At 45.8% G+C, this 57,671-nt stretch carries 55 protein-coding genes (2 of these 55 only partly in view); 36 read left to right on the top strand and 19 right to left on the bottom strand.

The window, feature by feature from the left end; all coding sequences use genetic code 11:
• On the bottom strand, positions 1 to 992 hold the 5' portion of the coding sequence (lptG, locus tag H3V12_RS04520) for an LPS export ABC transporter permease LptG (RefSeq protein ID WP_198213082.1). It extends 100 nt beyond the left edge of the window; 992 of the gene's 1,092 nt are visible here — the first part of the coding sequence; it begins with the start codon at positions 990 to 992; its stop codon lies off the left edge, out of view.
• Complete coding sequence (gene lptF / locus H3V12_RS04515; RefSeq protein WP_198213080.1) at positions 989 to 2,179, bottom strand: LPS export ABC transporter permease LptF; 1,191 nt, start codon at positions 2,177 to 2,179, stop codon at positions 989 to 991. The genes lptG and lptF overlap by 4 nt, the downstream gene beginning before the upstream one ends.
• A gap of 343 nt (positions 2,180 to 2,522) precedes the next feature.
• Between lptF and H3V12_RS04510 the strand changes: the two genes are divergently transcribed.
• Genes H3V12_RS04510 through H3V12_RS04495 form a run of 4 tightly spaced genes read left to right on the top strand, consistent with a single transcriptional unit; the run spans position 2,523 to position 4,885 of the window.
• Positions 2,523 to 4,010, top strand: coding sequence for a leucyl aminopeptidase (locus H3V12_RS04510; RefSeq protein ID WP_198213078.1), 1,488 nt, complete (start codon positions 2,523 to 2,525; stop codon positions 4,008 to 4,010).
• 1 nt (position 4,011) lies between these two features.
• The gene (locus H3V12_RS04505) at positions 4,012 to 4,461 is read left to right on the top strand and encodes a DNA polymerase III subunit chi (protein ID WP_198213076.1); all 450 of its coding nucleotides are present in this window, start codon (positions 4,012 to 4,014) and stop codon (positions 4,459 to 4,461) included.
• Positions 4,461 to 4,625, top strand: a complete 165-nt coding sequence (locus H3V12_RS04500) for a hypothetical protein (protein ID WP_178391784.1) — start codon at positions 4,461 to 4,463, stop codon at positions 4,623 to 4,625. Before H3V12_RS04505 ends, H3V12_RS04500 begins: the two co-directional genes overlap by 1 nt.
• Positions 4,622 to 4,885, top strand: coding sequence for a hypothetical protein (locus H3V12_RS04495; protein ID WP_143238515.1), 264 nt, complete (start codon positions 4,622 to 4,624; stop codon positions 4,883 to 4,885). Before H3V12_RS04500 ends, H3V12_RS04495 begins: the two co-directional genes overlap by 4 nt.
• Before the next feature lie 12 nt (positions 4,886 to 4,897).
• Here the strand turns inward: H3V12_RS04495 and H3V12_RS04490 are convergent, their stop codons facing one another.
• Together H3V12_RS04490 and H3V12_RS04485 are read right to left on the bottom strand one after the other, a co-directional pair.
• Entirely contained in the window at positions 4,898 to 6,187 is a 1,290-nt protein-coding gene (locus H3V12_RS04490) for an MFS transporter (protein WP_198213074.1), read from the bottom strand.
• A 593-nt stretch (positions 6,188 to 6,780) separates the two neighbouring features.
• The gene (locus H3V12_RS04485) at positions 6,781 to 8,667 is read right to left on the bottom strand and encodes an ABC-F family ATP-binding cassette domain-containing protein (RefSeq protein ID WP_198213810.1); all 1,887 of its coding nucleotides are present in this window, start codon (positions 8,665 to 8,667) and stop codon (positions 6,781 to 6,783) included.
• Positions 8,668 to 8,884: 217 nt separating this feature from the next.
• Between H3V12_RS04485 and ndk the strand changes: the two genes are divergently transcribed.
• Positions 8,885 to 9,307, top strand: coding sequence for a nucleoside-diphosphate kinase (gene ndk / locus H3V12_RS04480; protein WP_198213072.1), 423 nt, complete (start codon positions 8,885 to 8,887; stop codon positions 9,305 to 9,307).
• A gap of 137 nt (positions 9,308 to 9,444) precedes the next feature.
• Here the strand turns inward: ndk and H3V12_RS04475 are convergent, their stop codons facing one another.
• The 9 genes from H3V12_RS04475 to H3V12_RS04435 all read right to left on the bottom strand — a co-directional run bounded on the left by H3V12_RS04475 (position 9,445) and on the right by H3V12_RS04435 (position 18,016).
• On the bottom strand, positions 9,445 to 10,299 hold the full coding sequence (locus H3V12_RS04475; RefSeq protein WP_198213070.1) for a YbaY family lipoprotein: 855 nt from the start codon (positions 10,297 to 10,299) through the stop codon (positions 9,445 to 9,447).
• A gap of 250 nt (positions 10,300 to 10,549) precedes the next feature.
• Positions 10,550 to 11,029: a molybdenum cofactor biosynthesis protein MoaE gene (locus H3V12_RS04470; RefSeq protein ID WP_198213068.1), complete on the bottom strand. Its 480-nt coding sequence runs from the start codon at positions 11,027 to 11,029 to the stop codon at positions 10,550 to 10,552.
• A gap of 3 nt (positions 11,030 to 11,032) precedes the next feature.
• A complete protein-coding gene (gene moaD / locus H3V12_RS04465; protein WP_198213066.1) occupies positions 11,033 to 11,284 on the bottom strand; it encodes a molybdopterin converting factor subunit 1 in 252 nt (83 codons plus the stop codon).
• A 9-nt stretch (positions 11,285 to 11,293) separates the two neighbouring features.
• On the bottom strand, positions 11,294 to 11,878 hold the full coding sequence (gene pgsA / locus H3V12_RS04460) for a CDP-diacylglycerol--glycerol-3-phosphate 3-phosphatidyltransferase (RefSeq protein WP_178391796.1): 585 nt from the start codon (positions 11,876 to 11,878) through the stop codon (positions 11,294 to 11,296).
• Positions 11,879 to 12,046: 168 nt separating this feature from the next.
• Positions 12,047 to 14,059, bottom strand: a complete 2,013-nt coding sequence (gene uvrC / locus H3V12_RS04455; RefSeq protein WP_198213064.1) for an excinuclease ABC subunit UvrC — start codon at positions 14,057 to 14,059, stop codon at positions 12,047 to 12,049.
• A gap of 2 nt (positions 14,060 to 14,061) precedes the next feature.
• Positions 14,062 to 14,826 carry an SDR family oxidoreductase gene (locus H3V12_RS04450; protein ID WP_075915846.1) on the bottom strand — a complete coding sequence of 255 codons (765 nt, stop codon included), beginning with the start codon at positions 14,824 to 14,826 and terminating at the stop codon, positions 14,062 to 14,064.
• 995 nt (positions 14,827 to 15,821) lie between these two features.
• Positions 15,822 to 16,307, bottom strand: a complete 486-nt coding sequence (locus H3V12_RS04445; protein ID WP_198213063.1) for a hypothetical protein — start codon at positions 16,305 to 16,307, stop codon at positions 15,822 to 15,824.
• Between the two features lie 61 nt (positions 16,308 to 16,368).
• Positions 16,369 to 17,226 carry a 23S rRNA (adenine(2030)-N(6))-methyltransferase RlmJ gene (gene rlmJ, locus H3V12_RS04440; RefSeq protein ID WP_198213061.1) on the bottom strand — a complete coding sequence of 286 codons (858 nt, stop codon included), beginning with the start codon at positions 17,224 to 17,226 and terminating at the stop codon, positions 16,369 to 16,371.
• A 25-nt stretch (positions 17,227 to 17,251) separates the two neighbouring features.
• Positions 17,252 to 18,016 (bottom strand): L,D-transpeptidase, encoded by a 765-nt coding sequence (locus H3V12_RS04435; protein ID WP_198213059.1) that lies wholly within the window; start codon positions 18,014 to 18,016, stop codon positions 17,252 to 17,254.
• Positions 18,017 to 18,301: 285 nt separating this feature from the next.
• Between H3V12_RS04435 and H3V12_RS04430 the strand changes: the two genes are divergently transcribed.
• The 12 genes from H3V12_RS04430 to H3V12_RS04375 all read left to right on the top strand — a co-directional run bounded on the left by H3V12_RS04430 (position 18,302) and on the right by H3V12_RS04375 (position 30,381).
• Positions 18,302 to 19,153, top strand: coding sequence for a DMT family transporter (locus tag H3V12_RS04430; RefSeq protein WP_198213057.1), 852 nt, complete (start codon positions 18,302 to 18,304; stop codon positions 19,151 to 19,153).
• Between the two features lie 53 nt (positions 19,154 to 19,206).
• Positions 19,207 to 21,372: a molybdopterin oxidoreductase family protein gene (locus tag H3V12_RS04425; RefSeq protein ID WP_198213055.1), complete on the top strand. Its 2,166-nt coding sequence runs from the start codon at positions 19,207 to 19,209 to the stop codon at positions 21,370 to 21,372.
• A gap of 45 nt (positions 21,373 to 21,417) precedes the next feature.
• Complete coding sequence (gene nagZ, locus H3V12_RS04420) at positions 21,418 to 22,434, top strand: beta-N-acetylhexosaminidase (RefSeq protein ID WP_198213053.1); 1,017 nt, start codon at positions 21,418 to 21,420, stop codon at positions 22,432 to 22,434.
• A gap of 81 nt (positions 22,435 to 22,515) precedes the next feature.
• A complete protein-coding gene (locus H3V12_RS04415) occupies positions 22,516 to 23,334 on the top strand; it encodes a ScpA family protein (protein ID WP_198213800.1) in 819 nt (272 codons plus the stop codon).
• A 1-nt stretch (position 23,335) separates the two neighbouring features.
• A complete protein-coding gene (gene scpB / locus H3V12_RS04410) occupies positions 23,336 to 24,040 on the top strand; it encodes an SMC-Scp complex subunit ScpB (RefSeq protein ID WP_198213051.1) in 705 nt (234 codons plus the stop codon).
• Between the two features lie 114 nt (positions 24,041 to 24,154).
• Positions 24,155 to 24,484, top strand: coding sequence for a twin-arginine translocase TatA/TatE family subunit (locus H3V12_RS04405; RefSeq protein WP_198213049.1), 330 nt, complete (start codon positions 24,155 to 24,157; stop codon positions 24,482 to 24,484).
• A gap of 63 nt (positions 24,485 to 24,547) precedes the next feature.
• On the top strand, positions 24,548 to 25,318 hold the full coding sequence (gene tatB, locus H3V12_RS04400; protein ID WP_198213047.1) for a Sec-independent protein translocase protein TatB: 771 nt from the start codon (positions 24,548 to 24,550) through the stop codon (positions 25,316 to 25,318).
• A 21-nt stretch (positions 25,319 to 25,339) separates the two neighbouring features.
• The gene (gene tatC, locus H3V12_RS04395) at positions 25,340 to 26,137 is read left to right on the top strand and encodes a twin-arginine translocase subunit TatC (protein WP_198213045.1); all 798 of its coding nucleotides are present in this window, start codon (positions 25,340 to 25,342) and stop codon (positions 26,135 to 26,137) included.
• A 61-nt stretch (positions 26,138 to 26,198) separates the two neighbouring features.
• Positions 26,199 to 27,476: a serine--tRNA ligase gene (gene serS, locus H3V12_RS04390; RefSeq protein ID WP_198213043.1), complete on the top strand. Its 1,278-nt coding sequence runs from the start codon at positions 26,199 to 26,201 to the stop codon at positions 27,474 to 27,476.
• Positions 27,477 to 27,498: 22 nt separating this feature from the next.
• Positions 27,499 to 28,263, top strand: a complete 765-nt coding sequence (surE, locus tag H3V12_RS04385) for a 5'/3'-nucleotidase SurE (protein WP_198213041.1) — start codon at positions 27,499 to 27,501, stop codon at positions 28,261 to 28,263.
• Positions 28,264 to 28,267: 4 nt separating this feature from the next.
• A complete protein-coding gene (locus tag H3V12_RS04380; RefSeq protein WP_198213039.1) occupies positions 28,268 to 28,927 on the top strand; it encodes a protein-L-isoaspartate(D-aspartate) O-methyltransferase in 660 nt (219 codons plus the stop codon).
• A gap of 260 nt (positions 28,928 to 29,187) precedes the next feature.
• Positions 29,188 to 30,381, top strand: a complete 1,194-nt coding sequence (locus H3V12_RS04375) for a M23 family metallopeptidase (RefSeq protein WP_198213037.1) — start codon at positions 29,188 to 29,190, stop codon at positions 30,379 to 30,381.
• Between the two features lie 76 nt (positions 30,382 to 30,457).
• On the opposite strand, the gene H3V12_RS04370 is transcribed toward H3V12_RS04375, so the two are convergent.
• The gene (locus tag H3V12_RS04370) at positions 30,458 to 31,321 is read right to left on the bottom strand and encodes an ATP-binding protein (protein WP_198213035.1); all 864 of its coding nucleotides are present in this window, start codon (positions 31,319 to 31,321) and stop codon (positions 30,458 to 30,460) included.
• 244 nt (positions 31,322 to 31,565) lie between these two features.
• Between H3V12_RS04370 and yajC the strand changes: the two genes are divergently transcribed.
• From yajC to H3V12_RS04350, 4 genes are all read left to right on the top strand, one after another.
• Positions 31,566 to 32,102 carry a preprotein translocase subunit YajC gene (gene yajC, locus H3V12_RS04365; RefSeq protein WP_083655618.1) on the top strand — a complete coding sequence of 179 codons (537 nt, stop codon included), beginning with the start codon at positions 31,566 to 31,568 and terminating at the stop codon, positions 32,100 to 32,102.
• A gap of 268 nt (positions 32,103 to 32,370) precedes the next feature.
• Entirely contained in the window at positions 32,371 to 34,617 is a 2,247-nt protein-coding gene (secD, locus tag H3V12_RS04360; protein ID WP_198213033.1) for a protein translocase subunit SecD, read from the top strand.
• Entirely contained in the window at positions 34,617 to 35,003 is a 387-nt protein-coding gene (locus H3V12_RS04355) for an MTH938/NDUFAF3 family protein (RefSeq protein WP_075870007.1), read from the top strand. The genes secD and H3V12_RS04355 overlap by 1 nt, the downstream gene beginning before the upstream one ends.
• Positions 35,000 to 35,851, top strand: a complete 852-nt coding sequence (locus H3V12_RS04350) for a squalene/phytoene synthase family protein (RefSeq protein WP_198213031.1) — start codon at positions 35,000 to 35,002, stop codon at positions 35,849 to 35,851. The genes H3V12_RS04355 and H3V12_RS04350 overlap by 4 nt, the downstream gene beginning before the upstream one ends.
• Before the next feature lie 107 nt (positions 35,852 to 35,958).
• Here the strand turns inward: H3V12_RS04350 and glp are convergent, their stop codons facing one another.
• The 5 genes from glp to H3V12_RS04325 are packed head-to-tail and all read right to left on the bottom strand — an operon-like array spanning position 35,959 to position 41,380.
• Positions 35,959 to 37,185, bottom strand: coding sequence for a gephyrin-like molybdotransferase Glp (glp, locus tag H3V12_RS04345; RefSeq protein WP_198213029.1), 1,227 nt, complete (start codon positions 37,183 to 37,185; stop codon positions 35,959 to 35,961).
• A complete protein-coding gene (gene moaC, locus H3V12_RS04340; RefSeq protein WP_198213027.1) occupies positions 37,166 to 37,669 on the bottom strand; it encodes a cyclic pyranopterin monophosphate synthase MoaC in 504 nt (167 codons plus the stop codon). The genes glp and moaC overlap by 20 nt, the downstream gene beginning before the upstream one ends.
• A gap of 1 nt (position 37,670) precedes the next feature.
• Positions 37,671 to 38,465, bottom strand: a complete 795-nt coding sequence (trpC, locus tag H3V12_RS04335; protein ID WP_198213798.1) for an indole-3-glycerol phosphate synthase TrpC — start codon at positions 38,463 to 38,465, stop codon at positions 37,671 to 37,673.
• Complete coding sequence (trpD, locus tag H3V12_RS04330; RefSeq protein WP_075870002.1) at positions 38,455 to 39,483, bottom strand: anthranilate phosphoribosyltransferase; 1,029 nt, start codon at positions 39,481 to 39,483, stop codon at positions 38,455 to 38,457. Before trpD ends, trpC begins: the two co-directional genes overlap by 11 nt.
• Positions 39,484 to 39,490: 7 nt before the next feature.
• A complete protein-coding gene (locus H3V12_RS04325; protein WP_198213025.1) occupies positions 39,491 to 41,380 on the bottom strand; it encodes a peptidyl-prolyl cis-trans isomerase in 1,890 nt (629 codons plus the stop codon).
• Positions 41,381 to 41,541: 161 nt separating this feature from the next.
• Between H3V12_RS04325 and tpiA the strand changes: the two genes are divergently transcribed.
• The 15 genes from tpiA to H3V12_RS04250 form a co-directional block, all read left to right on the top strand.
• Entirely contained in the window at positions 41,542 to 42,306 is a 765-nt protein-coding gene (gene tpiA / locus H3V12_RS04320) for a triose-phosphate isomerase (protein WP_198213023.1), read from the top strand.
• 82 nt (positions 42,307 to 42,388) lie between these two features.
• A complete protein-coding gene (gene secG / locus H3V12_RS04315; RefSeq protein ID WP_198213021.1) occupies positions 42,389 to 42,871 on the top strand; it encodes a preprotein translocase subunit SecG in 483 nt (160 codons plus the stop codon).
• 634 nt (positions 42,872 to 43,505) lie between these two features.
• Positions 43,506 to 44,219 (top strand): L,D-transpeptidase, encoded by a 714-nt coding sequence (locus H3V12_RS04310; protein ID WP_343211581.1) that lies wholly within the window; start codon positions 43,506 to 43,508, stop codon positions 44,217 to 44,219.
• 267 nt (positions 44,220 to 44,486) lie between these two features.
• Positions 44,487 to 46,115: a CTP synthase gene (locus tag H3V12_RS04305; protein ID WP_075870389.1), complete on the top strand. Its 1,629-nt coding sequence runs from the start codon at positions 44,487 to 44,489 to the stop codon at positions 46,113 to 46,115.
• Positions 46,116 to 46,606: 491 nt separating this feature from the next.
• Positions 46,607 to 47,440: a 3-deoxy-8-phosphooctulonate synthase gene (gene kdsA, locus H3V12_RS04300; RefSeq protein WP_075914657.1), complete on the top strand. Its 834-nt coding sequence runs from the start codon at positions 46,607 to 46,609 to the stop codon at positions 47,438 to 47,440.
• 92 nt (positions 47,441 to 47,532) lie between these two features.
• Positions 47,533 to 48,807 carry a phosphopyruvate hydratase gene (gene eno, locus H3V12_RS04295; RefSeq protein WP_075915801.1) on the top strand — a complete coding sequence of 425 codons (1,275 nt, stop codon included), beginning with the start codon at positions 47,533 to 47,535 and terminating at the stop codon, positions 48,805 to 48,807.
• Between the two features lie 225 nt (positions 48,808 to 49,032).
• Complete coding sequence (locus tag H3V12_RS04290; RefSeq protein WP_198213019.1) at positions 49,033 to 49,443, top strand: TM2 domain-containing protein; 411 nt, start codon at positions 49,033 to 49,035, stop codon at positions 49,441 to 49,443.
• A 297-nt stretch (positions 49,444 to 49,740) separates the two neighbouring features.
• Positions 49,741 to 50,070 carry a septum formation initiator family protein gene (locus H3V12_RS04285; RefSeq protein ID WP_075869995.1) on the top strand — a complete coding sequence of 110 codons (330 nt, stop codon included), beginning with the start codon at positions 49,741 to 49,743 and terminating at the stop codon, positions 50,068 to 50,070.
• Between the two features lie 129 nt (positions 50,071 to 50,199).
• A complete protein-coding gene (gene pdhA / locus H3V12_RS04280; protein WP_198213017.1) occupies positions 50,200 to 51,240 on the top strand; it encodes a pyruvate dehydrogenase (acetyl-transferring) E1 component subunit alpha in 1,041 nt (346 codons plus the stop codon).
• 17 nt (positions 51,241 to 51,257) lie between these two features.
• Positions 51,258 to 52,655 carry a pyruvate dehydrogenase complex E1 component subunit beta gene (locus H3V12_RS04275; RefSeq protein ID WP_198213015.1) on the top strand — a complete coding sequence of 466 codons (1,398 nt, stop codon included), beginning with the start codon at positions 51,258 to 51,260 and terminating at the stop codon, positions 52,653 to 52,655.
• Between the two features lie 13 nt (positions 52,656 to 52,668).
• On the top strand, positions 52,669 to 54,045 hold the full coding sequence (locus H3V12_RS04270; RefSeq protein WP_198213013.1) for a pyruvate dehydrogenase complex dihydrolipoamide acetyltransferase: 1,377 nt from the start codon (positions 52,669 to 52,671) through the stop codon (positions 54,043 to 54,045).
• A gap of 2 nt (positions 54,046 to 54,047) precedes the next feature.
• Positions 54,048 to 54,689: an SGNH/GDSL hydrolase family protein gene (locus tag H3V12_RS04265; RefSeq protein WP_198213011.1), complete on the top strand. Its 642-nt coding sequence runs from the start codon at positions 54,048 to 54,050 to the stop codon at positions 54,687 to 54,689.
• A 26-nt stretch (positions 54,690 to 54,715) separates the two neighbouring features.
• On the top strand, positions 54,716 to 56,176 hold the full coding sequence (gene lpdA, locus H3V12_RS04260; protein WP_198213010.1) for a dihydrolipoyl dehydrogenase: 1,461 nt from the start codon (positions 54,716 to 54,718) through the stop codon (positions 56,174 to 56,176).
• 73 nt (positions 56,177 to 56,249) lie between these two features.
• On the top strand, positions 56,250 to 57,218 hold the full coding sequence (lipA, locus tag H3V12_RS04255; RefSeq protein ID WP_198213008.1) for a lipoyl synthase: 969 nt from the start codon (positions 56,250 to 56,252) through the stop codon (positions 57,216 to 57,218).
• A 3-nt stretch (positions 57,219 to 57,221) separates the two neighbouring features.
• On the top strand, positions 57,222 to 57,671 hold the 5' portion of the coding sequence (locus H3V12_RS04250) for a type II toxin-antitoxin system RatA family toxin (protein WP_198213006.1). The gene runs 12 nt beyond the window's last position; only the first 450 of its 462 coding nucleotides appear in the window; the start codon lies at positions 57,222 to 57,224; its stop codon lies off the right edge, out of view.

Here is a 57,671-nt window from a genome sequence, read left to right as displayed (position 1 = left end):
CCAAAAGCTTGCACAAGAACCGTAACTACATAAAGCACGAACCCGGCAATGATTCCACCCAAAATCATTGTACGTGATTGACCAAACCTTACAAATTTTAATGTAACAGTTGCTGCGATCAATGTCATCGCAATAAGAAGAGCAGGAAGTGCAATCAGAGATTGCAACTGCATATCGAAGGAATTGGCAGAATATCCGAACGATCTTGCGATCTCTATTTTTCTGGGCAAATCGTAAAAAGGAATACTCGCCGGATCAGCTAATTTTTCTTCCACAAATTCCGGTCTCAGATTCGTCGGAACTTTTAATTCAGTATAGTTTTCAGGCTCATGGCCGGCTCTATAGCGGGCTCCGCTTTCAAGCACCCAATAGCCGTGTGTAAGATGCGCGCGTGTGGCGTTGAGCCAATCTTTGATTGTCTCGTCGTCATTATATTCGACGAAGGTTGCGTCCAACAATGTCAAGCCGCCATCAGCAGTGGCCTTTGTACCTATGGTTGTAACACCATAATCGGTTCGCTGCGTTAACCATGGAATACGTTCGTTGTCCACAGTTGTTTCGATGTTCTTACCTTTCCATTCGGAAAGTATTTTTTCCGATTGTGATGTTCCCCAGGCAGCAATGGGGTTGACGACGATAACTCCGAAAAGACCGAATAAAAAAGCACCAAAACATAAAGGCGTGAGAAACTGCCATGCCGAAACACCAATGGAACGGGTGACAACAAGTTCCATTTTCCTGTTCAGCGCAATCAATGTTGCCATGGCCGAAAACAACGCAACAAACGGGAACAATTGTTGCATATTAAACGGAATGCGCAGCGCCGATATGGCAAGTGCACCGAATGGTGAATAACCGGGTAATCCGGCAAGCCGCCCGGCGTTGATTGTGAAGTCAATAAGCAGAGAAAGAATAAAAATTCCCAGCAAGAAATAGATAGTCGTTTTCACATATCTGAGAAAGAAATAGCGTCCTAATGTCCAACCAATCATGATGCACCTCCGTTTACATCAGATTGTTTGTGACGAAATATTTTGTTCCTTAGCCTCTTTATGGCAGTCGACAGTTTGTCGCCAAATTGATCGGGAAGCGTCATTTTACGATTCGTTATAAACAGGAACGCGATAAAAGCGCAAATTCCGATCGGCAATATATAAAGAAGCGGAATATATCCAAGGTCATTGTCTGCGCGGTCGCCGAAGAAATATCCCACAGCATAAACCACCAGAGAAAGTGAAATTGCCGAAAATGATGCGGAAATGCGTGCCTGACGTTGTGAACGTGCGTCACCAGCTACAGCCAAAGCAATCAAAGCAAAAACAATCGGGTAAAGCCAATCGGTAAAGCGGCGATGTAACTCGGCGGTATATTGCAATGGCCGTCTCTGATAGTAGGTATCGTTGGCATCAGGATGGAAAAGATAAACAAGGGGCCGATCCTTCGGGAAAATCGTTGGCGTTCCATCGCTTGCAGTAAAATCGCTAAGATTGAACGTGTAAGAACCGAATTTTATGATCGACACACTCCCTGCTTTATTGTCACGCCTTTGTACTTCACCATTATTCAGGACCAGAAAATCTCCATTGTCATTGCTGACAACCGAACCATTGACCGCATAATAATAAAGATCTGTCGCAGGATCGCGCTGATCGGCAATAAACAGCCTACCAATTGTTCCATCGTCATGACGTTCGCCAATCTCCATATAAAGATTGTCCGTTAATTCGCGAAAATTTCCTTCTTGTATGAATACATTGATGAGGTCGGAATGTGTGGTGGCCATCATTTGACGCATTGTGATGCGTGCTTGCGGACTGACAAAGTTGGTAATGATAAATGAACAAACGGCTGCTAAAACCGCAAGTATCAGCACCGGTTTCCATACTGTACTGCGAGGTGCACCCGAAGCATTGATAACAACCAGTTCCGAATCCTGATTCATTGTTGACAAAGTTTGAGCTATCGCAATGACCAGCGCAAAAGGAATAACAAGCGGAATGACCGAGGGAATGAACAGGGAAGAAAACTGCAAAATGGTGAAAACCGTTTGCCCGCTTGTTGTCAGAAAGTTGATTCTCGACAGAACTTGCACGGTCCAGCTTATACCGACAGCGGCAAGAAGGACTGCTGCAAACAGAACGAAAACGCGCCGAAGGATGTATAGTTCAATAATGCGCATTGGTGGAAAATACATCCTCACTATCAAAATTCATGACATCAACGATTCCGGGAAGCGGGATTTTATTGTTATGCCGTTTTATTCCTATTTTCTCTCAAATATCACGACGACTCTAACAAGAGGCAAAAAAAAATAGTTAACCGCTTCTTAACATTTTTCTTTTGCCACAAGTGGTAGTTAAGTTGCAAGATGATAAAAGACATCTTGCAGTGTCGGTGACAAAAAAATAGATTTTAGTGCTGACAGGTCACACTACGCTTATAAGTTCGATTTTTTTAAAAGCTGAATAATCGGATTTTCCTGACTGTCAAATTTTATACCGCCAATTGGCAGGAGTTTTTGAATGCAAAAAGATATTTTGATTGAAAGCAGTACTGTTTCTGCGCCGAAAAAAGCGACTGTTCTTGTACTTGTCAACGACAAAAGGAAAACGACTTTTGAAGTCGAAAAAATGATCGGAAAAGCCTTGATCGAACGGATAATATCGGTGCGGGGCTTCAAAGGCGAGAAGCTTGAAATTGCAGACGAAGTTTGTGACGGCAAGAAAGGTTTTGATCGTTTGGTTCTTCTTGGTATTGGAGATATCGAAAGTCTTTCAGGTGATGATTGGGTAAAAATAGGCGGTGCGGCCTTCGCATCACTCAAAGATACCGATGGCGCTGACATTTATCTCACTGTTGCCGGCGAAAAATTAAAAGACGAAAATATTCTTGATTTCGTTCTAGGATTGCGCCTGCGCAATTACACATTTGATGAATATAAAACCGCTTCAACATTAAAAGAAACAAAATCGAAGCCTGTAAAGTTCATGATCCAGCTTGAGGATGCAAAAGCCGGTAAAGCGCTCTTTGAAAGGGCCAATTCGCTTGCTGATTCAGTTCTTCTGGCACGTGACCTCGTCAATCAGCCTGCCAATATTTTGGGAACCAAGGATTTTGTCAAGGAAGTCGAGAAGCTTGAAAAGATCGGTGTTAAAGTCGAGATTCTTGACGAAAAAGATATGAAAAAATTGGGCATGGGGGCACTGCTTGGCGTGGCACGCGGCTCTAAACGTCCACCTTATCTTGCGATTATGCAGTGGCTAGGTGGAAAAGCCAAAGATAGGCCACTGGCATTTGTCGGAAAAGGTGTGGTTTTCGATTCCGGTGGTATCTCGTTAAAATCTAGTTCAGGTATGGAAGGGATGAAAGGGGATATGGGCGGTGCTGCAGCCGTTACCGGCCTTTTGAAAGCAGTCGCGTCCCGAAAGGCAAAAGCCAATGTCGTCGGTGTTATCGGCCTCGTCGAGAATATGCCTGATGCAAACGCACAACGTCCGGGTGATATTGTCGTATCGATGTCGGGACAGACAATTGAAGTTGTCAACACAGATGCCGAAGGGCGTCTGGTCCTTTCGGATGCGTTATTTTACACCAAGGAACGTTTCAAACCGCAAATAATGGTTGATCTTGCAACATTGACCGGTGCCATTATGGTGGCTCTCGGCAGTGAACATGCAGGACTTTTCAGTAATCAGGATGAATTGGCTCGCCATCTCCTGAATGCCGGGCTTGAAACCGGAGAAAAACTTTGGCGGATGCCATTGAGCAAGACATATGACAAGCTTGTAGATTCAAAAGTTGCAGATATGAGAAATAGTTGCGGTCGCCATGCAGGTTCCATTACGGCAGCGCAATTTCTGCAACGTTTTGTGGGCGAAACCAATTGGGCTCATCTTGATATAGCAGGTACTGCAATGGAAGCGCCCTTGAACGAATACAACCAGTCCTGGGCATCCGGTTTCGGTGTTCGTTTGCTTGATCGGCTGATCAGCGATAACTACGAGGCCTGAAGTGGCAGAAATCCTTTTCTACCATTTGACCCAATCCACGCTTGACGACGCCCTGCCGGGGCTCGTCGAGCGTTCATTGGCGCGGCAGTGGAAAGTAACCATTCAATTTATGACCGATGAACGGCGCGATGCGATGGATTCCTATCTTTGGGTCTATTCCGACGATTCATTTATCGGACACGGAACGGAACGGGATAAATATCCTGATTTGCAGCCGGTTTATCTCACGTTGGGCGAAGAAAATCCGAACGATTCGCAAGTGCGATTTATGGTTGAAGGGGCAAACTGTTCCAACCCGGAAAAATATGAACGCCTTGTTGTGATGTTTGATGGTCGTGATCCGGAACTTCTTGCGGAAGCGCGAAAACAATGGAAATCCTATAAAGAACAAAATCATCAATTGACCTATTGGCAACAAACCGAAGACCGTCGTTGGGAGAAAAAAGCCTGATGCGTATAACTCCCGTTATTTTGATTTTTATTGGTCTTGCAGGTCTGATCTATCCTGAAAAATTTATCGAGGGTGGTTCGGGAGGCGGACGGTGGGTCTTTGTCATTATCATCGCGCTTGGCGTTTGGACAATTTTGCGAGCGTCGAGAAAAAATCGCGAATGATGAATTTCAGGCGATTATCACTCCTTATCTGGGCTGTTCTTGCGGGAGTTCTTATCACTTCATGGATCGGTTCAACCCGCTTGTTGTCAGGCACTTTTCATATCGAAAATATTACCTTTGCCGCCAATGTTATTTTTATCTTTACAACAGTTCTGGCGGCAATTTTACTTCATCTGGTTTTACCGAAGGTTATGCCAAAAAAAATAGCAGTGATAACGTTTTTGCTACCACTGCTTGTTTTACTAGCTTTGCTTGTTTGAACTCGCGTTTCCTCAACGGGAAATTTCTTTATCGGTAAAACCGACAAAACAGGTGAGAGAGATAAACGAACACAATAGCAGATAATAGCCGATATAGGCGGTGCCAAAGTTTTGGACGAGTGTCTCGGCGATATAGGGAGCAAATGAAGCTCCAACAATGCCGGCGAGGTTGAATGTCATTGATGCGCCGGTATACCGTATCGTCGTGGGGAAGGGGGAGGCAAGTGCCGCACCGATTGGTCCGTAGGTTAGGCCCATAAGACCGAGGCCGACCGCCGAGAGAATAAAACTTCCGAACACACCTGCATCAAGAAGATAGGGCATGGAAAAAGAGAACAGCCCGATAAATATTGTGACCCATATCATCAAAGTGCGGCGACCGATACGGTCGGATATTTTTCCAGAAAAAGGTATAAGAAGACCGAAGAAGACGGCACCGACCATCTGGATTTCGAGAGCTTGGCCGAAAGTGAGGTTAAGATGGTGGGTTGAATAGGATAACAAATATGCACTGCACAGGTAGAACAACACAAATGTCGTCATGCCTGCAAAACTGCCGAGGAAAAGTGCACGCGGATATTTAACGAACACATCAATCAGGGGGACTTTTACACGCTCAGCGTGTTCAACTGCCTTTTTGAATTCCGGCGTTTCACTAATCGACAATCTTACCCAGAGACCAATGATGACCAGAATGATGGAAGCGATGAATGGGATACGCCATCCCCATTCAAAACGTTGGCTTTCACTCAAAAAATTCCACATGAACCAAAATGTACCGGCAGAAAGGATTAATCCCGCAGGCGCACCAAGTTGCGGAAACATAGCATACCAGCCGCGTTTTTCCTTAGGAGCATTCTCTGTTGCCAGCAAAACGGCACCGCCCCATTCACCGCCCAATCCAAGGCCTTGGCCGAAGCGGCAAAGTGTAAGCAAAAGGGGGGCATACCAGCCGATTGTTTCATAAGTCGGTAGAAAACCGATGAGAACAGTTGAAATGCCCATTGTCAAAAGCGCAGCAACCAACGTCACTTTTCGCCCCAATTTATCACCATAATGCCCGAAAATAATCGAGCCTAAAGGGCGAGCAAAAAACGCTGCCGAAAAAATGGCAAAAGAACTTAAAAGTGCGACTGTCGGATCGCCTTTCGGGAAAAACAGCACTGGAAAAAGAAGTGCTGCTGCCGTTGCAAATACATAGAAGTCGAAAAATTCGATTGTTGTGCCAATCATGCTGGCAAGCAAAATCTGTGTAATCGAATTTTGATGATCGATATTTCGCTCAATAGTGACCGTTGACATGAATAGAAAATCTCCGCCCAAAAATCGTAATGATATTTTAAAAATAGTTTATAACGATTATAAAAATTTCATAACGCTGTCGAGTCCGGTTCACTAAAATTCTCGTGAATAATGTATGACGACTTATTCAGATAGAAAAAAGAGTAAAATGAAAACTTTGCCTATTGGTGTTTTTACGATATTTGAATGAAAATAAAAACAGGCTGGTGTCTAGAATAAAAATAGTAAAATTATATATTTTTAAAATATAATTCTGATAAAAATAATTTTTGAAAAATATTTATATTTATATGCGGATTATATATTACAGGTATGTCTGATAAATTTATATTATATCGTAATACAATATAAACTATTAGAAAATTATTTTTAAATAAATTTTTTATAAAATGGATATAGAAAATAATAAAAAAATTTTACGGAAATTATAACAACTTTAAAATAGTAGTCCGCGGAAAAAATAGGTCGGGATAACAGCAAATTGCCTCACACGGTGTTCATTAAAGGTCAATAAACCAAGGCATTCGTCATGAATGTGCGGGAGAAAATCGTGGCTATTCAAAGCAATTATCTATAAAGTCCTTATATAGCTTTTATTGGATGGCATCCTCATATTCGGCACTCATTTTAAGCCACCGACTTTCGGCATCTTCAAGTCGGCCTGCAGCATCGGCACGTTCTTTTGCAAGTTCGGCACCTTTATCAGGAGACTTTGAAAAAAGATCCGGCGCAGCAAGTTCGTTATCAAGACGAGCAATCAGTTTTTGTAACCGGTCTATTAGTGCCTCTGTATCGGTGATTTGTTTTTTAAGTGGAGCCAATCCGGCACGTTTTTCAGCGTTGGCTTTGCGTTGTTCATTTTTCGATTTCTGGGGAGCTCTGCGTTTTTCTTCCTTAACGGTGGCTCGTGATTTCGGGAGCCCCAATATGTCGTTACGATAATCATCCATATCACCTTCATAGGGATGCACCGTTCCGTTACGCACAAGCCAAAGCCGGTCTGCTGTCGCTTCGATAAGGTGTCGGTCGTGAGCAATCAGAATGACTGCTCCCTCGAAGTCGTTGAGCGCCATAACAAGCGATTCACGGCTATCAATGTCGAGGTGATTGGTCGGCTCGTCAAGAATAAGCAGATTCGGGCCTTCGAATGTTGCAAGCCCCATGAGCAAACGGGCTTTTTCCCCGCCGGACAGCTCTTTGGCTTTTGTCATCATCTTTTCGGTTGATAACCCCATGCGTGCCACAGCAGCGCGGATTTTTGCTTCCGGTTCCTTCGGCATCAGTCTGCGCACATGTTCGATCGGGTTTTCTTCCGGCCTCAAATCGTCAAGCTGGTGCTGGGCGAAGAATGCCACTTTCAGATTGGGTGAGACTGTCATCGTGCCAGTCTCTGCTTTAAGACGGCCAGCCAGCAATTTTGCAAGGGTAGATTTTCCGTTACCGTTTGCCCCGAGAAGCGCAATCCGGTCATCATTGTCTATCCTTAGGTCAAGGCCTTTCAATACAGGTTTTCCTGGCTCATATCCGACATCGACTTTTGACAGCGCAATGATTGGTGATGCAGCTGTCTTTTCCGCCGAGGGAAATGAAAAAGGTTGCACATGTTCATCCTGCCAAACGCTGATAGGTTTCAGCTTCTCCAATGCTTTCAACCGTGATTGCGCTTGTCTTGCTTTGGTCGCTTTGGCACGGAATCGGCGGACAAAATCTTCCATATGTTTGCGATGGGCTTCCTGTTTGGCTGCCTGCTTCTGCTGGAGTTCTTTTGTTTGAGCATGTTGGCGTTCGAATTGGTCATAATTTCCGCGCCAGAGAGTGAGTTTTTTGTTTTCAAGATGTAGGATCGAGGTTGTTGCGCTGTTCAACAGTTCCCGATCGTGACTGATAACAATGACCGAATAGGGGTAACGACGTAGATATTCAATAAGCCAGAGTGTACCTTCAAGATCCAGATAGTTTGTCGGTTCGTCAAGCAAAAGAAGGTCGGGTTCGGAAAATAGAACCGCTGCAAGCGCGACACGCATGCGCCAACCGCCGGAAAAAGACGAAGCGGGGCGCTGTTGTGCTTCTGCATCAAATCCCAGTCCTGATAAAATGCTAGCGGCACGTGCTTCGGCAGAATGCGCACCGATGTCGCTAAGACGCGTATGGATTGCAGCAATTCTCATCGGGTCGGTTGCCGTTTCAGCTTCCTTTAACAATCGAGCCCGTTCTTTGTCTGCTGCGAGAACTATTGAAATGAGCGAATCCTCGGTTCCGGGGGCTTCTTGTGCGACTTGACCAATGCGGGTATCTTTCGGAATGGTAACATCGCCGGTTTCAGGGGCGAGTTCCCCCATAATGACGCGAAAAAGCGTTGACTTGCCAGCTCCATTATGGCCGACAAAGCCGGTTTTTGCTCCGGTAGGAAGCGTGGCGCTGGAATGGTCAATCAGAAGACGTCCAGCGAGCCGGACTGTGATATCGTTCAAAATCAACATGATGTCAGGCTTTTGCATAGGTTTTGCAGTAAACGCAAGCAAAATCGTTTCAATTGCCGGTTAAAAATCCTGTTATTACGACAGTAAAATAATCACGGCTGAAAAATGATAGAATAATGGAAAAAATGTATCTCGGCGGGAAACGGGTTTCACTTGGCAAAAGCCGGTTATACGGTTATAGAGACGCAACTGAAAATATATTTATGAAGGTGGCAAAATGGCTATAGAACGCACTTTTTCAATGATTAAACCTGATGCAACACGCCGTAACCTTACGGGTGCTATCACAAAAATGCTTGAGGAGGCGGGCTTGCGGGTTGTTGCTTCCAAGCGCGTATGGATGAGCTTACGGGAAGCAGAAGGCTTTTATGCTGTCCATAAAGCCCGCCCGTTTTTTGGTGAATTGACTGAATTTATGTCATCCGGCCCCACCATTGTTCAGGTGCTTGAAGGTGAAAATGCAATTGCAAAAAATCGTGAAATTATGGGCGCCACAAATCCTGCCGATGCCGCGGAAGGCACAATTCGCAAAACTTTTGCTTTGTCTATCGGTGAAAACTCCGTTCACGGCTCGGATTCACCAAAAACAGCCAAGGAAGAGATTGCATACTGGTTTTCCGGTACAGAAATTGTTGGCTGATAAAAGTTTAAGACCTCAATAGAATTGAAAAGCCCGGTCAAAAACCGGGCTTTTTGTTTCATCAGGATACTTTTTTAATTGCGAATATTCATTCGCGTAATTTATGGGCTTTGGATATTTTATCTATCATCAATAAGTCAAAGTTCCGGCACAAGGCGAGCAACATAGTTGCCATTTTCATCCTTTAAAATAAGGCGTCCCAAATCGTCGAACATGTAAGCCTTTGCCTTTGCAAGCATTTCAATAAAGCGGTTTTCCTGTTGGGAAATGGCTTCTGCACATGCCATAAAAGTCATTGCAGGCGGGTCAAAAGCAATAGCCTCTGCATCACTGTCGATGAAGACGGATGTCGTATATCGGTTACAACCGCCGCTACCTGTTATCCGGTATTTTGGTAGGCCTGCAGCTTTTTTGTCTTCAGCCTTGTCTTCAACCGCAAGGGTCAGATGCGAGTTATCAATTACTCCGGTTCCGAACATATCCTCCACTTTCCACTCGTGGCCGGCAATTGTTGTTGAAACAGGTTTCGGCGTTGTTGTCGATTGGCTGACCATGCCCAAAACGAGTTCGTAATGGGCATTTTTATCTTCCAGAGTGATCGGCTTTCTTTCGTCGCTTACGAACCACAAAATATCACCGACGGCAATGCGCGCCTGAAGAGCATATTTGTGCTGGAGATTGATATTGGCCGGGTCAACCGGAAGGTCAAATTCTATAGGCACCGAACCATCCGGTTGTTGCGAAATTTCCGCCACAACTGGAAATGGCCCGTCTGGATTTGTCACATCAACGAGTTGAACAATAAGATAGGCGTGTTGGGGAAGCTCGATGCGCTGCAGATAGGTGACATCGCCATGAATAGTCAATTTTTCTGGTGCAGCACTATAGGCGGGAACGATGGTGTTCATCATAACCGCCGGTAATGCGACAAGATAAACGCCCGCCAATGCCGTCGCGCCAAATGTAAAAGCCGCAAAGATATTTCGTTTCATAAATCGATGTTACCCTTGTTGAAAATGGATAGTTCAATGGACAAAACCGCATTTAACGGAACCTTTTTGCCAGTTGACCGAGCTTCAACACTCCTTTTTATAAGTATGTCGTTTTTTCCGGAAAAAATAAGGCATTTTCCAACACGATCCCCTGAAATCTATGGTTAAATTTTGATTATTCCAACGATCGGGTGTTTTATAAAAATAATAAGCTCACAAAAATGTGCCCTTTTGTGAATTTGCTATTATTTTATTTTTTCTTCATCTTGCGGTTTTTTTGCCATCTCGCTTTTGTGAGGACATCCGTCTCTTGTGCTTCAACCCAGTTTTGCGGCGTACCATCGACAAGATGTTCTTTTTTCCAGAACGGCGCTTCGGTTTTCAGAAAATCCATAATAAAGTTAGCAGCATCAAAAGCTTCCCGCCGGTGAGGGGAGGCGGTGACAACCAGAACAATCTGTTCGCCAACCTTGATTGTCCCGAAACGGTGAACGACGGTAACTCCATTTAATGACCATCGTTTCGAAGCATCGTCAACAATCTCTTTAATGCGTTTTTCGGCCATTCCGGGGTAATGCTCGATTTCAAGGGCAGAAAGGCGCCCACCTTCGCTCCGGCATAATCCACAGAATGCAACAATACCGCCGATTGATGGTGAAAGGCTGCGGATATGGTCTACCTCTCTTCCCATATCAAAATCTTGCGGCTGGACAGCGATTTTGCATTTCATGGTTCAACCGCCCGTCATTGGTGGAAAGAGTGCAATTTCATGTGCTTTTCCAATGAGGCTATCATGGTCGACATGTTCTTCGTCGATAGCCACGCGGATGAGATCCGGCTTTTCCAGTGCAAAAGCATAATTTTCCCCAAGGGTTTTGAGATAGCAAAGTAGATCGTCTACCGTTTTGACGTTCTCCGGCAATTCAAGAGTTTCTTCTCCGCGACCAATACGTTCGCGAACCCAGGCAAAATATTGTAATTTCATGCGTATCCTTTAATCAATCACGTGTTTAAGACCTGCACGGAAGTAATCCCAACCGGTCCATAAAGTAAGAATAGCGGCGACCCACAACATGACAAGTCCGAATTCGGTTGCATATGGAATAACTTTGTCACCGGCAGGGCCGGCAAGCAGAAAAACAATAGAAAACATTTGAACTGTCGTTTTCCATTTTGCGAGCCTCGAAACCGGCACGCTTACTTTGAGCGAGGCCAAATATTCACGCAATCCTGAAACGAGAATTTCTCGACAGAGAATGATAATTGCGGCCCAGAGAGCCCAACCGGCGATTGTACCATCGGCAGCAAGTAACAGAAGACAAGCCGAGACAAGAAGTTTATCGGCAATCGGGTCGAGCATACGACCGATGTTCGAGGTCTGTTTCCAGATGCGGGCAAGATAGCCGTCGAAAAAGTCTGTAATAGAGGCAACAACAAATATGACGACCGCCCACCAGCGTGCGGTGTCGGTCGATTGCAGGCGACCCTCCACAAAAAAGCACAAGACAACAAGCGGAACAGCAATAATGCGTGCATATGTAAGGATATTTGGCAACGATAAAGTATGGTTTTTCATTATGCCGTAATCAATCCTTTTAACGTCTTAGGGCTGCTTAAAATTAAAAGCAAAGCGGCCGATCGGGTGAACTTTAAAAAAGGCAATCAAACATGCCATTTCCAACGAACGGTATATTTGTTGAATCAAGATCCTTATATAAATTAGCGATAGAATCGGCAGAAACAAGCATTATCTTTCATTAAAATAATCGTGGATTTGTTGTGCGGTTGCCGCCGATATTCCTTCGACTTTCATTAAATCTTCCACTGCTGCACCGGCAACGGCTTTTGCAGTTCCGAAATGGCCAAGCAAAGCACGTTTACGCGCCGGACCGATGCCTTCGACTTCGTCGAGCGGATTTTTCATCATTTCTTTTTTACGTTTTATGCGGTGGGTACCGATGGCAAATCGGTGTGCTTCATCACGCAGGCGTTCAAGAAAATAAAGCACGGGATCGCGCGGTGGTAACATGAAAGGTGGACGACCGGAGATAAAGAATCGTTCCCGCCCTGCCTCGCGATCAACACCTTTTGCAACGCCGATTGCAGTGACGACATCATCAATGCCAAGTTCTCTCAGCATCTCGTGCACAACTGTCATCTGGCCTTCGCCACCATCAATCAGAATAATATCGGGCCAGGCCGGAAAACTGTCTTCATTGCCAGCAGTATCATCGGCTTGAGGAGCCGGTATACCATGTTCTTTGATGAGCCTTTTGAACCGCCGGTCTATGACTTCCTTCATCATACCGAAGTCATCACCCGGTGTAATATCGGTCGAGCGGATATTGAATTTTCTATATTGATTCTTGATGAAACCTTCGCGACCGGCAACGATCATGCCGCCCACCGCATTCGTTCCCATGATATGCGAGTTATCATAGACCTCGATACGACGCGGCACTTTTTCAAGGCCAAAGGTCTCGGCAACTCCTTGCAATAGTTTATCTTGGGTCGAAGTTTCAGCGAGCCTACGTCCCAAGGCTTCGCGTGCATTGGTTAGCGCATGTTCAACCAGTGACTTACGTTCACCCCGTTGAGGCACAGAAATTGTTACTTTGCGTCCGGCTTTTTCGGAAAGGGCTGTGGCGAGCAATTCTTCCTCTTCGACGTGGTCGGAAAGCAGAACAAGTTTCGGGACCGGTTTGTCATCATAAAACTGGGCAAGAAAAGCCCCGAGCACTTCAGGAGCAGAGATCGAAGGGTCAGCTTTCGGAAAATAGGAACGATTTCCCCAATTCTGTCCTGTTCTGAAGAAGAATACCTGAATACATGTCATTCCGCCCTGCTGGGCGATAGCAAAAACATCCGCTTCTTCAACTGTTTGCGGGTTGATTTCCTGATGCCCCTGAATATGGGACAGGGCCGACAAACGATCGCGATAGACGGCGGCCCTTTCAAAGTCGAGTTTGTCGGCAGCCTCCCGCATGGTTTTTGCCATATTGTCTTGAATAGTTTGACTTTTTCCTGAAAGAAAAGCTTCCGCCTCATCAACAAGTTTCATGTAATCGGCGTCGCTGATTTCATGTGTACAAGGAGCTGAACACCTTTTGATCTGATAGAGCAGGCATGGTCTGGTGCGCGATTCCATGACAGAATCGGTGCATGTCCTAAGCAAGAACGCCCTTTGCATAGCGTTGATTGTTCTTGTGACCGCACCGGCAGACGCAAAGGGTCCAAAATAATCACCTTTACGAGACCTTGCACCACGATGTTTATAGATAGCAGGAGCGCGCGTATCGCGCGTAATGATAATATAGGGAAAGCTTTTATCATCGCGAAGCAGAACATTAAAGCGCGGGCGCAACCGCTTGATAAGATTGGCTTCCAGAAGAAGAGCTTCGGTTTCTGTGCTGGTGACCACAAATTCCATGTAATGGGTGGCTCGTATCATGCGCGCAATACGGTTGTTGTGCCCATGCCCACGCGCGTAATTCGACACGCGTTTTTTTAAATTCCGCGCTTTGCCGACATAAAGAACGTTACCATCCTTGTCGAACATCCGGTAAACACCCGGTTTATTCGGCAAATTTTTTACAAATTCCTGAATGAGCGGTGCACCGGTGAGCTTCAGATCATCATTTTTGAAGCCACCCTTATCCCAGATAATATCGGGTGTCAGCGACGCCGAATTGTGATCTTCATCCGATTTCGCTTCCTGATTTTTAGCGGCCTCAGTGTTTTGTTCGTTCAAGGATTTCATAATTATTCAATTCGTCCTGCAATATCGGGCGTTTGCCACATAAGATGCTGGCCGCCATCTAAAGCAATCATTTGTCCGGTTATTGACGTTTGCCACCAAAAATAACGTATCGTTGCGCCAAATTCGGACAATTCCGGTCCATGTTCAAGCAAAACAGAACGCGCCTGTCTTAAAAAATCTTCTTCTTCCTGCCTTGGACTTTTTAGTGTTGGTCCCGGACCAATAGCATTGACACGGATACGCGGTGCAAGTGCCTGAGCCAGAGTTTTGGTCAATGTCCAGAGTGATGACTTGGATAAGGTATATGACAAAAAATTGGGATTAAGCTTTAAAACGCGCTGGTCAATAATATTGACAATTAATCCTTTCAAATTGTCCGGCAAAAGAAAAAACATACGGTCAGCCAAGAGAGCAGGGGTTTTCAGATGGATTGAAAAATGTTTATCCCAGACATCCATATCAAGTGCGCCAATGTGGTCATCAAGAAACAGAGAGGCATTGTTGACAAGGATTTCAACCGGTCGACCCATCTCCTCTGTCACTGTTTCCAAAAGGCCTTTGCCATGCGTTTCCAAAAGATCGGATTGGAAAGATAATGCTTTGGCTCCGGAAGCTTCGAGTTTGTGCACGAGCTCGTCGGCTTCATTTTTCCCTTCATTATAATGTATTGCGAGATCGAAACCATGTTTTGCCAAATCAAGCGCCATTGCGGCGCCTAAACGTTTGGCACCGCCTGTAATCAGAACGACAGGACGCTTCTTTTCCATTTGATCAAACAGTTTCCGTTGACAATTTTTTGTAACGCCCGAACGCTCGACAAGTTCGAACCTTTACAATCCAAAATGGCGATATTTTCTGCTGAAATCAAGGTTTGTAAAATCACAAAAAAATCACGCTTCCGCATGGAGAAAAGAATATTCGACTATATGTCTCAAAATGCGTCCATAACACATTGATCTACATGGAATGCTGCTTTAATCAACAGATGAAGGCATAACTAAAGCGATTTGGAAAATGGCCCCTCATAAAACTAGGTCAAAAGGCTCGAAAAAAGCGCACTTGATTGCTTGCAAAGCATTGTTTTGCATCCAAAATGATCTGACGGTCAGCTGCATCCATTTTGGTCTCGGTTTCTGTAGATTGGTTGTTGTCAAATAGATATTTTTTAAATGAGATTTCTTGTAAAAGCTCTTTCCAAATAAAATAGCATTTTTTGAGTGAACCCTGTTCCATAAGCTGAAATCAACAACTCCGGATTGCGATTGCATCTGGATGCGTGAGTTTATTACGGCTGACATCTATTTTTTAGGAGTGATGCCCTTCTTATTCATCCGGATAAAATTTATCCTGTTCTCGTCGAAGCAAATCCTCAATGCCGAATTTTTGGCTAAAGGAAATATTTCTTAACAAGATTGCAGAATTAATCGCTTAAAAACCGGCCATACGACGTGGCATTCCATTTTCGCTTTCTGAGGTGGCTATAAAAGTGATGTTGCTTACCGTGGCAGAGTTGTTGAAGTTACTATACTGGTAGGTATCAATCTCCTTGATTTCACCTGAAAACTGCTTCTAACCGGAAATTATTGCATCAGTAGTGATTGCAATGGCTTGTAAATGAAAGGGCCAGCCCCACGAATTTGCCAAAAGCTATTACTTCAATGTCAGCCGAAAACTATCTTATCCAATCTCGGTAATCTTGAGACCAAGCAATAAAAAATCGATAACGCATTGGAAATGAAAAGATAAATGGCTAGCTTATCTATTATTTGACAGCCCGACAGTTACCGTCCTGAATTCGCCATTTGTCGAAACCTTCAACACAGAATTCGACATTATAGCCACTCACACCGGTGAAGCCTTGGCCGTATTCCACCATATAATAAAGAGGATAACTTGATCCGTCATTCATAACTGCTGTAGCGCGACAAAATTGACGGGGGATATTAAGCTTTGTTGCCGGATTTTCACCCCGTGCCATCGTTATATCTTTAACTTGTTCGATACGAACGTCCGGTAACCCCGGAACATTACGAACTTCATGACGGAACTTGTAACCGATTTCCCATAAAGTACGTTTATAACCACACACTCCGGCATCGTTGATTGAAGAAGCTTGCGAACGATGGGCTAATGATGCCGCCAAATCGGCTGCTGTTGCAGAATTCACGCAGGCATAAAAGCCAAGCCCGAAAACCGAGAAAGACAAAACTTTGCGAAAACTTGCGTTAAAGAACGATGACTTTTGCATGATTATTCCACATTGACCATTTCTGGGCTCAATATGTTTCATTGTCTCAAATCCGTCAAGGTCAAACAGCTTCACCATTTATCCATTCGTTGATTAATTGTGCATGTTTGTCCACGCCGAGGCGCTCAAGCAAAAATGCTTTGATCTTGTTCATTTCTTGGGGCAACACATAAGGTGGATTGACAATAATCATACCACACCCGTCGAGTCCCGGCATTTCCGAGCGTTGTTTAATTCTAAGCTCCAGCCGCAAGATTTTTGGTATCGAAGTGCTTTTCAACTCGTTCATGAACCAATTGAGTTCATTATAATGTTTGACAGGATACCAGAGGGCATAGATTCCGCCGGAAAAGCGCTTGTATGCTTTCTCGAGGCCTTCGATAAGCCGCTCGAATTCATCGGTTTTTTCAAATGGCGGATCAACCACGATCAGGCCGCGCTTTTCTTTCGGTGGTACGTGGGCACCAAGCGCAAGATATCCATCAAGATGGATAATACGAGCCTGATAATCACCGGCAAAATTATTTGCCAATTTTTTATAATCGGCTTCATGAAGCTCTATTGCCGTTAACCGGTCCTGTTTTCTCAAGAGCTTCCGTTCGAGGTAAGGTGAACCCGGATAGCAGGTCAATTCGCCTTTTTCGCCATTAAGTCCAATGACCACATCAAGCCACGGCTTGATGAGCAATTCGATGTCGGGCTGAACCGGCCGATCAAGGATGCGTCCGATACCATCATTCCATTCACCGGTTTTTTGTGCCTCATCCGAAGAAAGGTCATAAACGCCGATCCCTGCATGTGTATCGATCACACGGAAAGCATGGTCTTTCTTTTTCAAGTATTCGATGATGCGGGCGATAATGATGTGTTTGAACACATCGGCAAAATTGCCCGCATGATAGATATGACGATAATTCATTGTTTTGTTCTAACCGTTTCTGATATCAGCCGAGGCCGATTTTATGCGGCAAAACAACAGCACGGGTTCCCACCGGCACACGACTATAAAGATCGATAATATCCTGATTGAGAAAACGGATACATCCCGAAGATACCCGCTTGCCGATTGACCAGGGTTCGACTGTTCCATGCAAACGGAAAAGTGTGTCTGTTCCGCCCCTATAAAGATAAAGGGCGCGAGCACCCAGCGGATTGCCGGGGCCACCTTTCATGCCATCAGTCAGATGGCCATATCTTTGAGGCTGCTTTTGTACCATGCTTGAAGTTGGATGCCATGTTGGCCATACCGCTTTGCGACCGATTGTTGCTTCCCCCTGAAAATCGGCAGCGGCCGACCGCGCAACACCGACGCCGTAGCGCATGGCGCGTCCTTCCGAAAGCACAAAATAGCAGAAAAAGTTGGTTGGATCGACGACAATAGTTCCCGGCTTATAAGGCATATGGAACGGCACTTCATGGCGCAAATATTCCGGATTGATGCGGCTTGTATCAACAGCGTTCACTGGGAAACCGTTATCGGTCGTCGCCGCATACATGGATGCGTATTTTTCGTTTACCGGATATTCGCCGTAACTAACCCTCTTCTTTTTGGGCGTAACCTTCGGCTTTGCCTTATGTCGCCTTATAACATAGGTCGTTGTCGTTATCGGCTCGCCGGTATCAATCGGAACCATTTTGGGTAAAGGGTGGCGAAAAGTACAACCGGCAAGGAAAAGCGGTGCCGAGAGAAGGAAAAAGCGTCTGTTCATTTTAAAGATCTCGATAGCCCTGACAGACCGTATGATTATTAAGCAAATTTTGGTCCATTGTAATTGGAAAAAGCAAATATCCTTCAATAGGTTTGATGAGCAGATAAAAGAAAATGGACATCGACTCTTTTCTGCAAATCAATTTTTGTGTGGGAAGCTTTTAACACAAAATTAACCTGACTTGATAGAGGTCTTTGAATCTGGTTTTCTAATTTTTTTGAATTAACTCGGATTTCTATTCATAAACTTCCCTTTTATCGGCTTGTTGACCGGAAAGTATGCCATATGTCGGGCGTGATGGTTCTACTTGTGCTTTTGGCGGCATTGATGCACGCACTGTGGAGCGTGGTTTTGAAATTAACCGGTGATGCGAAGACCAATATCACGGTTTTCATGGCGGGTTCTTCTATCCTCGCACTTGCAGGTATTCCTTTTCAATCCTTGCCATCACTTGCAAGCCTGCCGTTTTTGCTCATTTCAGTCTTTGTGCAGGTCGTCTATATGATGCTTGTCGGAATCGTTTATCAAAAAGGCGATGTTAGCCAGTCTTATCCGGTGATGCGCGGTGTAGCACCGCTTTTTGTTGCACTCTTTAGCGGGCCTATTCTCGGCGAAAAATTATCAATCGTAGCTTGGTGCGGTGTTATTCTTATCTCGTCGGGAGTGCTGACCTTGGCGCTTGAAGCGGTTAGACACAGCGATAAAATTGAGCCCTCCATCATTCCACTTTCTTTGCTAACGGCTGCTTTTATAGCCTTATACACTCTGCTTGACGGGATTGGTGTCAGATTATCGGGAGCGCCGGTTTCTTATATTTTATGGATATTTTTTCTGATTGGTTTGGTGAAAGTTGTTTTTGAACTTTTCAATGATAAAACCCGTCAACCATTTTTAATCCACTTTCAACGCTATTGGTCTATCGGACTTGTTGGAGGATTTTTGTCACTCGGATCTTATGGTCTTGCACTTTGGACAATGACAAAGTTGCCGGTGGCACTGGTTGCTGCTTTGCGCGAAAGCGCGATAGTCTTTGCTGTTATTTTATCCTATTTTGTTTTGCGTGAACATGTCAGCCCTCCGCGCTTTGTTGCCTCAATCATCATTGTTATTGGCGTCATTGCTGTAAGACTAGCCTGAAAATTGTAAAATTGCTAAATACATCCGTTTTCATTGATTGAGTCGGAATTGCCATGAGCAACGTAGTAATTGGTCATACAGCCTGTCCCCATGATTGTCCTTCAACCTGTGCACTTGATGTGGAATTATTGTCCCCAACAAAAATAGGCCGGATTAGGGGCGCAAAAGAAAACACTTATACGGCGGGCGTTATCTGTGCAAAAGTCGCCCGCTATAGCGAACGCGTACACAATCCGGCTAGATTGTTAAAACCGCTTGTCAGAAAAGGTCCCAAAGGCGATGGTAACTGGCAGGAAGTCACATGGGGTGACGCACTCGACCTCATAGCCGAAAATTTTCAAAAGGCAGAAAAAAAATACGATTCAACCACGATATGGCCTTATTTCTTTGCCGGAACCATGGGATTGGTGCAGCGCGATTCCATCAATCGTTTGCGGCATGCAGGAAAATATTCCGGACAATTTTCGACATTTTGTACCAATACAGCAGCAACCGGTTATTTTGCCGGTACCGGCAGGATTGCGGGTGTTGACCCGCGGGAAATGGAAAAATCCGATCTTGTGGTGATCTGGGGTACCAATGCAGCAAGTACTCAGGTCAATGTTATGACCCATGTCACCAAAGCACGCAAAGACCATCATGCACGCATTGTCGCTATTGACGTTTTCGAGAGTGCAACGGTGCGTCAGGCCGACCTCGGCTTGATTTTAAGACCGGGAACCGATGCAGCCTTGGCCTGTGCGGTGATGCATATATTGTTTCGGGATGGTTTTGCCGATTGGAATTATCTGGAACGCTATAGCGATGACCCGCATGGGCTCGAGCGCCATTTAAAAACAAAAACGCCGCAATGGGCAGCCGAAATTACCGGCCTATCCGTCGATGAGATAGAAACTTTCGCCCATTGGGTTGGTACTACCAAACGCACGTTCTTCCGGCTGGGATACGGTTTTACCAGACAACGTAACGGCGCGGTTGCAATGCATGCAGCGCTTTCTGTGCCCGCAGTTACGGGAGCGTGGCAATATGAAGGTGGTGGAGCATTCTATTCCAACGCTTCGATATTTGCTCTTAACAAAAATGAAGTTGAAGGAACGGCTTTCGCTGATCCGAAAATCCGTTCGCTTGATCAATCGAAAATCGGCAGAATCCTGCTTGGTGATAAAGAAACACTTTATGATGGCCCGCCCGTAACCGTTTTGTTTATCCAGAATACCAATCCGGCAAATGTTGCGCCTGAACAACGGTTGATCCACAAAGGTTTGGCACGCGAGGATCTTTTCACCGTAGTTCATGAGCAATTTATGACAGATACGGCTAAAATGGCTGATGTCGTTCTGCCTGCAACAATGTTTCTGGAACATGACGATATTTATCGGGCTGGTGGCCAACAACATATTCTATTAGGGCCGAAATTGATTGAGCCACCGCTTGGACCGAAGCCCAATCTCTATGTTATAAACAAATTGGCAAAACGGCTCGGATTTGGTCACATGGCGGGGTTCGATAAAACAGCCGTTGAACTTATCGATAATATGTTGAGAGCGTCACACCGCGGGACTTATGAAGAACTTAAGGAAAAACGCTGGCTTGACGTTCAGCCGTCGTTTGAACGCGCCCATTTTCTGAACGGTTTTGCCTGGCCTGACAGGAAATTCCGTTTCAAGGCAAAATGGACAGGTTATAAAGCTCCCGACACTCCCCCTGATACGATGGGATATCAAGGGCCGTATCAAGAAATGCCCGATTTTCCCGACCAGTGGGATGTTATTGAAAAAGCTGACGAAGAACATCCGTTCAAACTTGTAACATCACCCGCACATAATTTTCTTAATTCGACATTTTCGGAATCGCCAACGTCTTTATTGAAAGAAGTGCGCCCAACGCTCATGATCCATCCCGATGATGCGGCTATGTATGATATAAAGGATGGTGACCTTGTCGAGATAGGCAATCAACGCGGTAGTGTGGCGCTTCATGCAAAACTGTTTGAAGGCTTGAAAAGACGGGTTGTGGTCTCTCAAGGATTGTTTGCCAATTCAAGTTTTGTTCGGGGAGAAGGGATAAATGTTTTGACCGGAGCAGATTCACCAGCTCCTAATGGCGGACTTGCGGTACACGACATAAAAGTATGGGTGAAAAAGCTTGATAAATCCGTTAGGACACACGGATCAGAAAGTCACGTAAAACACTCGAAAAATGATATAGAGTCGTTATAATCAATTTCGGAAAGGCGCCTTGATACGGCGAAACAGTTAAGTAATATGCAAAATATGAAAGCTATGATTGTTGGTGTATCAGGCCTTAGCTTAACGGCGGCCGAAAAAGATTTTATAGCAGAAAACCAGCCTTGGGCTTTCATTCTTTTTGCAAGGAATATCGGTTCGGCCGACGAGGTTAAACAATTGACTGCTTCGCTTGTTTCGGCAAGTGGTCGCGACGATGTATTTATTTTTATCGATCAGGAGGGTGGACGTGTTCAAAGGCTGCGTGCGCCGCTAGCGCCTGATTATCCGCCGGCAGCAACATTGGGTGAACTCTACAAAAAGAATAAAGCAAAAGGATTGCGTGCAACTTTTATCATGTCACGTCTGCACGCATTTGATCTGCGCCGGTTGGGGATAAATGCCGACTGCCTGCCGCTTCTAGACGTGCCGATTGAAGGAGCAGATAATGTTATTGGTACGCGTGCCTATGGCAATGACTATAAAACCGTCATAGCGTTGGGACGCGCAGCTGCGGAAGGTTTGAAAGCAGGCGGTGTCCTGCCCGTAATGAAGCATATTCCCGGCCACGGTCGTGCATTATGCGACACCCATAAGAGCCTCGCACGTGTCGATGCATCATTAGAGACTTTACGCCGTAACGATTTTGCCCCGTTCGAAGCATTATCCGATCTGCCGGTGGCAATGACTGCCCATGTCGTTTATGAAAGCGTCGACCCGGAAAAACCGGCAACCTTGTCAAAAAAGGTAGTGGACGAAATCATTCGTAAAGAGATTGACTTTGATGGTTTGTTGATGACGGATGATTTATCAATGAAGGCGCTTTCCGGCGATTTAGGCGATCTGACAAAAGGGGCGTTCGAAGCCGGATGCGATCTTGTTTTACACTGCAACGGTGAAACTGAAGAAATGCAAAAAATTGCCGCGGCAACGCCTTGGCTTGAAGGCAAATCACTTGAGCGAGCGCAATATGCGACAAATTGGGTGACCGAACCGGATAAAGCTGACGAAAAGGCGTTGCGGGAGGAATTTCAAAAACTCCTTGCTATCGGCTAGAGGGAACCGGATTTGGCACAAAACGACAAAAAATCCAATGCGAACGGAAAAAACCTGAACGGACACTATGCTCAAAAGGCTATGGAACCGATTTGGGAAGAAGAACACGGCGTTAGCGAGCCAACATTGGTTATCGACGTTCAGGGGTTCGAAGGTCCGCTTGATCTTCTGTTACAACTCGCACGGAACCAGAAAGTCGATTTGGCGCATATATCAATTGTCGAACTTGTCCAGCAATATCTTGATTTTGTAAAAACAGTGCATGAATTGAGACTCGATCTTGCCGCCGACTATCTGGTGATGGCGGCTTGGCTTGCTTATCTCAAATCCCGTCTGCTTGTGCCGCAACGCTCGGATGATGAAGGTGAAAGTGGCGAAGAGCTGGCTGGATTATTACAATTCCGTTTGCAGAGGCTTGAAGCCATGCGGGAAGCGGCGGGACAGCTTGTAAACCGTAACCGTTTGGGACGGGACATTTTCAAGCGCGCCAATCCGGAAATGGTGGTAGTTGAAAAAAAGCATCTCTATGACGTTTCTCTCTACGATCTGTTGATGGCTTATGCCGGTTTGCGTCAAAGGCAGGCGGTCAAACGCGTTGAAGTGGGAAAGCGGGAAGTCTGGTCACTAAAGGCCGCGCGTGCAATATTGGTGCGGTTGATGGGCGAAGCAAAAGATTGGCAGGCGTTGGACAAGTTTTTATTTGCTTTTATTCCGACCGCCCATGAACGTCGCACAGCTTTAGCGAGCACTTTTGCGGCAAGTCTTGAAATGGTGAGAGAAAAGCAGCTTGATATTCGACAGGCAACACCATTCGCCCCGATTTATCTTCGTGCGCACAAAAAGGCTGAGGGGCCGAACACCATAAATATCGGGGGCGGGGCAAAGCCCGAAAGCAATTAAGATGGCTGAACAAAAAAACGCAGAAAAAAATAGAAATGGCGAGCTCAACATAACGCCCGAACTTGTCCGTATGGCTGAAGCAATCGTTTTCGCGTCAAGTGAACCTGTGACCGACCGAGCTCTAGAAGAACGGCTTCCTAAAGGCGCCAATGTTGCAGCGATTATGGATGTTTTGAAACAGGATTACCAAAAACGCGGCGTTAATCTTCATAAAGTGGGAAATGCTTACGCTTTCCGTACAGCGCCCGATCTTTCCTTTCTTTTGAATAGACAAGAAGAAAGGCCAAGGAAACTTTCCCGTGCTGCTTTAGAAGTTTTGGCAATTATTGCCTATCATCAACCGATAACACGTGCGGAACTAGAAGACGTCAGAGGCGTTGAAACATCGAAAGGTACGTTGGATGTGTTGATGGAAGCAGGTTGGGTGAAAATTCGTGGAAGGAGACGCGTTCCGGGACGACCGGTCACATACGGAACAACACTTGCTTTTCTTGATGAATTCAGTCTGCCGGAAATTTCGGACTTACCGGGGATGGAAGAATTGAAAGGTGCAGGTCTTCTGTCTTCAAGATTACCGGCCAATTTCCGTATGCCATCACCAACAGCCGATCCGGATATTCTGACCGATGAAGAAGAACCGCTTGAAGATATCAATTTGGAACAATTAGGACTTTTAAATCCACTTGATCGGGAAGAAAAATCTTAAAATCACCTTGTTTGGGAATAAAAAATGTAAATACACGTGGTTGTGTTTAAAAGACTTGAAAAAAGTGTCTAAAAGTACACATTAAGACAGTTCCAGCATCGAAGAGAGTACATAATGGGAAATTTCCTTTCACCAGTTCACCTTATAGTGATCCTACTCATCATTCTTGTCCTATTCGGTCGTGGTAAAATTTCGGAATTTATGGGAGATTTTGCCAAAGGTATCAAGAGTTTCAAAAAAGGCTTGAAAGAGGACGATGAAGAGGTTGAATCTCAACAACCTGCCGAGCGGCCTGAAATCAAAACCATTGATGTTAAACCGGAAGAAACAATTGAACCGGTGAAGCAGGTTGCAAACACGAGAAAATCAACCGCGAAAAAAGCCGCATCACGTGCATCCAAGCCAAAAGCCAAAACGACGCAACGTAAAACAACAAAATCGTAATATTTCCTTGTTGTCAGAGCTTTTCTTGCAAAAGCCTTTCTTGTCGGAAAGGGTCTTTGAATAATGTTCGGAATTGATGGACCGGAATTTATTGTCATCCTTATCGTGCTGATTGTTGTGGTCGGCCCGAAAGACTTGCCAAAAATGCTGAAAGCTATTGGCAAGGCAACTGCGCGTATGCGCACGACAGCAAACGAATTCCGTCGCCAATTCGACGAAGCTATGCATGAAGCCGAGCTTGATGATTTGCAAAAGACCCTCACCGACGTCAAAGACCTTGATCCTCGCAAGAAGCTAACGGAAATATTCGATCCTATTCGCGATGTTGCAAAGGATGTGAAAGCGAGTATCGAGGTTGGTCAGGAGGACGATAAGCAGTCGAAGCCGCAAGATTCTGCTTCAGAGCAAGCGGCTGATAAGTCTTCCAGTAATAAAGATAACGAAACATCGGCAAATCATTCGTTATCTGCTGACGTTACGGCCAGTACTGTGAGAATAGTTGATGACGAAAAGTTCCAATCAGCAACGGTTTCGACAGCCTCTGCAGGAGGTGATAGCGTGGCAACGGAGGAACATCCGGCAACGCCAACATCCTTTGAAGTGAAAGAAGGAAAGCCGACAGCTGAAGAAGCGTCTAAAGGCAAGATAACAACAAAACAAACTGCGGCGTTGAAAATCAAAACGGCAACAAAGCGTAAAGTATCAGCGACAGCGAAGTCGTCATCGCCGGAAAAGACCGCTTCAATAGGGGCTATAAAAGCTTCTGCACAAGAACAGAAAACTGTAAAAAAGGTTGTTTCAGGGGGCAAAAAGACAACCACTGCCGACGTTTGAATAAAATAGGAAAAAATCATCGTGCATGAGGATGAAGACGAAGTCGAAGCAAGCTCGGCACCGCTACTGGATCATTTGATCGAGTTGCGTCACCGCATCATCGTATCTTTGATTGCATTCGCCATTGCCTTTATTATTTGCTTTTTCGTCAAGGATTATATTCTGAATTTTCTGTTGTGGCCTTATCAATGGGCAATGAAAATTTCGGGTGGTAATCCTGACAGCATCCGTTTGCAATCAACACAGGTTTGGGAAACTTTTCTGACCAAAATGAAGCTTGCAGCTTTTGGCGGCGTCATTTTGTCATTTCCCTATCTTGCGTTCCAGTTATACAGCTTTATCGCGCCGGGCCTCTATCGCAACGAGAGGCGCGCTTTTTTGCCATTTCTCATCAGTGCGCCGGTATTGTTTCTCTTAGGTGGAGCATTTGTTTATTGTGTGCTTGCACCGATGATGTTGTGGTTTTCACTGTCACAGCAATTATTGCCTGATTCTCATTTGAAAGTTGAATTTATTGCACGTATTTCCGATTATCTGAGCTTCATGCAATCTTTCATTCTCATATTCGGACTTATTTTCCAGCTTCCTCTTGTTACCAGCCTGTTGACAAAAGCCGGACTTATTACGTCGAAAATGCTGGTTTCCAAACGGAAATGGGCAATTCTGATTGCCGTTGTTGTGGCGGCAATGGTGACACCTTCCGATTTCTTTACGATGTTCGGCGTCGCTCTTCCGACAATTCTGCTCTATGAAGTTTCTATTATTGTTTCACGCTGGATTGAAAAGAAACAGGCAAAACAAAATAACAAGGCTTCCTGATTAGGCCATTGTGGTTTAAGAACAGAAATAGAATTAAAAAAATTTGTACAGGAATATCTTGATGCTTGATATCAAATGGATTCGGGAAAATCCGCAGAAACTCGACGAAGCTTTGGCAAAACGTAGTGCCGAACCACAGGCAGAGAAACTGATAGCGCTTGATCTTGAGCGTCGTAACCACGTTTCTCACGTTCAGGTTGCGCAGGAAAGACGCAATGCCGCTTCGAAAGAAATTGCGCAGGCTATGGCATCCGGTGATACTAAACGGGCCGAAGCCTTGAAGTCGGAAGTGGCAGAACTCAAAACATTCCTTTCAACAGCAGAGACAAAAGGAAAAGAGCTGACAGCCGCTCTTGATGACGCACTGTCCCGTATTCCTAATATTCCGCTTGACGATGTGCCGGTAGGGCGCGACGAAAATGACAATGTCGAACGTTATAAGGTGGGAACACCACCGACTTTCCCGTTCGAACCCAAACAACATTTCGAAATTGGTGAAAAACTCGGCCAAATGGATTTTGATCGTGCGGTGAAACTTTCCGGCGCACGTTTCACAGTCTTGTCGGGACAGCTTGCCCGTCTTGAAAGGGCACTTGGCCAATTCATGATTGATGTCCACACGCTGGAACATGGCTATCGTGAAGTTTCAGTTCCGGTTCTCGTTCGTGACAGCGCGCTTTTCGGCACTGCCCAACTGCCCAAATTTGCCGAAGACCTGTTTGAGACAACAGACGGGCGTTGGCTTATTCCAACGGCGGAAGTGCCTCTGACGAATCTCGTTGCAGGCGATATTCTGGACGCCAAAAAGCTTCCGATTCGCGTCACTGCCTTGACCCCGTGCTTCCGTTCGGAAGCCGGTGCTGCCGGTCGTGATACGCGCGGTATGTTGCGTCAGCACCAGTTCTGGAAAGTGGAAATGGTGTCTATTACCGATGAAGACAGTTCTTTGGATGAATTGGAACGCATGACCGGTTGCGCTGAAGATATTTTAAAACGTCTGGGTCTTCCGTTCCGCACAATTACTTTGTGTACCGGCGATATGGGATTTAGTTCCCGAAAAACATATGACCTCGAAGTATGGCTTCCTGGACAAAATACTTATCGGGAAATTTCAAGCTGCTCGGTATGTGGTGATTTTCAGGCTCGGCGCATGAATACGCGTTACCGCAAAGAAGGTGAAAAATCGCCGTGCTTTGTTCATACTCTGAATGGCTCGGGCGTTGCCGTCGGGCGCTGTCTCATTGCAGTAATGGAAAATTATCAGCAAAAAGATGGCTCTGTGGTCATACCGGAAGTTCTACGCCCCTATATGGGCGGGCAGGACCGGATTGAAGCATAAAAAAATTGCAGGGAACTTCAATATGCGTATTTTGCTAACCAATGATGACGGTATTCATGCGGAAGGGTTGAAAGTTCTTGAACAGATCGCCCGTAAACTCTCTGATGATGTCTGGGTTGTCGCTCCGGAAGAAGATCAAAGTGGTGTTTCGCATTCATTAACAATTTCAGAGCCATTACGTTTGCGTCAAATCGATGAAAAACATTTTGCTTTGAAAGGTACTCCTACCGATTGTGTTATTATGGCTGTCAAGCACATTATGCCGGAAGCGCCAGATCTTGTTCTTTCGGGCGTTAATGCCGGTGGTAATCTTGCCGACGATGTGAGCTATTCGGGTACGGTTTCGGGTGCGGTAGAAGGGATGATGCAAGGCATCCGTTCGATTGCCTTGTCGCAAGAATTTGTCCACGCAACCAATTGTCAAAATGTGCCTTGGAACACCGTATTGTCTCTGGCTCCGGATATTTTGAAAAATCTTGTAAAAATTCCGCTTCCTGAGGGTGTTTTCTTAAATGTGAATTTCCCTGCCTGTCATGTTGATGAAGTCACCGGTTTGTCTGTTGCGCCCCTTGGTAACCGTGGCCACGAGATACTCATTGACAAGCGCGCAGATGGTCGGGGTTTCCCTTATTACTGGATGTATTTCAGCAGGGGAAAAGGCAAGAATAAAGAAACCACAGATATCGATGTTCTTCAGGATAAGGCTGTTTCGGTTACGCCTGTCCAACTTGATCTGACGGCTCATGGCTTCCTTGCCGAGTTGGCGACTGCATTAGGGAGAAACTAGGCTGATGCAATCAATGCCCCCTTTGTTAGAGCGAGAGGAATTGATTAATCTTGTCCTCAAAATGCGGGGTAGGGGACTTGATGATATGGCTTTGTTTGCAGCCCTTGAGCGCACATCGCGTCGGGACTTTGTTTCGGCGCCTTTTACCGAAAGTGCCTATGAAAACAAAGTTATCCCGATAGAATGTGGCGAATACATCGAAAGGCTTGAGGAACAATTATATATTATTTCTGCTCTCGCGCTCGAAAAGAAACATCGCGTACTCGAAATCGGAACCGGTTCGGGATTTACCGCAGCGTTGATTGCAAGGCTTGCCGGGCGTGTGACGACGGTCGAACGCTATAAAACTTTGTGTGACATTGCCCGCCAAAGATTTCACGCCCTAGAAATAGATAATATTGTTTTGCGTCAGATGGATGGTAGCCGTGCTTTGTCGGGCTCTGGCCCTTATGACCGGATCTTGGTATGGCCGTCATCCAATCGTGATCCACAAGAATTCCTCGAACTCTTGGCGTCAAATGGCGTGCTTATCGAAGCTATCGGACCGGATGAAGGCGAACAGATGGTGGTGCGTTACCGCAAGACGGGAAGCAGGTTCGAGAGAATGGATATGTTCAGGGTACGCTACCAACCTTTTATTGAAGGTGTTGCCGCAATTTTGTAGAAGCTAAAAAACGATTTATAAAAAAGTGATAATAGCGGCTTCAAAGCACCCTATCAGTAACGCCTGTCTGCCAATACCAACTTGCGTGTTTGCTCGCTTAAAACCATATATATATCGTGGTTTCAATATAATCGCGTGGAAAATCCGGTTTTCTTGTCGGAGACAATATTTTTTTTAACCTTAATCGAAATTTTAACCGTCGGGTAACATTAACACGATTTAATGCCTTTAGTTGAGTATCGGGTAAATGGACAAAAAACATGCGTTTGAAAATAATGAGTAAAGCTTCGCACCGCTATCTTCGAACAGCGGCATTGTTCATCCTAGCTGGTTTCGCCACAGGATGCAGTTCCGGTACCCAACGTTTTACAGACAGTTTCTATACTGGCGCAACCGCTAATCAGCAACAGGCAATCAATAAACAAGCCGGTTATCAGCAGATGCCGCAAACGACAGGTTCTATTCAAAGTAGCGATCTGCCGCCGGTAGCTGGTCAACCTTCCTATCAGGCAACCCAGTCACAGCCGCAACCTAGTTATGGTGCTTCTTCGCAGCCTACACAGGTTGCTTCTGCCGGTCAGGTTATGGGGACACCGCCTCATAATCTCGGTCAGATGTCGTCATCGTCTTCCTCGACCACCTCACAATCTGCATCAAAGAAAAATGGCAGCTATATCGTTCAAAGCGGTGACACTCTCTACAGTGTTTCTCGTAAAACCGGCGTAAGTGTCGATTCGCTTAAAAGTGCCAATGGCTTGAGCAATGGTGCAATCCGTGTCGGGCAATCTTTGATCGTTCCGGGTGGTCATAACACTGAAGTCGCTGCCGCAACTCCATCTGCTGCAACCGCGAAAACTGCTACACCTGCAGCATTACCTGAAACAAAACAGGTGACAACGCCGACAAAAACCGCAGTGGCAAGCCAGCCCGCTGCAACCCAGCCGGCAGCAGAGCCCACCAAGACCGCACAGAATGAACCGGCAAAACCGGCCGCCGAACCCGCTGTCGCAAAAGGCAGTGATACGACGATGAATCAGGCTGAAAATGTAGCCGTTGTAGCACCTCAGGCGACAGGCATTTCCAAAATGCGTTGGCCTGCACAAGGACGCATTCTTTCAAGCTTCGGCCAAAAAGAAGGCTCAAGCACCAATGACGGTATTGATATTATGGCACCGGAAGGATCGTCTGTTAAAGCGGCCGAAAACGGTGTCGTTATTTATGCTGGCGATGGTTTGAAAGAATTCGGTAATACCGTGCTTATCCGCCATGAAAACAATATTGTTACTGTCTACGGGCACAATAGCAAAATTCTCGTCCAACGCGGCCAGAAGGTCCGCCGCGGTGACGAGATCGCAAAATCCGGTATGTCAGGCAATGCGTCGACACCGCGTGTCCATTTTGAAGTGCGCAAGAATTCAAGCCCTGTCAATCCGATCAAATATCTGGAAAACTGATAGCGTCCACAGTCCGAAGTTCATGCGAAAGCCGGTTTTCTACCGGCTTTTTTGTTATTCGTATGGGACGTTACGTTTAGTCGAGTTTCTTGCCCAATCTTCCGGCAAGTCCCATAATAAACTGCCAAGCTACGCGTCCCGAACGGTTTCCACGCGTAGTTGCCCATTCGAGCGCATCATGGTGGATTTTATCAAGCGGTTCATCAAGCCCGTAATGACGGACATAACCGTCTATCATATCAAGATATTCGTCTTGCCCACATTTATGGAAACCAAGCCATAAGCCGAATCGGTCGGAAAGCGAGACTTTTTCTTCAATGGCTTCGGACGGGTTAACGGCCGTTGACGATTCATTATCAATCATCTCGCGAGGCATTAAATGGCGACGGTTCGAGGTTGCATAAAAAACAACATTTTCGGGGCGTCCTTCGACACCACCGTCGAGGGCTGCCTTGAGCGATTTATAGGACGTATCATCCTGATCAAAAGACAAATCATCACAAAAAATAATAGATCTGTAAGGCGTTTTTCTAAGTTCACTCAAGAGTACGGGAAGTGTACCGATATCTTCACGATGAATTTCAATAAGTTTCAACGGAAGTTTACCGGCATTTTCCTTGTTAATTTTGGCTTGAACAGATTTTACGAGTGAAGATTTGCCCATGCCGCGCGCTCCCCAGAGGAGAACATTGTTGGCAGGCAAGCCATTTGCAAATTGACGGGTATTTTCAATAAGTGCGTCGCGGGCTTGCTCGACGCCCTTGATGAGATCAATGTCAATCCGGTTGACATGTTTGACGGGATTAAGGGTGAGCTTTTCCGGGATCCACACAAAACAATCGCATTGGTCCATATCAAGGGGTTTAATTTCCGGGGGAGCCATGCGCGATAATATGGCAATTAATTGATCCAGTTTGTGGTCTAAATTTTCGTTGGTCATTTCAACTTTCCGCCATTTAATGAACGCATATCTTTAGCATGGGCGCGGATAAATCCAAAATTTTTCTTCTTGAAAGCTTTGTCGGTTGCGTTATCAAGGGCAAAGCTTTAATGCCTAGAATTGAATGTTGACCGCTAGAAGCGGTTGAAAGAGCAACATGCTCTTAAATGTCAAGTTTGACTTATCTATTGAACGAAATTGTCCAAAACGGGTGATGCCCGCTATCAAAGCTAGGAGATAGTTAATGTTTATTACCAACGCTTATGCACAGGCCGCTGGTGGTTCGACAGGGGAAGTGTCAACTTTGATGACGTTTGCACCTTTTATTTTAATTTTCGTCATCATGTATTTTCTCATCATCCGGCCGCAGCGCAACCAGATGAAAAAGCGTCAGGAAATGCTGAATGCCATTCGTCGGGGCGATACAGTCGTTACCGAAGGCGGTCTTATCGGTCGCGTTACGAAAGTTGTTGGTGATGCGAACGGTGAAGTGGAAGTCGAAATTGCGGAAAATACCCGCGTTCGCGTATTGCGGTCTAAAATCCTGACTGTCGAGGTCAAGGGTGAGCCGGTTAGCGAACAAAAGTCCAAGCCTGCGATTAAAGCCGGTAAAAGCAAAAACAAGAAAAAGCAATCCGATAATAGTGCAAAGACCGGCAATGATGAGGTTGCGCAAATTGCTGCACCTGACGAGGCTACTAGCGAAAACGATACCACTAAAGTCGAAAAAGACGGAAACAAGGCCGAAGCCGAAGCAGCCAAGGAAAAGACAGGAGCTTGACCGAATAGAAAACGGGTGTTTGACGTTTTTTTCAAGTTTGATAAAGATGATTCCCGTTAAACGGGAATCATTGATTCTTGTAAGATGGGAAAATTTTTGATTGTCCCATTGAAAATTGCCGATTGAGCCTTTTGTTGGAATTAAGGTTGCTCATACTTGCAAAGGTTATCTCTAGCAGGGACGAGTGTATTGGCACCGGTAATAGCATGGGCAATGGTAATTGTGTTTTTCGGGACGCATAATTTGATATAAAATCGGGAGCCTTCTTATGCTTTATTTTCCTCGCTGGAAACGGCTTCTGGTCTGGCTGGTTGTGATTATCGGCGTCGTCGTGGCTCTGCCTAATATATTACCGCAGGCTCTTCTTAACCAGTTGCCGACAATCTATTCGAAGCTTCATTTGCCAATGGGCGTCGATTTGCAAGGTGGCTCCCGCCTTGTGGTCCAATTACCGAAAAGTGAAATCGCTGAGCGTGATGCGACGATAGACGTCATGAAAAGACGGCTCGATATCGGGGCTGCAGGTTTTGAAGACTATTCCATTGCCAAACAAAGCCGCGATAAAATCCGTATAGAGGTGCCGGGACTTTTTGATGTCCAGCTGCTTAAAGATATCGTAAGCGTAACTGCCCGTTTTTCACTTTATGAAGAAGACACGTCCGTTTCTGTAAACGATGTGGTTATGGGCAAAGTTGCTCGTCCGGAAGGCACAATCGTTACCTATTCAATGGATGATCCGCCAGTAAGTTATTTGTTGAAAGATCATCCATTTCTGACCAATGACAATATTGCCGGCGCTTATGCAGAAAAAAACGCCAATACAGACGGTTCGCTATTAACTGTCGCACTGGATAGCGAAGGACAACAAAAACTCTCCGACTTTACCCGAAAAAATCCTGACAAACGGCTTATCATTGTGTTTGACAATGAAGTGCTGGCAGCAATGAGATTTCCGGTGCCAATCGACGATGGCTATATTCGGGTAGGGCCATTGCCGGATGATGTAGCCCATAATCTCGAGACTGTTTTGACAACAGGACCACTCCCGACGGATTTGACTTTTATTGAAGAGAGAACAGTGGGGGGTGATCTCGGATCGGCTTATGCAAAAGCCGGTCTGCATGCTGCTTTTGGTGCTCTTGTTATCGTTGCCGTTTTTATGGTTTTGTCGTACGGCCTTTTGGGGCTAACTGCCGATGTTGCATTGGCTGCCAATTTGATGATGCTGGTTGCAGTGCTAAGCCTTGTCGGCACGCCGTTGACGCTTGCCGGATTTGCAGGCCTCGTTCTCATCATTGGCGTGTCGGTCGACGCCAATATTCTGATTTACGAGCGCGTACGCGAGGCAAGGCGCAATAATTATTCGGTAACCCAAGCTGTTGAAGCGGGTTTTTCGGGTGCTATGAGCACGATTGTTGATGCCAACGTTACGACTTTCATTGCAGCACTGGTTTTGTTCATGTTGGGTACCGGCCCCATTCACGGGTTTGCACTGACAGTTACAATCGGCATTTTGACGTCGCTTTTTACGACTTTTACGTTCACGCGGATGATGATCAGCTGGTGGATCCGGACATTTCATCCTCGTGAAATACCACAACGTATTATTCGTATTATTCCGCCTAACACCAGTATCCGCTTTATGAAACTTGGAAAAATAACATTGGCATTGTCCACGGTGCTGATTATTTTGACTGGCGGCCTCTATGTGACAGCCGGAGTAAATTACGGGATCGATTTTGCCGGAGGATCATTAGCGGTTCTCGAAGCTAAAAACGGCAAGGCCGATATTTATGACATTGCCTCGCGGGTCAATGATCTCAACATCGGTGGTGTCAATGTTTCGCCGACCAAAAGACCTTCGGAAGCGGAATTGACAATTGCAAGCCAAGAGAATGGTGAAGATGCCGAACAAACAGTCGCAGTAAAACTTCGGGGCGAATTCGGCAATGATTACACTTTGCAGCGTCTTGATATTGTTGGTCCGACCATTTCATCAGAATTGAGCCGTGTCAGTGCACTTGCCATTTTCGTATCTTTGCTTGCCATATTCATTTATGTTTTATGGCGTTTCCGCTGGCAATTTGCAATCGGAGCCGTTTTGACAACGGTTCATGATATTATCATTCTTGTAGGCATATTTCTGCTCTTCCAATGGCAATTCAATCTTTGGAGCATCGCGGCACTCCTTGCTATTATCGGATATTCATTGAACGACACGATTGTTGTTTATGACCGGGTCCGTTCGCTCCTTAAAAAACGCGGCAATATCGATATGCGCAGTCTTGTCGATATTGCGATCAACCGGACATTATCGCGCACAATTTTAACTTCTCTTGCAACTTTGCTTGCGCATATTCCGCTTTATTATTTTGGTGGGGCGGATATGAAAGATTTTGCATCGGTTCTCCTCATTGGTATAATCATAGGCACATACTCTTCCATATTTATAGCCGGCCCAATGCTTGTGCTTTTGAAAGTCAAGCCGAAGCAGACCGGCATTGAAGGTTCATAATGTCTGATGCAATCAAAATGAGGGAAGCGCATTATCCCGGACGTGCGCCGATCGATGCTTATGGAAATGGCGGATTTCGCTTTGCCGATATGTCCCATCGGGGTTCGATCGTCTGTGTTCCATCGGGAATATACGGGCTTGATATGAAAGCTCCTCTGCCCACGATGGACGATATAAAACACGTTCTTGATGAAGCCGATAAAATCGAAGTATTTCTTGTTGGTACAGGAGAGAATTTGTTGCGGTTGCCGGAAGATATGAGAACAGTTTTACATAAAAAACACATATCGACCGATACGATGAGTACCGGTGCTGCTGTTCGAACGTTTAATGTCCTCTTGGCGGAAGATCGTGCGGTTGCCGCACTTCTTTATGCAGTTGAATGAATAAAGATGGCGCCTATTGTTTTGGACTTTTAAAAGAGAGCGATAGAGATCGCTATCTCTCCATCCTGTTTGCGCCACAGAAATATCGTGCGGGGCTCGCGAGCCTTTTTGCTTTCAATGTCGAGATCAATCGTATTACGGAAACTGTGCGCGAACCGATGATCGGTGAAATCCGTTTGCGATGGTGGCGTGATGCAATAGAAGCCGACAAAACGGGCGAGGGCAATCCCGTTTTAAGTGCGTTGCTTTCCACAATTCATCAATACGCATTACCGAAATCGGCGTTATTACGCTATTGTGATGCACGTCTATTCGACTTTTATGACGATCAAATGCCTGATGTAACAAGCCTTGAAGGCTATTGCGGTGAAACCATAAGCACGCTTTTGGAACTTTCCTGTCAAATTCTTGATAAAAATGCTTCCTCATTGACAGCGGAAGCATCCGGACACGGTGGAATGGCAGATTTTATGTGCAGGCTCTTACGTTCGCTTCCTTTGTTAAAGGCAAATGGACGCCAATATTTTCCGCAAAATATTGTTGAAGCAACGGCAGAGGATTTCCTTGTCGCTGCGCCTCATGATGAATTAGAAAAGCAAAAAAAACTTTTAAACGCAGCAATCGAACTTGATAAAAAACATTATCGGGAATTCTATCAACATTATAAAACTTTGCCGGTGAGCGTGCGGTCGGTTTTTCTTCCTCTGGCAATCATACCGGAGGCGCTACGAAAAATTGAAAAGAAAGACACACTGGCATTCAAGGAATGTGTCACACCTTCGCCGCTTCGCCATTATCTTGCTATTACAAAAGCAGCTATAACCGGACGCATGCCGAAAATATTATAGGCCCGCACCCTCGGGAATGGAAATGCATGTATAGTTCTCGATTTCAAATGATAGGCCGCGTCATTACCCCCATTCAACAGGGCAGCGACACGACCGCGCCGAAAATATTATAAGCCAGCGCCGTCGGGAATGAAAATGCGGCATGGCTCTCCAACTTGAAGCGGCGTACCGTTTTCTTCACGAATAATGAGACAATCAGCATTGGCCATGAGGCGTATCAAGGATGAATCCTGACTCCGCACCGGCGTGACCCATCTTTCGCCTTTTGCGTTAACGCTGAGGTTGGCACGGACAAAATGTCGTCTCGGGCCATTTTCCGGCAGCGGAACGGCAAGAAGCGCGTCTTCAATGTGAGGGCGGTAAGTTCTTCCTGAAAGTTTTTCCAATATTGGCACCAGAAAAATGTGACCGCAAACCATGCTTGAAACAGGGTTTCCGGGAAGGCCCAAAACCAGCATTTTATGGTCATGCGGCAAAACCCCGAACATGAGGGGCTTGCCGGGACGCATTGCAACCTTCCAGAAGTCGAGTTTCATACCTTCCGATTTCAACACCGTTTGCACAAGGTCATATTTGCCGACAGAAACACCACCACTGGTGACAAGAAGATCAACTTTCTCTTCTTTCGCACGGTTAATCTTTTCGCGGATTGATGCTTCATTGTCGCGGGCGATGCCGAGATCGACAATATCGCAATGATGAGCCCGTATCAGATAGTTAAGACCATAGGAATTAGAGCATACGATTTGGTCTTTTCCGGGTATCTCTCCGGCTTCTACGAGTTCGTTCCCCGTCGCCAACACAGCAATTTTCGGGCGTCTGACGACTTTTACCGCTCCATGGCCGGTTGACGCGCAAAGTGCCAAGGCCGAAGGCGTCATGATGCGCCCTTTTTTAAGGACGCTATCTCCTTTCTCGAAATTTCCGCCTCTTGGACGAATATTGGCATTTTGTTCGGGCGCTTTAGTAAAGGAGACAGTGTCACCGTCAATAACGGCATTTTCCTGAATGATTATAGTATCGGCGTCGTCAGGAACAGGAGCGCCGGTAAATATCCGGATAGCTTCTTCTTTGCCGATTTTCCCGTCATAGCCTTTGCCGGCCGCAGCTTCTCCGACAACATGGAATTTCGCTTCTTTCCGGTAATCCTGAAATCGTATTGCAAAACCGTCCATCGCAGAAGAACGGAAAGGTGGTTCAGTCAATTCGGCAATGACATCCTGAGCCAGAACTTGCGCCTGTCCGACCTTGGTTAGAGGCGTAAGCACGCTTTCAAGTGTGTCCGTTGCGGCAAGTAAACGGTTTAAAGATTCGTCAACATTGATGAGAGGCATTGTTTTCTTCTCGCTTCCATGTGCCAGATTTTCCTCCCCGCTTTTCCAATAAACAGATATTGCTGATGACCATGCTTTTATCCAGAGCTTTTGCCATATCGTAAATTGTCAAACATGTAATTGATACAGCTGTCAGAGCTTCCATCTCGACACCGGTCTTGCCGTTAAGACCTACGGTTGCAGTAACCTGATAGCCCGGTAAATCGTGATCGGCGGTGATGTCGACAGCAATTTTTGTAAGCATGAGCGGATGGCATAGCGGAATAAGTTCCGATGTTTTTTTTGCCCCCATAATACCCGCTATTCTGGCAGTGGCCAAAACATCACCTTTGGGTGCGTTGCCATTCTCGATTGCTTCGAGAGTGTGTCTTGCCATTTTTATAGAACCGTGGGCAATAGCTATCCGGTCGGTTTCGTGTTTTCCCCCGACATCAACCATGTGTGCTTCACCTTTGGCATTCACATGGGTTAGTTTATCGCTCATTTTATAGTCCTAGTAAGGTTCTCGTCGCCTTTGCAACATCGTTCCGCCGCATCAGACTTTCTCCGATCAGGAATGAACGGATGTTGCTTTTTTCCAATCTTTTCAAATCGTCATGGGTAAAAATACCACTTTCTCCCACCAACAGGCGATCATGAGGAACCATATGGGAGAGCCTTTCCGAATTGGCAAGGTCAACTTCAAAATTGCGCAAATTGCGGTTATTGACCCCGATAAGCGGCGATTTAAGTTTTAATGCCCGTTCGACTTCAGCTTCATTATGGGTTTCAATGAGAACATCCATACCAAGTTCGAATGCGGTTTCTTCCAGCGCTTTGGCCAAATTATCATCAACTGCCGCAAGAATAATAAGAATGCAATCAGCGCCCCATGCGCGCGCTTCATAGACCTGATAGGTGTCGAAGAGAAAATCCTTCCTCAATGCCGGAAGCTTACAGGCATTGTGTGCTGCACGTAAAAATTCCGGAGAGCCCTGAAAAGACGGGGTATCGGTTAGAACCGAAAGACAGGCTGCCCCACCTTCCTCATAAGCTTTAGCAAGTGCCGGCGGGTCGAAATCTTCTCTAATAAGCCCTTTAGACGGGCTCGCTTTCTTGATTTCGGCAATCAAACCGAAAAGGTCTTTATCTTCCTTGGCTTTCAGTGCTTTATAAAAACCGCGTGGTTTATCGGCTTTAGAAACCAATTTCTTTAATTTTTCGAGTGGCAAAGCATCTTTGGCTTTGTCTATTTCCTTAAGTTTATAGGATTCAATTTTCTTTAAAATATCACTCATTATTCTCACCAAGGTCGTTTGAAACCTTTATCAAATGTTCCAGCTTTTCTTTAGCTTTACCTTGATCAATGCTTTGCTCGGCAATTTTGACACCTTGCTTTAATGTGTCGGCTTTTCCGGCAATGATGAAAGCTGCGGCAGAGTTCAAAAGAACAATATCACGATAAGCACCATGTTGCCCTTCAAGAACCGCTCGCAATGCCTTTGCATTATATTGCGGATCGCCACCTTTGAGCTCTGCCATTGTAACACGCTTCAAACCGGCATCCTCGGGTGTAACCGTAAAAGTTGTGAGAACACCGTCTTTAAGCGCAGCAACTTCTGTTTCACCCGCTGTTGTGAGTTCATCCATACCGCTACCATGAACAACCCATAATGATTTTGAACCAAGTCCTTGAAGCACTTTGGCAATCGGAACCACCCATTTGGGTGAAAAGACGCCGATCAACTGGTTGGTAACACCGGCAGGATTGGAAAGTGGCCCAAGTATATTGAAGATTGTACGTGTGCCGAGTTCGACGCGCGCAGGCCCCACATGACGCATAGCCGAGTGATGGGTCGGTGCAAACATGAAACCAATTCCCACTTCACGGATACAGCGGCCGATCATTTCCGGAGTGGCATCAATATTCACTCCGAGGGCTGCCAAAGCGTCGGCAGCACCCGATTTTGACGATAATGCACGGTTGCCGTGTTTACCCACCGGTACTCCGGCACCGGCAACAACAAAAGCGGTAGCGGTTGAAACATTGTAAGAACCCGACTGGTCACCGCCCGTGCCGACAATATCGACTGCTCCATCCACTGAATCGACCCGCAGCATTTTCTTGCGCATGGAAGCAACGGCACCGGTAATTTCGTCAAGGGTTTCACCGCGAACGCGAAGCGACATTAAAAAACCTCCGATTTGGGCTGGTGTCGCTTGCCCGGACATCATGATTGTGAAGGCTTCTTCAGCTTCATCTTTTGTAAGTGAAGCACCTGTTGCAACCTTGTTTATGAAAGGTTTTAGGTCACTCATAATATCCTCACTGGAGACTGTTTGTTATTGTTTTAAGGTTTTGTGTATCAGCTTTGACAGGTGCCATTTCATTGGCAAGCTGCAGCATTTCCATACGCAAATCGGTAGCCATCATAGCATCTATGTTTTCTTTTATATCCGGCTCCAAAGAGTTCGCATCCGTGTTGAGAGGCTGGACAGATTCGGTTACGAGATAGACAATACGTTGATTGCTATTGGATGCTCTTGACACACCAGTGTGTCCTTTTGGACCGGAGAATGCAGCATTGACGCCATCTGCTCCGAGCACTTCATCCGAACCACCGCGCTTGAGTCCGTGTGCCGTCTTTTTTGTAACTCCCAGCTCTTTTGCGAGATCATCAAGCGTTTTATGGTTGTTCAATTCGGTCTCGAGTTGCGAAGCTTTATCATCAAGAGCCTTTTGCAGCTCATCAACCTTCCATCCTTCAATAACCTTGTCTTTGACCTCATCCAATGCCTTGTCGCGAGCATTGATAACTTTGTCAACGCGATACCAGAGATAACCACCGCCCTGTATGGCGATGGGGTCGAGATCGGCACCTTCCGCAGCCTGGAAAATTCCGTCAACCAGAATAGATTGTTGTGGAAGGTCGGCTACGGCTTGGCCATCAGGAGCCTGTGCCTTGGAATCGACTGTAATTTTTCTGAGCTTCAACTTATATTGTTGAGCGAGTTCATCCAGCGAAACACCTTCGAAGCGGGCATTTTCAATGGCATCATGGTCGTCTCGCATCGCTTTTGCCGCATTGTTTTTGGCTAAGGTCTCACGAATATTTTGTTCGGCTTTTTCAAAGGGGATAGGCCCTTGCGGTGTAATATTAACGACACGCATGATGACGGGGCCTTCAAGGTCATTGATCACATCGCTGACTTTATTCAAGTCCAGACCAAAAATGTCAGACGCAATGGTCGAGCTGAAACCTGTCTTCGGGGCAGGGCCTTTGGTGATATCTTTGAGTGTTTTGTGTTCGGAATTGACGAGTTCTTCGAACGTCATACCTTTTCCGAGCTTTGCAGAAGCATTATCGGCTTCTTCTCTGGTTTTGAAACGCAGAATTTCGACGGTGCGCTCTTCCGGGGAAACAAACCGTGAAGCATTGGCGGTGTAATATTCTTTGGCTTCGTCAGTCGAGACATCGGCAGGTTTTATCAAGCTGTCCGGCGTCATTTCCATAAGTGTGACCTGACGATATTCAGGAGCGTGAAATTCGCTGATATGACTATCAAACCATTTTTGTAGGTCGTCGGCTGTCGGTTCTTTGAGCTTTCCGGCCTCTTTGGGGGAAATGACAAGATAATCGACCGAACGTGTTTCTCCCCTATAATTTTTGAGCGCAGCATAAAATACATCAGGAGCTTTCATGCCGTCGGTCGATGAATAAATAATCTGGTCACGCACTTCTTTACCTGCAAAATAGTCGACAAAATCACCTTCACGAATATTGAGCTGGCGCAGATAGCTGTTGAAAAGATTACGATCGAAATGTCCTTCTTGCTGGAAGAATCGGTCAGCACCGATGGCGCGGGCAATGCCATCTTTCGAAACACCGATTTTCATAAGTCGGGCTTGTTCATCAAGAAGCACGTCCTGCTGGAGTTGAGCCAATACCAATTGCGGAATACCGTATTGTTGTGCTTCACCCTCCGAAAGCAACCGTGGCAGACGATTGGCCACCGAAAAACGCATTGTTTGGTCGCGCAAAGCAAGTTTGTAAGTATCTGCCTTGATTGTCGATTTTCCTGAAATAAATAAATCGTGTCCACTGGTCCTTCTTAATTCCGGCACACCCCATAAAAGCACAAAGCATAGAACAAGCAGACCGAGGAAAACCTTGGCTACCCAAGAATTGACAGCACTTCGTATTGTATCAAGCATCGGCTAATTCCGTTTTAATTGGCTTCATTTCAGCAAAAAGCTCTGTTAGGATGTGCAACAAAGGCGCACAATATGCAAGGTTTAAGACTTGCTTTAGTGAGGCAATTTGTTACTTAAGGCTATTAATGCGCAGTTTTTAAGACTTTTATTGAGGAAAAATCATGACGCCTAATGTTAGACCGCTTGTTGCAGGAAATTGGAAAATGAATGGGACCGGCGAATCTCTGACCGAGTTGCGGGCTATATCGGCCGGAGTCAACTCGGATCTCGGGCGTTTGTTCGAAGCCCTCATTTGTGTGCCTGCGACACTCTTGTCTCGAGCTGCGGCAAGTCTTGATGGCGAAAAATTGTTGTTGGGTGGCGAAGATTGCCATACGGCTGACTCCGGTGCACATACCGGCGATATTTCTGCACCAATGCTTAAAGAAGCAGGTGCAAGTTACGTCATTGTCGGCCATTCCGAAAGACGTAATGATCATCATGAGTCCGATGAACTCGTTAGACAAAAAGCCGAAGCTGCATGGCGTGCCGGATTGGTTGCCATCATTTGTGTAGGCGAAAAACTTGATGAACGTGAGAATGGTAAAACGCTCGATGTTATCGGAAAACAATTGACGGGCTCGGTTCCTGATGGAGCAACGCCGCAAAATACGGTTATAGCCTATGAGCCTGTCTGGGCAATTGGCACCGGTAAAACTCCGACGGCTGCTGATGTCGGTGAAGTGCATAAATTTATGCGTGATAAACTTGCTACCCGTTTCGCACAGTCGGGAAAACAATTTCGTCTTCTTTATGGCGGTTCGGTTAAACCGAACAATGCGGTCGAGTTGTTAGGAGTAGAAAATGTTGATGGTGCACTGGTTGGCGGCGCAAGCTTGAAAGCAAGTGATTTTTTGGCAATTTGTGGTGCTTATCGCAAATTATAGGCAAAGTTTTTCACCTACACCCCTTGGAATATCTGTGATTTACGTGTAAACAGCCGCGAACAGTAACATTAGAGCAGAGCTTATGCAGACAGTATTGATTGTCATCCATCTTTTAATTGTCATTGCACTTGTCGGCGTTGTGTTAATACAGCGTTCTGAAGGCGGTGGTCTCGGTATTGGTGGCGGTTCGGGCTTTATGACGGCGCGCGGCACAAAAAATGCTTTGACGCGTTTGACAGCGATTCTTGCAATCTGCTTTTTTGCGACATCTATTGCTCTTGTTGTGTTGGATAGTGTTTCTAATCCGGCTGCCGATATTATCAACCGTATTCCGGTAAACGATACCAAAACACCTGCAACACCAACAGCACCGGCTGGAACTGCTCCTTCAACTGAGACAGGTAAAACTCCTGCTGATAATTCCAAACAACCGACTGTTTATGAACAGTTGGGCGGCAAGGATGAAAAAGGCGGCAAAACGAATTCGGGAGCAACCGGCAGTGCAGCACCTGCAGAACAAAGTCCGGTTCCACAACAACCTGAAAATCCTGTCCCGAATAATTAATTCGCTGGAACTTGCAGGTTTCGAAGTTTTACAAGTCAAATCAATTCAATACGTAAAAGGGCGTCGATCAACGCCCTTTTTTGATGGAGGCAGCTTCACTTTTTTAATGTCGATAATTGAGGCTTCAGTTTTGACCGAATTCGTTCTCGGGCGATATAGAATTCCGACTTTTAGTCAAAAAAATCATAATGTTAACATAAGAATGTCGGACTTTGCTTTGTTGTTAAGGCAAACTTTGATGGCGAAAATTCCGGACGGCTTTTTAAAATCAGGTGATGCTCGAGATGCTTGCAACTTGGATCAAGAGAAGACGAGGCCATAGCTAAAAAAACGAACCAAAGCTACAAGAACGGCGACAAGCGGACTAGATGGTAGAAAGAGCAAACGGAATTTGTAGAGGGATGATTATTTTACACCACCCCGTTCTGTCCGGTTTCAAGGGTCAAAAGTCACGTTAAAAACGGATGGATATCCCGTTTTTATAAACCGGATATCTCAAGGGAAATGAAGTATGCTTGTCAAACCAATGACGGTTAATTCTTAACAATGTGTTGCATTGCTGCCATAGCAGTTAATCATCTTTTATTTCACTCCTTGAAAAAGATTGAGAAGATACAATTTTGGTCGTATGAAAATGAAATATATTGCAAAGAGTTTTCCTATTGCAAAAGAACCTTTCGAACTTTCGTCACGGAATGAACTTGAAATGATCCACCGTTTAATGATCGCCGGTCTATCCGGCTTGTTCTTTTTGTCAGGTAATGTAGCTTTTTCGGAAGAAATTGCTGATAACACTGATAATCTTGGTGCGGATAATGCGCAGGTCGCTTCGGTAGCTCCTGTCGGACATATACAGATTCCATCTGTGAAGAGCTACAATGTACCGGAGAAATATCGGCCTCAAACAGTATCGTTTTCGGGTTATAAACCGGGAACAATTGTTATCGACCCTAAGAACTATTTCCTTTATCTGATTGAAACACCGACAACTGCAAGACGTTATGGAATTGCTGTCGGAAGAATCGGCCTTCAGTTTAAAGGAACGGCCAATATTCGTTTTAAACGTGAATGGCCACGCTGGATTCCGACCAAAGATATGGTTAAACGCAGCCCCGAACATTATGCAAAATATGCTAATGGAATGGACGGTGGACCCGGCAATCCGCTTGGCGCACGTGCGTTGTATCTCTGGCAAGGTGACAAAGATACCTATATTCGTATTCACGGAACCGTACAGCCTTGGACCATCGGTTCCTCCGCCTCGAACGGTTGTTTCCGTATGATCAATGATGATGTTCTGGATCTTTATGATCGTGTTGATGTCGGCACAGAGGTTGTTGTGCTGTAAAGTCATCAATAACAAGCTGTTAGAAGCCCCGTTAATGACGGGGCTTTTTTGTTGAATAATCACAAATAGTTAGCTCGGATTTAAGAATCATTTTATCAACTTTTCTTCAACCATTTTGTTAAGTTTCTTGTTGTCGTTGGTGAAGTAGGGCGATTCATCCTTAATCCGAATTCCAAAAATGCAGAGTTCAAAAGTTTCAAAAAATTTCACCTAAAACATCATTTTTTGCTGGAAGAATCATCAATGAACGGTTATCTCCATAAGCCCATGGCACGATATGTTTTTATTACTGGTGGCGTGGTTTCTTCCCTTGGAAAAGGCATTGCCGCAGCAGCTTTGGCTGCTTTGTTACAGGCTCGCGGGTACCGTGTAAGGATCCGCAAGTTAGACCCTTATCTTAACGTCGATCCGGGCACAATGTCGCCTTATCAGCACGGAGAAGTCTTCGTGACAGATGACGGCGCCGAGACTGATCTTGATCTCGGACATTACGAGCGTTTTACCGGTCGTTCGGCAAACAAGCAGGATAATATTACAACTGGTCGTATCTACCGCAATATTATCGAGCGTGAGCGCCGTGGCGATTATCTGGGTGCAACGGTTCAAGTCATTCCGCACGTTACTGATGAAATCAAAAATTTCATCATGGAAGGGAATGAAAATTACGATTTTGTCCTATGCGAGATTGGCGGCACAGTCGGCGATATTGAAGCGATGCCGTTTTTGGAAGCGATAAGACAGCTTCATAACGAATTACCTCCCCATACAACGGTTTATATGCATCTGACATTGATGCCTTATATTCCCGCTGCGGGGGAATTGAAAACCAAGCCCACTCAACATTCGGTAAGGGAGTTGCAATCTGTCGGTATCGCACCGGATATTTTGCTGGTACGTGCCGATCGCGCAATTCCGGAATCGGAACGGCGCAAGCTTTCGTTGTTTTGTAACGTCCGTCCATCGGCCGTTATTCAGGCGCTTGATGTCGATGCAATCTATGATGTTCCGATTGCCTATCATCGCGAAGGGTTGGATTCGGAAGTTCTGGCTGCATTCGGTATTGATCCTGCTCCGGAGCCAAAAATGGATCGGTGGATTGAAATCAACCGCCGTCTTCATAATCCGGAAGGGCAGGTTACGATTGCCGTGGTCGGTAAATATACCGGCTTGAAGGATGCTTATAAATCTCTCAATGAAGCTTTGACTCATGGCGGCCTTGCCAATAAGGTCAAAGTCAATCTTGAATGGATTGAATCCGAAATCTTCGAGAAGGAAGATCCGGCACCATATCTTGAAAAGGTTCACGGCATTCTTGTTCCTGGCGCTTTTGGCGAGCGTGGTGCAGAAGGTAAGATTATGGCCATACGTTTCGCCCGTGAGCGTAAAGTCCCTTTCTTCGGTATATGCTTTGGCATGCAAATGGCTTGCATTGAGGCGGCTCGTAATCTTTGTGGTATCGAGAATGCATCATCCACCGAATTCGGTCCAACGGATGAACCGGTTGTTGGACTGATGACGGAATGGCTTAAGGGGGATGCATTGGAAAGACGTGCAGAGTCGGGAAATCTCGGCGGTACAATGCGCCTTGGAGCTTATGAAGCTGTTTTAAAAGAAGGCAGTGCTATTGCAAAAATATATGGGAAAACCGACATTTTCGAGCGTCATCGCCACCGCTATGAGGTGAATATCGATTATAAAGAGCGGCTTGAAAATTGTGGCCTCGTTTTCTCTGGTATGTCACCGGACGGTGTTTTGCCCGAGACAATCGAGTATAAGGATCATCCCTGGTTCATCGGCGTTCAATATCATCCGGAATTGAAATCCCGGCCTTTCGAACCGCATCCTCTTTTTGCTTCATTTATCAAGGCTGCAATGGTACAGAGCAGACTTGTATAATCGCTGTTTAGAAAATCAGAAGCTTGAACCTTGCAAAAACCTTCGAAACTGGTTTTTGCAGGGTTTTTTATTAAAAACAAAAGGCTTCCGGCGAAATATAACTCTATTTCAATATTTGCTTGACGGGCTAAGGCTATTTCCGGTGCTAAGAACTGCCCACCTTATAAAAAGGATTTTCGTGAACTCGATTTGATTTTTTATGCCCTGCGAATCCGAACTATTATTTGCCTGATAACAGGGGGCTTCATAAAATCCGATAAAATCGTTCAATCATGTTTTGTTTAAAAATATTGTAACGCCCCCCATCACATGAATATTCGCCCGGCATTGGTATGAACGCTTAAGTTTGATTCAGGAGATTATGCGAAACATCTTGCCGGAAACTGTTTGAAGAATGTTTCGCATTAATCGTATTGAACAGTTTGTATTTTATAAGGTAAAGTCTGCCAATCAGCGAAGATCATATCAAAATGATTAGATTAGAGGAATAAATGACGAAACCGAATAGCACTGTCACCGTGGGTAATGTTAAATTTTCCAATAGTGCGCCCCTTTCAATTATTGCAGGCCCATGCCAGATGGAAAGCCGCGAGCACGCTTTCGATATGGCAGGCAAGATCAAAGAGATTACAGAAAAACTGGGCATCGGTTTTGTTTATAAATCGAGTTTTGACAAAGCCAATCGTACGTCTTTGAACAGCAAGCGTGGCATCGGTCTTGAAAAGGCGATGGATGTTTTTGACGATCTGAAACGGGAATTCCATATTCCGGTATTGACGGACATCCATACAGAAGAACAATGTGCGATTGTTGCTCCTCATGTCGACGTTTTACAAATTCCGGCGTTTTTGTGCAGACAAACCGATCTTTTGGTTGCCGCAGCAAAAACCGGCCGGGTGATCAACGTTAAAAAAGGCCAGTTTCTTGCCCCTTGGGATATGAAAAACGTTTTGGCAAAAATTACCGAAAGCGGAAATCCCAATGTTATGGCATGTGAACGCGGTGTTTCTTTCGGTTATAACACATTGATTTCGGATATGCGTGCGCTGCCAATAATGGCGCAATTCGGCTCACCGGTTATTTTTGATGCCACCCATTCTGTTCAGCAGCCGGGTGGGCAGGGAACATCCTCCGGCGGACAACGCGAATTTGTTGAAACTCTTGCACGTGCTGCTGTAGCAGTTGGTGTTGCCGGTGTCTTTCTCGAAACACATCAGGATCCCGATCATGCCCCGTCTGACGGGCCGAATATGGTCAAACTTGAAAATTTGCCACATCTGTTGGAAACGTTGATGGCGTTTGACCGGTTGGCAAAAAAACTTTAATCGATTTTACCATGCAATAGATATTCCCTCGCGCGGAGAGTTTGTCTATTCAATTGAATAATAACTAACCCTTATCGGGAAGGAAACGTGAGATGACTGCAATTATAGATATTGTTGGCCGTGAAATATTGGATAGTCGTGGCAATCCGACTGTCGAAGTCGATGTTGTTTTGGAAGATGGTGCGTTTGGTCGGGCTGCAGTCCCCTCAGGCGCTTCAACCGGCGCTCACGAAGCAGTGGAATTGCGCGACGGTGGAACACGTTACCAGGGCAAAGGTGTTGAGAAGGCCGTTAGCGCAGTCAATGGGGAAATTTTGCAGGAAATTGGCGGGCTTGATGCTGAAGATCAAATAGCGATCGATCAGGCAATGATTGCACTTGACGGCACGCCGAACAAGTCGCGCCTTGGCGCTAATGCTATTCTCGGAGTTTCATTGGCAGCGGCAAAAGCCGCAGCAAATTCGGCCGGTTTGCCGCTTTACCGTTATGTCGGCGGCACACAAGCCCATTTGATGCCCACCCCAATGATGAATATTATCAATGGCGGAGTTCATGCAGATAATCCGATCGACTTTCAGGAATTCATGATTTTGCCTGTTGGTGCGCCAACTTTGAAGGAAGCTGTACGTTACGGAGCAGAAATTTTTCATACATTGAAAAAACGTTTGAAAGACGCCGGATTTAATACCAATGTCGGCGATGAAGGCGGTTTTGCTCCCAATCTCAAGAGCGCAGAAGCAGCGCTCGAATTTATCGTAGAATCTATCAAGGCAGCCGGTTACAAACCGGGCGAACAGGTGGCACTCGGCCTTGATTGTGCGTCATCGGAATTTTATAAAAACGGTTCTTATGTTTACACTGGCGAAGGCAAAACACGCAGTGCCGAACAACAGGCCGATTATCTGGAAAAACTCATTAGCGATTTCCCGATTATCACAATCGAGGATGGTATGGCCGAAGACGATTGGGATGGTTGGAAAATTTTGACTGACCGCATCGGTAAAAAATGTCAACTCGTTGGAGATGATCTGTTCGTCACCAATTCGGCTCGTTTACGCGATGGTATCAAAATGGGTGTTGCCAATTCTTTGCTCGTCAAAGTTAACCAGATTGGTACTTTGAGTGAAACACTCGATGCTGTAGAAACGGCTCATAAGGCTGGTTATACTGCAATTATGTCGCATCGTTCGGGCGAGACCGAAGATTCGACCATTGCCGATCTTGCTGTTGCTACCAATTGCGGTCAGATCAAGACGGGGTCTCTTGCCCGTTCTGACAGACTTGCCAAATATAACCAGTTAATGCGAATCGAAGAAGAGCTTGGCAATCAGGCTCACTATGCTGGTATTTCGGCTTTTCGTATCTGATTGAAGATTAGCAATAGCAAAACTCTGTTTTTGAAGAGCGGACTTCAGAGTCCGCTCTTTGTTCATTTTTATAAAAATTTTTATAACGGACTAGCTTTTTGAAACACGCAACTTATTTAAACCAAAGATTTGACCCCACAAAATAGCATTGTTTATCAAAAAAGCAGAACTGAATGCTCACTCAACTGAAGCAGTTTGCTTTTTAACAAAAGATCAGGAGTTTTTATGCGCGGTTCGATTATAAGCTACACAAGGAACAAAGGTCTTATCTCGGGAGCTGATAACAATCGTTACGAATTTACGCGGCTCGATTGGAGTGGACAAGGCGAACCGTCTGCCGGAATCAAGGTCGATTTTGTGGCAGAAGGAGCGATTGCCAAAAATATCTTTCCCTTAAGCATTGATAGCAAGCATTCAAAAGTTGTTATGGCAATCGTCTGCTGGTTCTTCGGGGTTTTCGGTGTCCATCGTTTTATGGTCGGAAAAATCGGTACCGGTGTATTGATGCTTCTGCTCACAATCACAGTTATCGGTTCGATAATTTCGTTTATTTGGTCAATTATCGATTTTATTCTGATCCTCATGGGAAAATTCAAAGATAAAGACGGAAACCTGATCACAAGCGAATATCTTTGACTTGGAAATGATCACTAGAAAGTTCAATACTGGAAAACAGAGGTGAATATTTTTGCGATTGTCTGTTAGGCGATGAACTTTGTGAGGTTTTAGGTTCAATGTGTCAGCACACGGCAAGTGGTTGAAATAACACCGGTAAAAATGTCTATATCGGTTATTTTTAAAAAAAATTCAAAAATCAACCGGCAAAAGCTTTTTGTCATTTTGTTTTTTAGAAATTTAGCTTCCGGTAATCTATCTTTAATCAAAATCATGCATCAATGATTAAAGCTTTATAGGGACAGAAATACAAAAATGATGTGGACGAAACAGAAACGCAGATCAATCAAGGGGCGGTTTATATTGCCGCTCATGACAATTGGTGTGCTGAGCTATTTTGGCTATCACATCTATCACGGAGAATATGGATTATATTCTCGCGTTAAAGTAGAACAGCATATAGATAGTCTCAATAGCGAGCTCAAATCCCTTGAAGAACAACGCAAGGGAATTGAAAAAAAGGTTTCGCTTTTAAAAGACGGGCATATCGAGCGCGATATGCTTGACGAATATGCCCGCAAAAACCTTAATCTTTCAAAGCCGAATGAATTTGTTATTCTGACTGGTCAAGGTGATCTGTCAAATTAGGAAAAATTCTGTTTATTTCTAAAAAACAATCAAATCAATATTTTACACAGAGTTTTGCAAACATTTATAGTGCTTGTAACTTTGGCGGGGAAAGCGTATTTTTTGAAACACCAATTAAGGGAGTTTAATATGGCAGCACGGGCTAAAAAAACTTCTGCGAAAAAGACGCAGACCGTATTAACCAATACCGCCAGATCACCTGAGCCGGCGGAATTTACCAAAGACGAAGAACTTCAATTTTATCACGATATGCTTTTGATCCGACGGTTTGAAGAAAAAGCCGGTCAACTTTATGGTATGGGTGTTATCGGAGGTTTTTGTCACCTCTATATCGGACAAGAGGCGGTAGTCACCGGAACTGTCAAAGCAATCAAACAAGGCGATCAGGTTATCACCTCCTATCGTGATCATGGACATATGTTGGCAACCGGTATGAATCCGCGCGGAGTTATGGCCGAACTCGCCGGTCGTAAGGACGGCTTTTCCAAGGGAAAGGGCGGTTCGATGCATATGTTTTCCAAGGAGAAGAACTTTTTTGGCGGGCATGGTATTGTTGGTGCACAGGTGCCGATAGGGACAGGATTGGCTTTTTCCAATAAATATCTTGGGCGGGATAATGTAACGCTTGTCTATTTTGGTGACGGCGCGGCTAATCAGGGGCAAGTCTATGAAAGCTTCAATATGGCTTCGCTTTGGAAACTACCCGTTGTCTATGTTATCGAAAATAACCAATATGCGATGGGTACGGCTGTTTCTCGTGCTTCTGCCGAAACCGATTTTTCGCGTCGTGGTCTGTCGTTTGAAATTCCTGGTTATGTTGTCGATGGTATGGATGTTTGCGCTGTAAAATCGGCAGCCGATGAGGCCGTGGCTTGGGCTCGTTCAGGAAAAGGACCTATTATTCTGGACATGCAGACTTACCGTTATCGTGGTCACTCAATGTCGGATCCGGCCAAATATCGCACCAAGGAAGAGGTCGAAAAAGTCAAGACCGAACATGATCCGATCAATCAGGTGAAGAACCGTTGTATTAAAAAGGGTTGGGCAACAGAAGACGAGCTGAAAGAAATTGACAAAAAGGTTCGTGCTGTCGTTGCAGATGCGGCAGATTTTGCTGAAAATGATCCCGAGCCGGATGTATCCGAGCTCTATACCGATGTTCTTCTTTAATAGCGAGGAAAGCGACTATGTCTATTGATATCTTGATGCCGGCGCTTTCGCCCACAATGGAACAAGGCAAAATTTCTAAATGGGTCAAAAAAGAAGGCGATAAGGTTGAAGCTGGCGATGTTATTGCCGAAATCGAAACCGATAAAGCCACTATGGAAGTGGATGCAGCCGATGAAGGAACACTCGGCAAGATTCTTGTTCCCGAAGGAACAGAAGGCGTAAAGGTCAACACGCCTATTGCAGTTCTGCTTGAAGATGGTGAAACAGCAGCCGATATTAAAAACGCCGTTAATCCGGCAAAACAAGCAGCCCCACAGGCACCACAAGCAGCGGCATCCGCACCTGCCGCTCCGGCTGTCTCTGCACCGGCCGCACCGAAGCCTGCAGAGCCAGTCGTTCAATCAGACCCTGATATTCCGGCAGGAACTGAAATGGTTAAAATGACCGTTCGTGAAGCTTTGAACGAAGCTTTGGCTGAAGAAATGCGTCGTGATGACAAGGTTTTCCTGATTGGTGAAGAAGTTGCTCAATATCAGGGCGCTTATAAGGTCAGTCAGGGACTGCTTGATGAATTCGGTGCACGCCGCGTCATTGATACGCCGATTACCGAACAGGGGTTTGCTGGCCTTGGCGTTGGTGCAGCTTTCGGTGGCTTGCGTCCGGTCGTTGAATTCATGACATTCAATTTTGCCATGCAAGCAATCGACCAGATTGTGAATTCCGCCGCCAAGACCCATTATATGTCCGGCGGGCAGATGCATGCCCCTATGGTTTTCCGCGGTCCGAATGGCGCGGCCGCTCGTGTTGGTGCCCAGCATTCCCAATGCTATGCATCATGGTATAGTCATGTGCCGGGCTTAAAGGTTATCATGCCTTATACAGCTGCCGATGCCAAAGGACTTTTGAAGGCAGCAATCCGTGATGACAATCCTGTCATCTTCCTTGAAAATGAATTGCTTTACGGTCATCAGTTCGACGTACCGAAGCTTGATGATTTTGTTTTGCCAATCGGTAAGGCCCGTATCCATAAAGCCGGTAACGATGTAACAATCGTCGGTATGGGTATGGGGATGAATTACGCGGTTGAAGCGCTGCCGGAATTTGAAAAACTCGGGATTGATGTCGAGTTGATAGATCTGAGAACTGTTCGTCCGATGGACTTGCCGACAATTATTGAATCGGTGAAAAAAACAGGTCGTCTGGTCACAATCGAAGAAGGCTTTCCACAGTCATCTGTCGGAACTGAAATTGCAACGCGCGTGATGCAGCAGGCGTTTGATTATCTTGATGCGCCGATTGCTACGATTGCAGGAAAAGATGTTCCTATGCCTTATGCAGCCAACCTTGAAAAGCTTGCTTTGCCGAGTGTTGCCGAGGTTGTTGATGCCGTAAAATCTGTCACCTACAAAGCCTGAAGGAGAACGCACTATGGCTATAAAAATCACGATGCCGGCGCTTTCCCCGACAATGGAAGAAGGCACTTTGTCAAAGTGGGATATCAAGGTAGGTGACAAAGTCTCACCTGGTGATACTGTTGCCGAAATTGAAACTGATAAGGCGACAATGGAAGTTGATGCCGCCGATGAAGGAACACTCGCAAAAATCGTCGTTCCGGCTGGAACGCAAGGCGTAAAAGTTAATGCTTTGATTGGTGTTCTGGCGGAAGACGGCGAAAGCCCCGAGGATGCAATAAAAGCAATCGAAGAGGAAGAAAAGAAACAAGCTTCTGCTCCGTCGACAACAGCAGCGCCTGCTGCGGCCGCAAAAACAGACGCCGCTCCCGTTCAGCCTGCTCAGGCATCTTCGGCTTTAAATCAGCCTGCCACTGTTACTTCCCAAGCGCCTGTTACAGAAAAAGGCAACCGCATATTTGCTTCACCATTGGCGCGGCGTCTGGCCAAGCAGAACGGACTTCAACTGTCGCTTATTTCAGGCACAGGTCCGCATGGTCGTATCATCAAGCGTGATATTGATAGTGCGCTTGCTAACGGTACCGGTAAGACCGCAACCAATACAACGCAGCCTGCGCAATCTGCTACACCGGCCGAAAGCTCGTCTTCAGACGAATTGACAATGAAGCTTTTCAATACCGATGAATACGAAATCGTACCTCACGACGGTATGCGAAAGACCATTGCCAAACGTCTTGTTGAATCAAAACATACAGTTCCGCATTTTTATGTAACAATTGATTGCGAGATTGATGCATTGCTGAAATTGCGTGCAGAATTGAACGCAGCAGCCCCTATGGTTAAAACAAGTGCAGGCGAAAAACCGGCCTATAAGCTTTCAGTGAATGATATGGTGATCAAAGCCACAGCATTGGCACTCAAGGCTGTGCCGGATGCCAATGTTTCCTGGCTCGATAGCGGGATGATGCGCCACAAATTCGTGGACGTGGGAGTTGCTGTTTCCATTCCGAACGGCTTGATTACTCCGATCATCAAACATGCTGAGGAAAAATCGCTTTCGACAATTTCCAATGCAATGAAAGATTTGGCAAAACGGGCGCGGGAACGCAAGTTGAAACCCGAGGAATATCAGGGCGGAACGACTGCGGTTTCCAATATGGGAATGTATGGTGTCAAGGATTTCTGCGCCATTATCAACCCTCCACATGCGACGATCTTTGCGATCGGTGCAGGTGAACAGCGCGCTGTCGTTAAAAACGGTGCCTTGGCTATTGCAACGGTCATGTCGGTGACATTATCAACCGACCATCGCGCAGTGGACGGAGCATTGGCAGCCGAACTTGCACAAGCCTTCAAAAAGTTCATTGAAAACCCGATGAGCATGCTGGTGTAATAATGTTAAAAACTGTTCTGGCTTATGGAGATTCCCTGACATGGGGATTAAATCCGATAAACCAAACACGTTATACCAACGAAATTCGTTGGCCGCGTGTGCTGGAACAGCAATTCAACGGTTCGATTGAAGTTATCGAGGAAGCATTGTGCGGCCGCACAACCTGTTTCGATGATAAAACTTCAATCGACGACCGGAATGGCGCAGCAATCCTTCCGACAGTCTTGGGGTCACGGCATCCGCTCAATCTGGTGATCATAATGCTTGGCACTAATGACTTGAAAAAATTTGTGGCGGGTTCGGCAATGGCCGCATGTCTGGGCATGAAACGGCTTGTCAATATTGTCCGTTCCTATCCCTATATGTCGCAGACCGAACCGCCGGAAATTATTATTGTTTCTCCGCCCCATCTGGCGGAGACCATCCACCCTTTAAGTGGCGAGCGTTTCAGTGGTGCTATTGGAGAATCCAAAAAGCTTTCGATTTTTTATTCGGATCTTGCTGACGAGATGGAATGTGCCTTCTTCGATGCTGCATCTGTCGCAGTCGCGTCACCGCTGGATGGTGTTCATCTTGACGAAAACAACACAAAAGCAATTGGCAAAGGGCTTCAACCATTGGTACATGTCGTTCTCGGCCTTTAGTTCTATCTTTCCCCATGGAGGAAAAATTGGCAAATTCATATGATGTTATTGTTATCGGTTCTGGCCCTGGCGGATATGTTACCGCAATTCGTTCTGCTCAATTGGGCTTCAAGACTGCAATTGTCGAACGCGAACACCTTGGTGGTATTTGTTTGAATTGGGGATGTATTCCGACAAAAGCGCTGCTTAGAACCGCAGAAATCAAACATTTTAGCGAACATGCAAAAGATTACGGCCTGAAACTCAACGGTTCGATTGATGCAGACATCAAGGATGTCGTGCAACGCTCCCGCACTGTTTCTGCCCGCCTTAACGGCGGTGTCGGCTATTTGATGAAGAAAAACAAGATCGACGTTATCTGGGGTGAAGCAAAGCTCACCAAGGCAGCTTCCGGCGCCGGTCTTGGTGAAATTGTCGTTGGCAAAATCACCAAAAAAATTATGCAGCCACAAAACCCGATTCCGAAGGGCACTTTGGGCGAGGGGACATATCAGGCAAAACATATCATTGTAGCAACCGGTGCTCGCCCACGTACATTGCCAGGTATCGAACCGGACGGGAAACTGGTTTGGACCTATTTTGAAGCGATGGTTCCTGAAACTATGCCAAAATCTATTGTCGTTATGGGGTCGGGCGCTATCGGAATTGAGTTCGCTTCCTTTTATCGTGATATGGGGGCGGAAGTCACGGTTGTGGAAATGATGCCGCAGATTATGCCAGTTGAAGATTCGGAGATTTCTGCATTTGCGCGTAAGCAATTGGAGAAAAAAGGCATCCGGATTCTTACCGAAGCAAAGGTTTCGAAAATCGAAAAAACGTCCAATTCTGTGACAGCTCACATTGATATAAATGGCAAAACCGAGACCGTTACTGCAGATCGTCTGATTTCTGCGGTAGGTGTGCAAGGCAATATAGAAAATATCGGGCTTGAAGCGTTAGGCGTGAAAACCGAACGCGGTTGTGTGGTAATTGACGAATGGGGACGCACCAACGTTCCCGGTATTTATGCTATCGGTGATGTTGCGGGTGCTCCTATGCTCGCCCATAAGGCAGAAGAAGAGGGCGTTATTTGCGTCGAGCATATTGCAGGCCTTGAAACAGCAGAACCTTTGGACAAAAGAAGGATTCCCGGTTGCACCTATTGCACACCGCAAGTTGCTTCCGTTGGATTGACCGAAGCAAAGGCGAAGGCCGCAGGCTATGACATAAGGGTCGGGCATTTTTCGTTCTCGGCAAACGGCAAGGCAATTGCCATGGGGGAGGATCAGGGAATTGTCAAAACCATATTTGACAAGAAAACCGGCCAGTTGCTTGGTGCGCACATGGTAGGAGCAGAAGTAACCGAGCTGATTGAAGGTTTTGTGGTTGCGATGAATCTTGAAACCACAGAAGAAGAGTTGATGCATACAGTCTTTCCTCATCCGACGCTTTCGGAAATGATGAAGGAAAGTGTCCTTGATGCTTATGGTCAGGTTTTGAACGCCTGACGAGCATCAAGATGTGAATTGCATTCTTGTTGCTTATACTCCATATGAGGGGAGAAAGAGCGTGAGGTACTAAATGGTTACCGTTGTTGACACTTTATCGCAGAAACGGGTCCGGCATCCGGAAAAAGCCAATCGACCGGATTCAGAGGTTTTAAAAAAGCCTGATTGGATCAGGGTGAAAGCGCCGTCATTGCGTGGGCAATATGCCGAAACCCGTCATATCGTGCGTGATAACAATCTGGTGACAGTTTGCGAAGAAGCGGGATGCCCAAATGTTGGCGAATGCTGGACTCAGAGGCACGCAAGTTTTATGATTTTGGGGGCAATATGCACTCGTGCATGTGCCTTTTGTAATGTTGCAACCGGTATACCTCTTCCTGTCGATAAGAATGAACCTGAACGCGTTGCCGATGCAGTCAAACAGATGGCGCTTAAACATGTGGTTATCACCTCTGTTGACCGTGATGACCTTCCTGATGGCGGTGCCCAACATTATGCTGATGTGATTCATGCAATCAGAAGAAAGTCACCTGGTACCACCATTGAAATCCTCACACCTGATTTCCGTCATAAAGAGGGCGCTCTTGAAACTGTGGTTGCGGCCAAGCCGGATGTATTTAACCATAATCTTGAAACTGTGCCGTCAAAATACCTGACGGTGCGTCCGGGTGCGCGCTATTTCCATTCGATCAGACTGTTGCAGCGGGTCAAGGAGCTTGACCCATCGATCTTTACAAAGTCCGGTATTATGGTCGGGCTTGGTGAAGAACGTAATGAAGTTCTTCAATTGATGGATGATTTGCGTTCGGCCGATGTTGATTTCATGACCATTGGTCAATATTTGCAGCCAACGCGTAAACATCATCCTGTTATCCGCTTTGTTACGCCGGAAGAATTCAAATCCTATGCCATTATCGGCAAAACCAAGGGTTTCCTTCATATGTCTTCAAGTCCACTAACCCGTTCGTCACACCATGCGGGTGAGGATTTTGAAGCCCTGAGAAAAGCGCGGGCGGAAAAGCTTGCCCATCAACGCGGATAAAGAATGCCGAAATTCAATACTAACCGGAAAGTTCAGCATACCGATCTTGAGATGTTCAATCTCGTTTCGGATGTTGAACGATATCCCGAATTTTTGCCAATGTGTGAATCTCTTAACGTTCGCTCAAGCGAAGAGAGAGGAAATAAAACGCTGCTTACTGCCGATATGACAGTTGGCTATAAAATGATCAGGGAAACTTTCACGACGCAGGTTCTTTTGGATAAAGAAGAGCGGCGTATTGATGTTCGCTATATTGACGGGCCATTCCGCTACCTTGAAAACCGCTGGATATTCAAGCCCCTTGAAGATGGCAAGTCATGCGAAGTCGAATTCTATATTGATTACGAGTTTAAAAGCCGGATGCTTGGCATGCTTATGGGCGCTATGTTCGATATAGCATTCAAGCGTTTTACCGAAGCGTTCGAGATGCGTGCAGACAAGATTTACGGGGCT

Source organism: Bartonella sp. W8167, from assembly GCF_016100335.1.
GTDB lineage: Bacteria > Pseudomonadota > Alphaproteobacteria > Rhizobiales > Rhizobiaceae > Bartonella > Bartonella apis.
The sequence above is the reverse complement of the archived record's forward strand: the minus strand, read 5'-3'. Positions and strand labels throughout refer to the sequence as shown.

What these genes read in the sequence shown, in the direction of transcription:
- lptF (WP_198213080.1), bottom strand. Translation starts at nt 2,179, where the DNA reads ATGCGCATTATTGAACTATACATCCTTCGGCGCGTTTTCGTTCTGTTT.
- H3V12_RS04510 (WP_198213078.1), top strand. Translation starts at nt 2,523, where the DNA reads ATGCAAAAAGATATTTTGATTGAAAGCAGTACTGTTTCTGCGCCGAAA.
- H3V12_RS04500 (WP_178391784.1), top strand. Translation starts at nt 4,461, where the DNA reads ATGCGTATAACTCCCGTTATTTTGATTTTTATTGGTCTTGCAGGTCTG.
- H3V12_RS04495 (WP_143238515.1), top strand. Translation starts at nt 4,622, where the DNA reads ATGATGAATTTCAGGCGATTATCACTCCTTATCTGGGCTGTTCTTGCG.
- H3V12_RS04490 (WP_198213074.1), bottom strand. Translation starts at nt 6,187, where the DNA reads ATGTCAACGGTCACTATTGAGCGAAATATCGATCATCAAAATTCGATT.
- H3V12_RS04485 (WP_198213810.1), bottom strand. Translation starts at nt 8,667, where the DNA reads ATGTTGATTTTGAACGATATCACAGTCCGGCTCGCTGGACGTCTTCTG.
- ndk (WP_198213072.1), top strand. Translation starts at nt 8,885, where the DNA reads ATGGCTATAGAACGCACTTTTTCAATGATTAAACCTGATGCAACACGC.
- H3V12_RS04475 (WP_198213070.1), bottom strand. Translation starts at nt 10,299, where the DNA reads ATGAAACGAAATATCTTTGCGGCTTTTACATTTGGCGCGACGGCATTG.
- H3V12_RS04470 (WP_198213068.1), bottom strand. Translation starts at nt 11,029, where the DNA reads ATGAAATGCAAAATCGCTGTCCAGCCGCAAGATTTTGATATGGGAAGA.
- moaD (WP_198213066.1), bottom strand. Translation starts at nt 11,284, where the DNA reads ATGAAATTACAATATTTTGCCTGGGTTCGCGAACGTATTGGTCGCGGA.
- uvrC (WP_198213064.1), bottom strand. Translation starts at nt 14,059, where the DNA reads ATGAAATCCTTGAACGAACAAAACACTGAGGCCGCTAAAAATCAGGAA.
- H3V12_RS04450 (WP_075915846.1), bottom strand. Translation starts at nt 14,826, where the DNA reads ATGGAAAAGAAGCGTCCTGTCGTTCTGATTACAGGCGGTGCCAAACGT.
- H3V12_RS04445 (WP_198213063.1), bottom strand. Translation starts at nt 16,307, where the DNA reads ATGCAAAAGTCATCGTTCTTTAACGCAAGTTTTCGCAAAGTTTTGTCT.
- rlmJ (WP_198213061.1), bottom strand. Translation starts at nt 17,226, where the DNA reads ATGAATTATCGTCATATCTATCATGCGGGCAATTTTGCCGATGTGTTC.
- H3V12_RS04435 (WP_198213059.1), bottom strand. Translation starts at nt 18,016, where the DNA reads ATGAACAGACGCTTTTTCCTTCTCTCGGCACCGCTTTTCCTTGCCGGT.
- H3V12_RS04430 (WP_198213057.1), top strand. Translation starts at nt 18,302, where the DNA reads ATGTCGGGCGTGATGGTTCTACTTGTGCTTTTGGCGGCATTGATGCAC.
- H3V12_RS04425 (WP_198213055.1), top strand. Translation starts at nt 19,207, where the DNA reads ATGAGCAACGTAGTAATTGGTCATACAGCCTGTCCCCATGATTGTCCT.
- nagZ (WP_198213053.1), top strand. Translation starts at nt 21,418, where the DNA reads ATGCAAAATATGAAAGCTATGATTGTTGGTGTATCAGGCCTTAGCTTA.
- H3V12_RS04415 (WP_198213800.1), top strand. Translation starts at nt 22,516, where the DNA reads ATGGAACCGATTTGGGAAGAAGAACACGGCGTTAGCGAGCCAACATTG.
- scpB (WP_198213051.1), top strand. Translation starts at nt 23,336, where the DNA reads ATGGCTGAACAAAAAAACGCAGAAAAAAATAGAAATGGCGAGCTCAAC.
- H3V12_RS04405 (WP_198213049.1), top strand. Translation starts at nt 24,155, where the DNA reads ATGGGAAATTTCCTTTCACCAGTTCACCTTATAGTGATCCTACTCATC.
- tatB (WP_198213047.1), top strand. Translation starts at nt 24,548, where the DNA reads ATGTTCGGAATTGATGGACCGGAATTTATTGTCATCCTTATCGTGCTG.
- serS (WP_198213043.1), top strand. Translation starts at nt 26,199, where the DNA reads ATGCTTGATATCAAATGGATTCGGGAAAATCCGCAGAAACTCGACGAA.
- surE (WP_198213041.1), top strand. Translation starts at nt 27,499, where the DNA reads ATGCGTATTTTGCTAACCAATGATGACGGTATTCATGCGGAAGGGTTG.
- H3V12_RS04380 (WP_198213039.1), top strand. Translation starts at nt 28,268, where the DNA reads ATGCAATCAATGCCCCCTTTGTTAGAGCGAGAGGAATTGATTAATCTT.
- H3V12_RS04375 (WP_198213037.1), top strand. Translation starts at nt 29,188, where the DNA reads ATGCGTTTGAAAATAATGAGTAAAGCTTCGCACCGCTATCTTCGAACA.
- H3V12_RS04370 (WP_198213035.1), bottom strand. Translation starts at nt 31,321, where the DNA reads ATGACCAACGAAAATTTAGACCACAAACTGGATCAATTAATTGCCATA.
- yajC (WP_083655618.1), top strand. Translation starts at nt 31,566, where the DNA reads ATGTTTATTACCAACGCTTATGCACAGGCCGCTGGTGGTTCGACAGGG.
- secD (WP_198213033.1), top strand. Translation starts at nt 32,371, where the DNA reads ATGCTTTATTTTCCTCGCTGGAAACGGCTTCTGGTCTGGCTGGTTGTG.
- H3V12_RS04355 (WP_075870007.1), top strand. Translation starts at nt 34,617, where the DNA reads ATGTCTGATGCAATCAAAATGAGGGAAGCGCATTATCCCGGACGTGCG.
- H3V12_RS04350 (WP_198213031.1), top strand. Translation starts at nt 35,000, where the DNA reads ATGAATAAAGATGGCGCCTATTGTTTTGGACTTTTAAAAGAGAGCGAT.
- glp (WP_198213029.1), bottom strand. Translation starts at nt 37,185, where the DNA reads ATGCCTCTCATCAATGTTGACGAATCTTTAAACCGTTTACTTGCCGCA.
- moaC (WP_198213027.1), bottom strand. Translation starts at nt 37,669, where the DNA reads ATGAGCGATAAACTAACCCATGTGAATGCCAAAGGTGAAGCACACATG.
- trpD (WP_075870002.1), bottom strand. Translation starts at nt 39,483, where the DNA reads ATGAGTGACCTAAAACCTTTCATAAACAAGGTTGCAACAGGTGCTTCA.
- H3V12_RS04325 (WP_198213025.1), bottom strand. Translation starts at nt 41,380, where the DNA reads ATGCTTGATACAATACGAAGTGCTGTCAATTCTTGGGTAGCCAAGGTT.
- tpiA (WP_198213023.1), top strand. Translation starts at nt 41,542, where the DNA reads ATGACGCCTAATGTTAGACCGCTTGTTGCAGGAAATTGGAAAATGAAT.
- secG (WP_198213021.1), top strand. Translation starts at nt 42,389, where the DNA reads ATGCAGACAGTATTGATTGTCATCCATCTTTTAATTGTCATTGCACTT.
- H3V12_RS04310 (WP_343211581.1), top strand. Translation starts at nt 43,506, where the DNA reads ATGAAATATATTGCAAAGAGTTTTCCTATTGCAAAAGAACCTTTCGAA.
- H3V12_RS04305 (WP_075870389.1), top strand. Translation starts at nt 44,487, where the DNA reads ATGGCACGATATGTTTTTATTACTGGTGGCGTGGTTTCTTCCCTTGGA.
- kdsA (WP_075914657.1), top strand. Translation starts at nt 46,607, where the DNA reads ATGACGAAACCGAATAGCACTGTCACCGTGGGTAATGTTAAATTTTCC.
- eno (WP_075915801.1), top strand. Translation starts at nt 47,533, where the DNA reads ATGACTGCAATTATAGATATTGTTGGCCGTGAAATATTGGATAGTCGT.
- H3V12_RS04290 (WP_198213019.1), top strand. Translation starts at nt 49,033, where the DNA reads ATGCGCGGTTCGATTATAAGCTACACAAGGAACAAAGGTCTTATCTCG.
- H3V12_RS04285 (WP_075869995.1), top strand. Translation starts at nt 49,741, where the DNA reads ATGTGGACGAAACAGAAACGCAGATCAATCAAGGGGCGGTTTATATTG.
- pdhA (WP_198213017.1), top strand. Translation starts at nt 50,200, where the DNA reads ATGGCAGCACGGGCTAAAAAAACTTCTGCGAAAAAGACGCAGACCGTA.
- H3V12_RS04275 (WP_198213015.1), top strand. Translation starts at nt 51,258, where the DNA reads ATGTCTATTGATATCTTGATGCCGGCGCTTTCGCCCACAATGGAACAA.
- H3V12_RS04270 (WP_198213013.1), top strand. Translation starts at nt 52,669, where the DNA reads ATGGCTATAAAAATCACGATGCCGGCGCTTTCCCCGACAATGGAAGAA.
- H3V12_RS04265 (WP_198213011.1), top strand. Translation starts at nt 54,048, where the DNA reads ATGTTAAAAACTGTTCTGGCTTATGGAGATTCCCTGACATGGGGATTA.
- lipA (WP_198213008.1), top strand. Translation starts at nt 56,250, where the DNA reads ATGGTTACCGTTGTTGACACTTTATCGCAGAAACGGGTCCGGCATCCG.